The organism is Chungangia koreensis, from assembly GCF_042651785.1.
GTDB classification, from domain to species: Bacteria; Bacillota; Bacilli; order Bacillales_A; family Planococcaceae; genus Chungangia; species Chungangia koreensis.
Genome location: NZ_JBHSEC010000020.1, coordinates 176,277 through 233,143, shown reverse-complemented (window position 1 = coordinate 233,143; position 56,867 = coordinate 176,277). Strand labels below are relative to the sequence as shown.

The following is a 56,867-nucleotide window of genomic DNA, read 5'->3' as shown; positions in this document are numbered from 1 at the left end:
AATACCCCAGTCCCTCAAGACTGGTCGCAGATGATTCTCCACCTCTTCAATCTCTTTTTTGAAGAATCCCATTACAAAGAAGAGGAAGCAGAAATTGAAATGGATTTCCGGCTAAATGAGTCGGAGAGTAGAATTACTGCTGAAGTGGAACTTTGTGTAGGTGGCAAAATGTATTCAGCCGCAAGTGTGAATGAAACGGTTTTTGCAAGTTCCGAAAAAGAGTGGAACAAAACGAAAAAACGCGTATTCTCTCATGCAATGCTCGAGGTACTTGAAAAAGTGACGGGCATTACACAGTCGTGGGGCATTCTAACTGGGGTCAGGCCCACAAAGCTCTATCATAAATATCGGCGGGAAGGGCTTGAACATGAAGCGATTAAGGAAAGATTATTTTCCGAATATCGAATCTCTGACGAAAAAACCGACCTTATGGGTACAATTGCGGACAGGCAGCTAAAGGCAATCCCAGACTTGGATTCAATCGGAAATGAAGTAAGTGTATATATTGGCATCCCTTTCTGTCCGACAAAATGTGCGTATTGTACGTTCCCTGCGTTTGCGATCCATCGTAAAAACGGTAGGGTGGAATCATTCCTTGATGGTCTGCACGAAGAAATTCGAGTTATGGGGAAATGGATGAAAGAACGGAATTTAACGATTACCTCCGTCTATTACGGTGGGGGGACGCCTACTTCAATAGAGGCGCATGAAATGGATGCTCTGTATCAGACAATGTCTGAATCCTTCCCGAACTTAGAGAAAATCAGGGAAGTGACAGTTGAAGCAGGTCGGCCGGATACAATTACACCAGAGAAATTAGAAGTTCTAAAAAAGTGGAAAATAGACCGGATCAGTGTAAATCCACAGTCCTATACGGATGAAACACTAAAAGCAATTGGGCGTCATCATACGGTCCAAGAAACGATTGATAAGTTCTGGCTTTCCCGTGAAATGGGGATGACCAATATCAATATGGACTTGATCATCGGCTTGCCGAATGAAGGAATCGAAGAATTCAAGCATTCCTTAGATGAAACTCAAAAGATGCAGCCTGAGTCTTTAACGGTTCATACTCTATCATTTAAACGAGCTTCCGAAATGTCACGTAATAAGAAAAAGTATCAGGTAGCTGATCGGGGAACTGCAGAAGCGATGATGGAAATGGCTCGACAATGGACAGAGGAAAATGGATATGTACCTTATTATTTATATCGCCAAAAAAACATATTAGGTAATTTGGAGAACGTGGGTTATTCCAAACCGGAGGAAGAGAGTATTTATAATATCCTCATGATGGAGGAATTGCAGACGATCATTGGAATTGGTTGTGGGGCATCAAGTAAGTTCATTGACCGGAATACCGGGAAAATTGAACAGTTCTACAATCCAAAGGATCCAGCTGCATATATCCTGACCTATGAAGAATCCATCAACAAGAAGATTGAGCATTTAGAGCGAATCTTTCCTCAGCCTATAGTGAAATGAAAAAGGCAGCCAATTGGCTGCCTTTTACTATTATTTAGTTTTCTTTTCATTACTATCTTCTAATTTGAATTCATCAGTAACGTCATCCATGATATCTTTCGTGCCGTTTTTGAATTCTCTCAACGTTTGTCCAACAGCCTTACCTAATTGAGGTAGTTTTGAAGGACCAAAAATGATTAAGGCAAGGACCAAAATAATGATTAACCCGGGTACACCGATACTAGACATATAGAAATTCCTCCTAAAAGTAGTTTTGCGAGGTTAGGATGCTTCTTGCTCCGCTTGTTCTCTCGCTTTCATCCGTTTAAGCGACCATGCTGAAAGTGCAATACTTATCTCAAATAGAAGCAGCAATGGAATAATGATCAGGAAATCTGAAACGAAATCCGGTGGCGTTATAGTAACACCAACGACAACTAACACAAAATAAGCGATTTTTCGCATTTTCCGAAGCCTGTCTGGAGTAACAATTCCAAGTCGTGTTAAGAAAAGAATAACAACTGGAAGTTCAAACACAATCCCTATAGGAATGATCAAATTAAACATAAAGGTAAAATACTGACTCATTCCGTATGTTTCGGTCGCGCCGATTGACTCATTGATATTCGACATGAAGTTTAACATCAATGGGAATATAAGAAAATAGCTGAAGCTGATACCGGCCAAAAACAAGAAAAATGCGAAGGGGATGAACATGGATGCTCCCTTTGATTCTTTTTCAGTTAGGCCAGGTCTGACAAATAGCCATAATTGTTGCATGGCAATGGGTAATGTAATCAGGATAGCTAATAATAGTGCACATTTCAAATAGATCAGTAAACCGTCAGTATATCCAAAAACGTTCCATTCAACATGTTGAGCCGTTGGCTGTGATTTTATGAATGCTAAAGTCTTTGGTGCAAGCCAAAATCCCACTCCTAAAGACAGGACAAACGTCAGGACGATCGTAATGAGACGCTTTCGAAGTTCTGTTAAATGCTCGACAAGCGTGTAATCCTGTTCTTTTTCCATTATTGAAGACCACCTATCATCTCCATGATTCATGTCTAAAGACACGAAGCTTAGTATAATGTAATTTTCCATCTAAGTATACACCCTATAATATAAATGGCAATGAACATGCATTGAAATTTGCGTCAATTCATTGACATTTTTCAACAAAAAATAGGGAATAAAAGGTGTTTTATTGAACGATGTCTATATTAAAAGCTTTCTTAAAACATGGGTGAAACTGATCAGTACATTAGAAAAGAAATCGTGCTTTAACCTGAAAGTTAATTATTGTTTCCATTGGGGAATTTCCTAAATTGTAAAGGAATAAAAGGATTTTTCGAAGTGGTGCCGAATATTTTGTATGAATGACTATTCATTTAAAAGGGGTGGCGAAAAGTGTCATATGAAACAATTACATTAAAAAAAGAAGGTAGACTGGCTAAGCTTAAGCTAAATCGTCCAGCTGCTATGAATTCAATGAATGAAATGATGATGAAGGAATTGGCCGATTGCCTGGAGGATTTGAAAACGGATCAAGAGGTACAAGTATTGATCATACAGGGCGAAGGTAGGGCATTTTCAGCAGGCGGAGATATTAAAGCAATGGTTGATCCAGATAGTCCAATGGATATTGAGGCGGTTATGGTGCATGTATCGCGAATAGCCAAAGCCTTGTATACGCTCCCTCAAGTGACAATTGCCGCTGTCCATGGTGCCGCCGCCGGATTAGGATTCAGTATGGCATTAGGCTGTGATCATATCATTGCCGAAGAAAACAGCAAACTTGCTATGAATTTTATAGGAATCGGGTTAGTTCCGGATGGAGCAGGTCATTTCTTCTTGAAGGAGCGGATTGGGGTGCCATTAGCGAAACAGTTAATCTGGTCCGGGAAAGTCTTGAATGGTCATGATGCCTTAGCAAAAGGACTGATTGATGAAGTAACGGCAGAGGGGAAGGCATCGGACTATGCCAATGCTTTTGCTGAAAGAGTGCTTCAATCGCCAGTGTCAGCCATGTTGGCTTCAAAAAAAATACTGCATTCTCTAAAAGAACATGAACTTGAAAAGGTTTTGGAGATGGAAAGTGAAGCGCAAGCGAATATGCGCAAGTCCGCTGATCACCTTGAAGGAATTCAAGCATTTGTTGAAAAGAGGAAGCCGCAGTTTGCCGGAATGTAAGGGGTAGCCCTATGAAGCATATGCTTTATAGGGCTATTTATAAGGAGGACATTAATGGGATATATTGAGGAAATCCGTGCTGAAGTAGGCAATCGTCCACTCATTTTGGTAGGTGCAACTGTAGCTGTATTAAACAAACAGAACGAGCTTCTTCTTCAGAAAAGAACCGATGGTGTATGGGGGTTGCCTGGAGGATTCATGGAATTGGGGGAATCTGCTCCTGAGACAGCAAGGCGGGAAGTGAAAGAAGAAACCGGTGTGATTATAGGAGAAGTGAAATTGGTTGATGTGTTTTCTGGTAAGGAACATTACACTAAACTTCCCAATGGGGATGAATACTATTCGGTAACCATTGCTTACTTTACTCGCGACATCATTGAAGAATCCATTCATCTTTGTAGCTCTGAAACGATAGATGCTGGATTCTTTCCACTTCATAGCTTGCCTAAAGGGACCAGCCACAAGCTCAAGGAAATGATTCAACGCTTATCTGCGTCCATTTAATAGAAAAAATCTGACGGACCAAGTCTGTCAGATTTTTCGATTACGAATGGAAAAGTAATAGTTTACCGAGTGGTGAAGCAAGGCGGTGAGTTTTTTCTCCCCATTCTTTACTTTCTAAAAACTCTCTTCCTTTTTCTTTCGCTTCGTCGTCGGTTGTGGCTGTAAACGATTCTTCAAATACTAATTCTCCTGATTGTTCATAACCTGTCAGTTTATATGTCCCCATGTAAACACACTCCCTTTACCCTTTATACAATTTTAATTATACAAAAAATTCTTCGAAAAAAATATGTAAAGCCGCCTTGACAATGAAAAGGTGGTAAAGTAAGCTTTACGTAAAGTTTATTTTACGTAAAGCTTATTTGACATTTTGGTGGTGAACGAAGATGGAAAACAAGATTAAAGAAAAACGGTCCGAATTCAATTTTACTCAAGATGAGTTGGCTGAACGCTTGAATGTCTCGAGACAAACCATCATCTCTTTGGAAAAAGGAAAGTATAATCCTTCGATCACCTTGGCTTTTAAAATTGCAAAGCTGTTCAATTGCTCGATTGAGGACGTATTTATCTACAAGGGGGAAGAGTGAAATGGAAGATTTCAATTGGTTAGCAGGGTTAAGCGGATTAGTAACCGGTGTTCTGGTTGCTTCACTCGTGATGTATATCAATTATCGGATTGGGAAAAAGCAGCGCCGTTACGATGAACGATATGAACAAATCCATAATTGGGGAAAAGCGATTGCTTGGAGTGTAACCGTCCTGGCACTTGTCATTGGCTGGGGAGTAATTATTGTGGTGGAAGGTGCAAGTTTAGCCTTCTTTATTCTGAGCGGAATTTATGTCATTAGTATGGTGGCTTATGCGATTGGTGCTGCCTATGCTTCTACCAAGTACTAAAATTCTGAAACAATTCACTTGCAGGCTCGTATAAAGAAGAAAGAGAAAGGGGAATTAGGATGACTTTAAGGCTTGAAAATGTAACGAAGAGGTTCGGTGATTTTACTGCAGTTAAGGATTTGAATATGACAGTAGAAGAAGGCGGAATGTATGGGTTCCTTGGAGCAAATGGTGCAGGAAAGACGACTTCATTCCGAATGATATTAGGTTTGCTTACACCAAATCAGGGCACTATTACGTGGAAGGGGAAACCGATCTCGTACGTTACAAGTCCTGAGATTGGGTACTTGCCGGAAGAACGCGGACTCTACCCGAAGATGAAAGTGGAAGACCAGCTAATCTTTTTAGGACAGCTCAGAGGCATGAAAAAATCTGATGCCAAGGCAGAAGTGAAGAAATGGTTAGAACGGTTCGAGGTTCCGCAAAATCTGCACAAGCGTGTAGAAGAACTTTCTAAAGGAAATCAGCAAAAAATACAAGTTATTGCCGCTGTATTACATAGACCGTCATTGCTTATATTGGATGAACCGTTCAGTGGATTGGATCCAGTAAATGTAGAGATGTTGAAAAGCGCCATTTTAGATATGAAAAATGAGGGAGTTACAATCGTTTTCTCAAGTCATCGTATGGATCATGTTGAAGAACTTTGTGAGGAATTAAGCATCATGCATAAAGGTGAGGCAATCGTTCAGGGATCCTTACGTGATGTAAAGCGTTCATTCGGCAAGAAAAATGTACAAATTAAATCGGATTCGGATTTGTCTACTCTTGCCAATATTAGCGGCATCTCTTCCTACACAAAAACAGTGGAAGGCGGCATATTCCAAATTGCGGATGAAAGCATGGCAGATCAGTTGCTGAATGAAGCGTTAAAAATTGGACCGATTCGTTATTTTGCAATTGAAGAACCGTCACTACAAGAAATCTTCATTGAAAAGGTGGGGAAAGAGTATGCGTGATTTCTGGATTATTTTTAAACAATCTTTCATGACGAAGTTAGGTACTAAGTCTTTCATCATTACAACGGGTGTTATGGTTGCGGCCATCTTTTTAATGGCCAATATGTCATCAATCATTGATACATTTAAAAGTATGGACGGCAACGATAGAGATGATATTGTCTATGTGTCGGACGAAACAGGTTCCCTTTTCGAACCGCTGAAGCAGCAGCTTGCCGTTCAAGAAGCGGACTTCAAGATTGAACAGACGGAAGAATCCAACGATGCTTTGAAGACTAAAGTCAAAGAAGCAAAGATTGATAGCTTCTTAGTGTTAGCGATGAATGAAGAAGGCACAATCAATGCTTCTTACACATCGGAAAGTGCAAGTGAAATGGAAAAGCCGCTTGCCTTCCAAGAAGCGTTACAATCTCTTCAGACCACATTGCAAGCGAGTCAACTACAGTTAACGGCAGAACAGGTTTCTCAATTATTTGCCCCGATTGAATTCGAGCAAAATGCCGTTTCGCCAAACTCCAAAACAGAAGAGGAGTTAAGTACGGCGAGGGGACTCGTATACGTTTTAATCTTTGTGATCTATTTTGCGGTTTTTGCCTATTCCATGATGATCGCAACAGAAGTGGCAACAGAAAAGTCATCCAGGGTTATGGAAATATTAATATCCAGCGTATCACCGGTCAAGCATATGTTTGCAAAGATTGCGGGAATCGGAACACTTGGTTTATTACAGATGGCACTTTTCGGGATTGTCGGGTATATCGCGCTTAAAACTTCTGCAGCTGATATGTCTGAAGGTTTCTTCTCGGTCTTCGGATTTTCTAACGTCAATCCGTCAACCATCGGCTATGCTATTGTTTACTTTCTGTTAGGTTATTTCCTTTATGCAACGCTTGCAGCCTTGCTTGGATCCTTAGTAAGCCGTACAGAGGACGTTCAGCAGTTATTGGCTCCTATGTCGTTCCTTATTATCATTGCAGCCTTCATCGCGTTCTCCGGCTTAGGAAATCCGGAAGCGGCATATGTCACTTACACTTCCTATTTCCCATTCTTCACACCGATGGTCATGTTCCTTCGGGTTGGCATGCTTGACTTGCCTATATGGGAGCCGATCTTGTCGATTATTATTTTGTTAGTCACGATCTTCTTACTCGGCTGGTTCGGTGCGAAAGTGTACAAAGGCGGAGTCCTTATGTATGGACCGTCAAGAAATCTGAAAGACATTAAAAAAGCTGTCCAGCTTGGGAAAGAGTAAAGTTGGCAGGATAAGGCTACACTGAAGACAAAGTCAAGCTATAATATTCGTTAGAGTGTATTCGGAATGTAAAACGAAATCTCTTTGTACTTAAACCTTTGTAGCGCTACTATTGCTTGAAGTGCAGGCGCCGACTCCTGCGGGAATAGCGTGAGACTTGAGACCCCGCAGGCGAAAGGGGGAAGGGATTCTAAGTGCGCCGCATCGTGCGGCAACGCATCCATAACCGACATCCTGTCGGCCCGAGGCTCAAGCCATGCCCCGCGGAAAGCGTGCGCCGGAACGGAAAGCAAGAATATACAGTAAAGTTCTGTATTTCGATTGACTACGGATAAGAAAGCCGCCTGGAGCGATTGCTCCAGTTTCAAGCAGTAGCTCCATCCATTGATGGAGCTTATTTTTTTGCCATTTTTCATTCTCTTAATTGTTTCGCATTGTAATAGCAAGTTGTGGTAAAATAAGAACAAATATTCGCGTGATCGGGGGAATCGCTGATGACATCCATCCGTTTTATACATACGGCTGATCTCCACTTGGACAGCCCTTTTAAAGGTATGACCGAATTGCCTAAAGAACGGTTAAAAGAACTTCGGGACAGTACATTCAACGCATTTGACCGTTTAATCAGTTATGCATTGAAGGAACAACCGGATTTTATCGTGATCGCTGGAGATGTGTATGACGGAGAAGATCGCAGTCTCCGAGCCCAACAAAGATTTCATGACGGGATGGAGAAGTTGAATAAGGCAGGAATCCCTGTATTCCTTTGTCATGGCAACCACGACCACTTAGGTGGCAGGTGGGTACGATTTGATTTACCTCCGAATGTACGGACCTTTGGCAATGAAGTAACGGAGCAACATCTGCAAATTCGGGGGCAGGATGTATTTTTAATCGGCTTTAGCTATCCGGAGCGGCATGTGACAACTTCTATGATTGATACATATCCAATTGCCGAACGAAACGACGCCATCCATATTGGTCTTTTACATGGAAGTATTGCCGGGGACAGTACACATGCAGTATATGCTCCGTTTACGAAAGAGCAGTTGGTCGGGAAACAGTATGACTACTGGGCGCTTGGCCATATTCATAAGAGGCAATTTATTCATCGGGATCCGTATATCGTATATCCTGGTAACCTCCAAAGCCGTCACCGAAATGAACGGGGAATTAAAGGATTCTATGATGTAACATTGGAGAAAGGGTCAACCGATCTGTCATTTATCCCGGCCTCATCCATCGTATTCGATGAAATCCATGTGTCATGCCAAGATATCCATCATGCTAATGAGTTGTTACTAACTTGCAGTCAGGAAATTGAAAAGTTCCGCTCTTTAAATGGGGCAGGCGTCTGTGACTTAGTGTTAACTGAGGTCAGTACAGAAGTTAGTGAGATGCTGAATACTTCTACTATTGATGAATGGCTTCGGCTGATCCGTGAAACCGAAGAGGAACAAGAACCATTTGTTTGGGTGTCATCTATTGAAGTGGATGAACGGGTAATAGCGATGCAGGAAGTAAACGCAGTAACCCATTCGGTGATCAACCTGATGAATGATTGGTCAATGGGGGAATGGAAAGAAGTTGTAAGCGATGTCTACCAGCACACGAAAGGCATCCGATACTTGGAACCATTGAATGAACAGGATTTGGAAGACATTAAAAGGAAAGCTTCTTCAATTCTAATGAAAGAAATGGCTGGAATGGAGTGAGAAGAATGATCATCCGCAAATTGAATATTTTTGGATTTGGCAAACACGAAAATCTGTCCATTGAATTCACGGATGGCATCAATATCTTATATGGTCTTAATGAAGCTGGGAAGACGACCATCCAGCAATTTATTCTTCATATTCTTTTCGGTTTTCCTACGAAGAATCAGCAGCTCCTTAGGTACGAACCAAAATCCGGTATCAAATATGGTGGACAAGTACATATAGATACCAAGTCATACGGAGCAGTGGTTATTGAACGCGTAAAAGGCAAAGCATCGGGCGATGTGACTCTCTACTTTGAAGACGGGACGCGTGGGGGAGAGGAAGAGCTCCAAATGATTTTGCACCAATATGACCGGCAATCGTTTGAATCGATATTCTCTTTCTCGTTACTGCAACTTCAAGGTTTTGAAAAGATGGATGAGATGGAGTTGAGCCGTACTCTTCTGGCATCGGGTACAACGGGTGTGGATACATTAGCTGACCTCGAAAAACGAATGCAGAAGGAAATGGAGAATCTTTTCAAACCCTCAGGCAGAAAACCCGAAATGAACAAAGCGTTTGAGGAACTCCGGGAATTGGAGCGTAATTTAAAGGAAGCACGTCAACAGATGGAGCAATACGCGCCATCCGTCCAACGTTTATCAGAGCTTGAAAGGGAACTTGAAGCGTTGCTGCAAGAGGAAGAGGAACTTCGAAAAGATCAAACCGATTTATCTCTTTTCCGTCAGGCTGCTCCTTTGTTAGAACAACAGAGAGTGGTTCAAATTCAACTAAGTCGATTCCAAGACATCTCTTTTCCGGCAAATGGCATTCGACGAATGGAGTCGCTTGAGAGTAGAATCATCGATATTAAAACAGTGATTCATCAGTTGAAGGAAGAATTGAATAGCAAGCAAGAAGACTTTGATCAATCGGCTATAACAAAGGAACTTGAGAACCTGCAGGATTTACTCACAAGAGAAAGTGAATGGCATCAATGGCGTTCTTCCGAAAAAGAGCTAAACACACTAATAAGAAGACTAAAAGCCGATGAAAATCGACTCCTATCGGAACTCGGACTTTCTGAATCCATACTAATTTCAGATGCAGATCTATCTCTTTCACGAGAAGAAATGTTGCATTCACTTGTAACAGAATATAAACAAGTAGAGGAACGAATCCGTTTCCTGCAACGTCAAGAAGAAGAGAAGGAATCGGAACGAAAAGAGGTTATCTTATCTCTTCAGCGTGTTAATACATTATCCGAAGAAGAAGTGGAAAGTGCAGCTAAATGGCCAAGCATCCAACGAAAACTAAGTGAAGCGAAAGCATATTTAGCGCTATCCAAAGGTACAAGCGAAACCACAGCTAAGCCATACATACTTCTAATGATACTCACTGTGGCAGGAGCACTTTTTGGAGGAATAACTTCGAATTGGCCGGTCGTCTTTATTTCAATCGGAATCCTCATTGTTTCCATAATTCTTTATTCATCATCTAAACAGAAGGGAAAGGATGAGAAAGTAAAGGAAATGGAGTCCCTTGTCCATCGTTATGCCGGCAAAGAAGAGGAACTTGACCGTTTGCATATCAAGTGGGCAAAGTCTACCGATGAGAAAGAGAGAATCTCCTCAGATTTGGAACAAATCCAGCGGAAGTTGACATCTCTCTCGAGTGATCGAATCGAAGCTGAACGGGAACTAACGGTCATAGAGGATGAAATCGGAGCATTTGCTGAGAGGCTTGGACTGGAAAGGACACCTTCGATTTCCTTGCTTCCGGAAATCTTTAAGATGATGAGAGATCTTCAATCGATTCGCTTTGAGTTGATGGAAAGTGAGCAAGAGTTACGTAATAGTAGAGGAAGGATTGAACGCCGTTATGAGGAGTCTTTATCGGTTCTGAATACGGACTTCCTTTTAGAAGAAGAACTATATGGGGCAATCCGAAAACATTATTCCGAGCGGTTAAAGGTGAAAACGAGAATGGATCAGACTGAAGCGGATCATTCTGCTAAACAGGTTTTATTGGAGGAGAAAGAACGCGCTTATTCGGCCCTGTTAGAAGAACAGAACCAGTTAGTAAAAGAAGCAAAAGTTGACTCCGTTGAACAGTTCTATGAAGCTTTCCAAAAACATAAGGAAAAAGAGGACCTCCAACGCGAGGCTATGCAGCTTGACGCCCAAATTAAAGCGATTGGGCTGATTGATGTAGAACTTAAAGCCGGCAGAGAAGAAGTAGTTTCTATGTTTGAAGAGAATGAGGAACGACTTCATGCCATTAAACGGCGGCAAGATCTGCTTCAAGAAGAAAAGGTTCGTTTAAATCATTTAACAACTGTTTTGCTGAATGATGAATCGTATGCTGTTAGACTTCAGGAATTTGAGATGAAGAAGGCGGAAGTAGCTGAAATGGCGAAGAAGTGGTCCGTATATAAGAGTGTCTCTGAGGCGATCAGCCGCATGCTGCGCAATCTGAAAGAGAACAAGTTGCCTGCTGTCTTGAATAGGGCTCAATTTTACTTTGGAAGACTAACAGAAAACAAGTACACGTCCATGGAAGTCAATGACAAAGGATTGTTTGAGGCTGTTTCCACTGACGGTATGAGATACTCGATTGCAGAACTAAGTCAGGCGACAAAGGAACAGGCATATATTTCACTTCGTTTTGCTTTAGCGGAATCACTCCAAAGCAGCGCACCATTTCCAATCATTATGGATGATCCATTTGTCCATTTCGATCGCGGAAGACTTCACCAAATGGTAAAATTGATGTCGGAAATGCAGCATCATCAGTTCCTATATTTCACCTGCCATGATGACATGACAAAGGTTTGGGAAGATGCGACGGTAATCATAGTGAATCGTGAGAAAGGGGCCATTTCCATATGAAGGGAATTACACAAATCTCGGTCGGAGAACCGGTCGATCAGTTTCTACTAATCAAACAATCTACAAAGGCGTTCACAACGACAGGCAGTCCGTTCATGACGCTAATCTTGCAGGACAAAAGCGGGGATATTGAAGCGAAACTCTGGGATACGAACGATGAACATGAAAAGCTGTATCCGCCAGAGGCAATCGTGAAAGTTGGAGGAGAAATCCAAAATTACCGCGGCAAAAACCAGTTACGCATTAAGAGCATCCGTCCGGCAAAAGAGGATGAAAATGTCTCGATTTCTGATTTGCTTCCATCAGCCGAGAAAAGCAAAGAAGAACTATATGAAGAGTTAACACAATACTTCTTTGAAATGAAAAATCCGAAAATCCAGCGCATAACGCGACACCTTTTGAAAGTGCATCAGCCTCAAATTATGACGTTTCCTGCCGCTACTAAAAATCATCATGATTACGTATCCGGCCTATTGGATCACGTCGTCTCGATGCTGAAATTGGGTAAAGCCCTCTGTGAACTCTATCCGACTTTAAACAAGGATCTGTTATACGCTGGAATCATCCTTCACGACATCGGAAAAGTGGTGGAACTTTCAGGACCAGTAGCGACTACGTATACACTCGAAGGAAACTTATTAGGCCATATCACCATCATGGTGAATGAAATTGCTAAAACAGCCGATGAATTGCAAATCGATGGGGAGGAAGTACTTCTTCTGCAACATATGGTCTTAAGCCATCATGGCAAAGAAGAGTGGGGAAGTCCGAAACGGCCGATGCTGCGAGAAGCGGAAATCTTACATTATATTGATAACATTGATGCGAAGATGAATATGCTGAATCGGGCATTGGGCAAAACACAGCCTGGCGAATTCACAGAGCGGCTATTCCCATTGGAGAACCGTTCCTTCTATAAGCCTACATTTGAGTGATGAATAAAATGAGAATAGTAGTTTGAAAAGGGAAGCCAATGTGCTTCCCTTTTTGAATGGCATCGTTGCTTCTAAGATGATTGGGGGATGATAATACTGGAAAAGAGAAGGTTAATGTTGAAAATGAGAAAGTTAATGCTGATTAAAATGACGAACATGCCCCAGATGGACCCGTACTGATGAGCTAAATCGATGAAGCACCAAAAAAAGACGACCCTGTTTACAGGATCGTCTTTTAACATGCATTAAGCTTGCGCATTCATGATGGAATCCAAAGCGTCTTTCAAATCTTTGTCTTCAATCTTTACATCTGCATCTTCAATCATTTTTCTTACTTTTTCTAAGAATGCAGTTTGGTCAGCTTTTTTATAAGCTAATTCTTTACGGATTTCTTCCTTGTCTTTTTCGAAGTCCAATTCTGATTCCACATCCCGGATATCAGTTACTTGAATGATATGGTAACCGTATTGAGATTTTACAGGTTCACTGATTTCATTCTTCTCGAGTGAAAATGCTGTATCGATGAATTCAGGTACCATTTGGGCATCGACGCCAAACCAGTCAACTGACCCGCCGTTTTCAGCAGAACCTGGATCAGTGGAGTACTCTTTTGCCAAATCAGCGAAGTCTCCGCCACTGTTAAGCTTGTCCTTCACTTCTTTTGCAGTTGCTTCGTCTTCAACTAAGATGTGGCGTGCATTTACTTCTTTTTTGGAGTTTTCAATGTACGTCTTCACTTCTTCGTCTGTTACTTCTACATCTTCAAGCAAAGCCTTTTCTTGAAGAGTATTCATCCTGATTGTGTTTTTCAAGCTCTTCTCTGTATGGCCTTGGCTTGCTAAGTATTGTTCAAAGCTTTCGCCGTATTGTTCTTTCATTTTATTGAATTGCTCATCAACTTCTTTATCTGTTACTTCATATTTAGAAGCAAGGACATCTTCAATGATCAACATTTGTAGTGCTTGTTTACCAACAGAAGATTTCATTTCCTGATAAAGTTCGTCTTTTGTAATATCGCCGGCTTTAGATTTAACTACAACGTCATCTGAGCCATTTCCGCTGCACGCGGAGAGGGCAAGGACGGAAGCAGCAAGTGTAAAAGCTAATACTGATTTTTTCATGCATGTCTCTCCTAACTATTATTTGACAGTTGTTACTATACCATAAACGAATTAAAAACAAAATGGTTCCCCGTCCATTTGCCTACAAAGCCTTTTTGTTTGTGCATAGGATAAAAAAGAGAGAGGGGGTGTCAGTAATGAGCGGAGGATACGGTGGTTACGCAAGTGGTTTTGCGTTGATTGTTGTTTTGTTCATTCTACTCATCATTGTTGGCGCAGCTTACTTGTACTAAAATAGAAAGTCCATTCGCCCGAAGGGGCGAATGGACTTTTATACTGTATATAGAACCTCTATAAAAAACGATATGAGTAAAATCGTAATGAGTACGTTGATTGTACGGAAAATTTTAGGTTGCTTCTCTTCGGGGATTTCCCTGGAAAGGCATAGTGCGTACGTCATCCGATTTATTTGAAACAGATAAAGTATTGAAAAAATTACCACAACCGTGATGATCAAAGTTGTTCCTCCCCTCATGGCTCCTCACAAGCATATCAAAAGTCGGAGAAAAAGAGAATCCCTTTTTTACTCAGATGGAGGAATCAAGATTTCATAGCCATGTGCCGTTTCCTCTACTAAACTCGTTTTCGGGGAACGCACTAAATGCTTTACATAGATTAAATCAATTAGGCAAAGCCCGCAATGGAAAGCGAGCAGGATGCTGAAATAATGTGCAAAGGCAGGCAATATATAAGCTCCAGCCAAAAGTGCCGTATTCAGCACGACAAACGGCATTAGAAGCGATAAAACAAAATTGAATTTCGGTACAGGTTCTCTCACGAATAGGGAAAGAACAGGAACGTAGATAAATAGCTTCTTCACAGAAAAATCCACGTGTTCACGATAGCGGATTAAAGGAATGAAATGAAGCGATTTATGGATTGGATAAATCAAAAAGAATACAGCAGTAAATAATGGAAACAGGCGGTCTGAATAAGGAACCGCATCAACCATTCCCATAATGATATGAAAAACTGTAAAAACAGTTAAAAAAGCAATGGACGATAAAAGAAAGATCCGCTCAAAGCCGTATTGTTTTTTGACGTTGATTGTCTTCCAACAGTTCATGATTGTATGCAGCTCCTATTATTCTTGTTTGGATGCGATACATACAATACGACTTTTTGATGTAAAAATCAACCCTATTTATATTACAAATAAGATAGCGTTTTCATTTTCGGGTTCAATCAATTTCCGTATAAGCGACTTCTTCGTCCTCTTTCAATGACTGGTCCAAGTTTCGGAAACCCTTTTCGAAAATTTCCATAAAGTCATCACCATATATATTGCGGATGACGGCCATTAATTCCATGAATTCTGGAAAGCGACCATAAATATCCTTTAGCGGCAACGAACTATCTAAAGCGGCATGTTTCGTATCTAAGTAGTGATCATTCATATCGTCAAGTAACGATTCCCCTATTTCCGTCACTTCCACGTACGTATTGCGTTTGTCATCATCTCTTTTAGAAAACTTTAGAAGCCCGCGTTCTTCCAACTTCTTAGAGAAGTTAAAGGCAGTTGAAACGTGCATTACCCCAAATTTAGCAACGTCAGAGATGGTGGCACCTTTCATATGATAGGCAATCCACAGAATGTGATGTTCGTTGATATTCAAATCATACGGTTTGATCCATGTTTGCCAGTCTCTTTCCACCGCTTTCCAAAGTGCTTTTGATAACTGGGCAATTCGTTGGCTATAAATCATGGCCTCTTTTGTTGTGTACTTCATTTCTCCCAATTTTACCCCTCATTTCCAAACCTGATATACTGACATTATAGCAATAAAGTAATAAAGTTAAAAGTTTGAATTTTAGAAACTTTTTGGACCCAAAAGAAAAGACTGCCTGGAGTCGACAGTCTTCCTCACTTTCGGACTTGGGCCATTGCTTGCTCTAATTGATCAAGCGATTGCTGAATGGCAGAAATCTCATCCTGTAGGCGATTTTGGATCGGAACTGTTTCATCTTTCCATGTTTGTAAGGAAACTTTTACTCCATCCACAACCTCTGGAATCTGTTCTTTCGATTCTTTTGTTAATCCAGAGATGGAATCTTTTAAATTTGCAACTTGGTCTTTTACGTCTACAAATTTTTCCTTCCAGTCAGTTGAAGCATTTTTAACAGTCATCCGCAATTCAGACCCGGATTTCGGTGTGGAAAAAAGGGCGGTTAGGGCGCCAGCTGTTGCTCCCGCGGCTAAACCGATGAAAAAAGTTGAAGCTTTCATAAACAAATTCTCCCCTTCCTATATATAGATAGTATTCCTTTCATTATCTTCATTAAAACATGGATGTCATTTCACGACAATCATCTATGAAAATGTTTTTGAAAATAAAAAACGCAGGACAATCGCTGTCCTGCGTTGGATCTGTTATTTTAATGGGATAAGGCTGTTTCAAATTTAGAACGTTTGACAATCCCGGTAATAATCGGATAAATGATGACAAATGCCACCACATTGATCGCAACAGCAGGTAATACCACTGTTGTGAATAAGAGTAAGAATGGCATATCGACTCCGATTAGGAAAATCGCTACAGATAAGAAAACAGTTCCGGAGATTAATGTCCCAATCGCGGCTAATACTGCTGCAACAGGAAGTTTTTTACTTAAACTCTTCAATACTAACAAAAGTCCATAGAATGCATAGGCCGTTACAAACTTATCCACGATATTCGGAATGAAACCGCTTGGGAACGTTGAAAACAAGCCTGAAATAACTCCGGTGGACACTGCCAGTAAAAACACGCTCTTCTTATCAGGGAATAAAAGGATTCCCACAAACATCATGGTCAACATGAAATCGGGTTTCATTCCTCCGTTATATCCCGGAATGGCAACATAAAGAGCTGCCCCGACACCCACTAAGAGTGCCATCAACACTAAATTCTTCGTATTCATTTCTCATCTCTCCTCGACTATGCTCGATTTTTTTGGTTTCTCCTGACGTGTCCTCGTGACCGACAGCGAAAAACTTATATGTCATTTTACAGGTAAATTACATAGAAAGCAAGAAGTTAATTTTCTAACTTTTCACGAATTTCAGCCGCGATCTCTGAGATTCGTTCAGGAGTGTATTCACGCTCTTTCGTATTCCAAGTTAACTTTAAACCGTCAGTTTGGTCATAGCGTGGGATGAAGTGCATGTGGAAGTGGAACACGCTTTGACCAGCAGGTGCGCCATTATTTTGTAAAAGGTTCATTCCCGCGGGATGGAACGTCTCCTTTAATACATTTGCAATTTTCGGTGCAACAGAGAATAATTGTCCAGCTTCTTCTGAAGAAAGATCATAGACATTCTCTTTATGATTTTTCGGAATGATCAGGGTATGGCCTTTTGTCAGCGGCATAATATCCATAAAGGCATAGACATGCTCATCCTCATAGATTTTAGCGCTTGGAATATCCCCATCGATAATCTTACAAAAAATACAATCGTGCATACCGACACTTCCTTTCATATATTGCCCATAGTTTATCATATTTTCTTAGTAGTGGCTTGTAGGATAGTTGAAGAAAAGTCGTAGACTATTTGCTAAAATAAAAGGAGAATTGAGGTGGCAGAAATGGAAGTATTAACTGTAGAAGGCGTCACTGGCGGGTATACGAGAAAGCCGGTGCTCCATGATTTGCATTTTTCCATCGGCCCGGGAGAATTAGTAGGGCTGATCGGATTGAACGGTGCAGGAAAAAGTACGACGATTAAGCATATTATCGGATTAATGGAACCGATGAAAGGTGAGATCCGCGTGAACGGTGTGTCATTCAGTGAACAACCGGAAACGTACCGATCTTCTTTCACCTACATCCCTGAAACCCCTATACTTTACGATGAACTGACGCTTCGTGAACATTTGGAACTGACCGCAATGGCTTATGGGTTAGAACGTGAAACCTTTGAAGCCCGGTCCGCTGACTTATTAAAGGAATTTAGAATGGAGAAGCGGCTAAATTGGTTCCCATCTCACTTTTCAAAAGGTATGCGCCAGAAAGTGATGATCATGTGTGCCTTTTTAGTAAATCCATCCCTTTACATTATTGATGAACCGTTCGTCGGATTAGATCCGCTTGGTATTCAATCATTATTAGATCAGATGAAAGAGAAGAAAGAGGAAGGGGCTTCTGTGCTGATGTCCACCCACATACTTTCTACTGCCGAGAGATACTGTGATCGAATACTACTATTGAATAATGGCAAGATTCGTGCTCAAGGAAATATGAACGACTTAAGAGCAGCTTTCAACATGCCTGGAGCGTCCTTGGATGACCTATACATCGCTATGACAAAGGAGCAGGACGATGAATAGTCTCCGCGATATTTGGACCAAGCGGTTCCAGCACTATATGATGGAGCAGCAGCGTTATTTGAAATATGTATTTACCGGACATTTGGCCATTGTCATTTTATTTGTCATTGGGGCAGGCGGCTACTCTTACAGTGAGTGGCTAAAGGTGGTGCCAGATACGTTTCCGGCAGCGCTTTTAGTTTCAGTTGTAATTGGATTGCTTCTTACTATGGGAGGTCCAGTTACGTTACTGAAGGAAGCGGATATCGTTTACTTCCTGCCGCTTGAAACGAAGCTGATGGAATACTTGCAGCGATCACTTTCCTGGACGATGTCTTCACAAGTATTTTTGTCAGTCATTGCAGGCATCGTTGCCGTTCCTTTATTAAACACCGTTGAAGGGACAAGAGGAATTTCCTTATTCATCTTTTTCGTTGCCATCTTTGTATTGAAATGGTGGAACGTCCACACCGATTTTTCATTCCGATGGGTGAATGACGGGCATGGCGTATGGGGAGATCGTGTCATCCGTTTTCTCCTGTCGGCCGCTGCTCTTTATTTCTTATTGATCGAAGCATGGCTTCTACTTGTCATGATTGCTTTGCCGATTATCTTCTATGCGTATGTTTGGATGGGTAGAAGGGGGAAGAATCCGTTTCCGTTTGAACATTTCATCAAGGTTGAACAGAACAGGATGCTCCGGTTTTACCGTTTTGCCAACTATTTCACGGATGTCCCGCATTTAAGAGGAAGTATCCGCAGAAGAGGGTGGCTGAATTTCCTATACTCGTTCATTTCTTACGGACAAAAGAATACTCAAACGTATTTGGTGATCAGGACCTTCATTCGTACCGATGAAACGTTTTACTTGTGGGTAAGGTTAACGTTCCTTTCCGCATTAGGGGCTGTCTTCATTCCTATTCCAATTGTGGCAGTCATCTTCTCAGGTGCCTTGGCTTTTGCTGCAACGCTTCAATTGAAAATTGCTTTGGGAGCTGAATCGACATTCCGGATGGACATGTTATACCCAATCAGTGAATCTACAAGACGGAAGGCTGTATTGAAGATAGTTAGAGGTGTCCAATGGCTATCGGCAATCATTCTATTGATTGTTTCATTTGCACAGCCGGCATATGGCAATAGCGTTTGGCTTTTACCAGTCATCGTCATTATTATTTCGGAAGCTACTTTGCGCTTAAGTAAATAAATACAACCCAGCCACGAGGAGTTCCCGTGGCTGTTCGTCATTTTGGCACAATTTTAGCAGAGGAAAAGGATTATAATGAAATAAAAAAGGACTGATATCCAATGTCCACCTTCTATTCGGTTTTAGTCTTCATTCATATCTTTTCAGCGATTATGGGAATGGGGCCGGGTTTTATTTTGAATTCAATACCAAAATCGGCTAAGACTATGACAGAACTTCGGAATGCGTATGCAATCAAGAACCGTGTCCATATTTTTGTAATGGTTGGCGGTACACTACTGCTCGTAACCGGTTTACTAATGGGATTCCTTAATCCGTATTTATTCGGCACGGGCTGGTACTGGCTGAGCCTCGGACTTTACTTGGCCGCATTGGCTATGGGTCCCTTTGTATTGAAGCCGATTTCAACTCCGATTAAACAGATGTTAAAAGAACATTCCGGTGAAGAGATTCCGGCTCAGTATTTTTTACAGCAAAGAAAACTTACTCAATATGAACATGTGATCAATCTTCTATTCATATTAGTTATTGCTCTAATGATTTTAAAACCGTTTTAGTTAATTGAAAAAGGGTGGCACGAGAACAGAAAATCTGTCCTTGTGTCATTCTTTTTACGTGTTTTCCCTTGTGGGAACAATATTTGTCCTTTTTTCAGAAGGCAAGACGCTGCACAATAGGAGGGAAATCAAGAACATTAGTAATGTCCCGAAAATTACGACGGTTTTAATAGAAAGAAGCTCTGCAAAAACTCCGAACAATACAGTTGCAACGATGGCCAAAATGGCTTCGAACAAGCCGAAAACGCTGCTGACCCTGCCCATGATTTCTACTGGAATATGGTTTTGATAGAAAGTGTAAAAGCCGGTGTTGGCAAATGACAAGGCGAATGATAAGGTGAAAAACCCGATGGCAGCTAAAGTGAAACTGTGAGACAAAGAGTAAATGATATAGCCGGCCGAAAGGAATAGCGTACCGAATGATAGCAGGAAAGGCACCTTAAGAAAGGTGGAGAATAATGTATTAATTACTGACCCTATTACAAAACCTGCTCCGGCTATACTTACTAAAAAACCATATTCATCGTTAGAAAGGGAGAGGACTACTTTAGCAAAGGACGCTTCAAGGGAATCGACGGAACCCGTTAACAACATGATGGTTGAGAACAATGAATAGACGCTTACTACAAACAGACTGCCTTTACTGAATTTCAAGACAATCGCCCAGTCTGCTTGAATGGTTGAAAGAGAAAGTTTCTTGTTTTTAACAGAGTGTTCGGAACGTAGTTCATTCAGAGATGGCAACAACAGCGTAATCAGTCCTGAAAATAGTAAAGCCATTGCATTTATGTAGAGTGCAAAAAGTGGTGAACCGACGACGAATAAGAGTCCGGCTACTGCAGGTCCTAAAACAAATGCACCTGAATGAATCAAACTTCTGAGGGAATTGAATCGCTGACGCTGTTCTTCCGGTACCAATTTTGTCATGTAGGTCATAGATGTAGGGCCGAAGATTGAACTTCCCATATTTATAATCAATACAACAGAATAGATTAGCCAAAGTGAGGTGAAGAACGGCAAACATGCGATGAAAGCTGCTCTGAAAAGATCTAACAGGACCATTAAATTGCGTTGGTTCAATCGATCGATTAAGCTTCCCGCCCAAAAATTCGTCAAAAGGGAGGCAAACGGTTTAAGGACATAAAGGACTGTCACTGCAAGAGGGGATTCAGTCATGTCCAGGATGATCAGGTTCAAGGCAATTAAATATATCCAAGCACCGATATTCGCGATTCCTATTCCGGTAAGCAAGAGGGCTGGGTATTTCCAAATCATTAACCTACTATTCATCATCAATTCCTCCTTAAAATAAAAAAAGTCCCCAGGATTAGTATCCTGGAGACGATTATTCATCGTGGTGCCACACCATTTTGTTAATAGACTGGATCTATTAACCTTATCCGGTACAGCGGAAAATGCGTATACCTTTGCTCTATAACAGGAGCTCCCGTTACATCATCACTAGTGATCCGATGTACTGCTCAGAGGCTTGGTTCGAACAATCTTCTCTTACCCCTTTTCAGCTGCCGGGGCTCTCTGTTCAAGAAAAGGAGTCATTCTACTCTTCTCATCATCGCATTTAAATTTAGATTATATTGAATTATAAGAAACGCCTTATCAATTAGCAACCATTATTTTCATTCTACATGTTGATAGTTAATGGCTGCAGATCCTAACGTTTTTGCTGCGATCAGCATTGCACGCTCATCGATAGTAAACTTTGGATGGTGATGTGGATAAGCTTCTCCTTCCGGTTTTGCACCCGTAAAGAAGTAAGTACCGGGAACGTTTTGTAGGTAATATGAAAAATCCTCACCAGCCATTACAAGAGGGGCTTCCCGAACTTCCGTAACTCCCGGGATGGTCGCAGCAAGTTCTTTGACAAGGAGTGTTTCCTTTTCATGGTTAACCAGTGGGGGGTAACCGTATTGATAGTCAAATTGGTAGGTAGCATCTGCAGCGATACAGGTTCCTTCAATAATTCTTTCCATTTCATTTTTGATTTTCCCCTGAACTTCTTCCTTAAAAGTACGGACTGTACCAGTCATTTTAGCATCATCCGCAATAACATTGAATGCGTTGTCGGCTATAAAGGATGCGACTGTGACAACAGCAGTATCGGCCGCACTGACTCTACGGGAGACAATCTGTTGAAGGTTGGTAACGAGTTGTGAACCGATCACGACTGCATCTTTCGTCTGTTCAGGCATGGCCCCATGTCCGCCTTTTCCCTGGATTGTGATTTCAAACCGATCGGGAGCGGCCATCATTGGGCCGACCCGGTATTCAATCGTGCTGAAAGGGGTTGTCGACCATAAATGTGTGCCGAAGATGACGTCTACTCCTTCTAACACGCCTGCATCAATCATTGGCTTGGCGCCACCTGGTGCGTATTCCTCAGCAGGCTGATGAATCATGACATATTCCCCTGAGAGCTGATCTTTTATTTCATTTAGGACCTTAGCTAATACAAGCAAAGTAGCGGTATGAGCATCATGTCCGCATGCATGCATGACGCCTGGTACAGTCGATTTATAAGGAACTTCATTTTCTTCTTGGATCGGTAGTGCGTCAAAGTCTGCTCGCAGTGCCACCGTCTTGCCGGGTTTAGCACCTTTCACACGAGCCACAACGCCGTTCATTCCGCCAATATTTCCTTCATACGGTATGCCAAGCGCTTCGTAGAACCCTTTTATGTATTTTCCCGTTTCCGTCTCCTGGAAGGATAATTCCGGATGCATATGTAGATATCTTCTGATCGAAACCATTTCATCATAGTTCGCTTTTAATTTCTCGAATAATTGTTCCACTACGACGCCTCCTGTTCAACTTGTTGATTAGAACTGATACTATTATTATATTTCACAAAAATTAAGAATAGTAGCTAAAACTAAAGAGTGAGGTAAAGCCGGCGATTAATAAACAGAAAAAAGCAAAACACAATCGCGTTTTGCTTTAATGGACGTACTATTAAAGTTTCTCCAATGGGAAATGTAAATCAGTAAATCTATTTGAGGTTTTATTCATAATCGGTAGTAAATAAGTGAAAATCGGTAGTAAACGATCCAGAATCGGTAGTAAACGTAAGATAATCGGTAGTAACCGAATCCTCATCAAAAATGATCAATTCTGCTCTTCTTCCTCGTCATCCTTCTCAGTTTTATAGGTCGAAACGTAAGAAGCGCTTGAATAAATGTTCAGTTTTTCGACTACTTCCGGCTCCTGCTTATGGGCATGTGCAAAGGCAGAAGAGTTTTTCCAACGGTTATAGGCCCCACTGTCAGTCCACTGCGTCAAGACAATATATGTATTGAAGCCGATGGGCCGCAGCAAACGGAAGGCAATAAAACCGTATTCGTTGTCAACAGAATTTGCTCTGGATGCAAAACGGTGCTCAAAAATAGGTGCTCCTTCATCGGTCACAGGTACGTGATTTAATGCAAAATAACCTTTTGGTGCCAGCTGTCCGGAAGAAGCGATGACCTCATAACGTCGAGGTGACGCAAAAAGTGATTTCTTTTCGGTCTCGTGAAACAAGATGGTAGTCCCTTGACCATGAGCCATTATAATTGATTCATTTTTGTTTTTTTCTACGATTGATTTCATGAATGTCATCGTGCCAGTAGTAATATAAAAATTCATCCCTAATACCTCCTCGATCCTCTTTATTAATAATATCCCTAATTTTCTCTCATAAAACAACTCGTGTCTAAATGATGGCGTAACTTAAGGGCAAATTTATGACATTTGACCCTCAAATCTATACAATATTGTTCAGAACGTCTATATTGGGAACGAGTATAGATATTGGACTATTATAATGTAGAAAGTAGGCTTTCTGATTATGACTAATTTTAACGACACGCTCCTGCGGGCTGCCCGTGGAGAAAAGACTTCGCACACACCTGTGTGGTATATGCGTCAGGCGGGACGGTCACAACCGGAATACAGGGAAATAAAAGAAAAATATTCACTTGAAGAGATTACGCACCAACCGGAATTATGTGCTTACGTATCGCGTTTGCCAGTGGAAAATTACAATGTGGATGCCGCAATTTTGTATAAGGACATTGTAACTCCACTACCAGGAATGGGTATCGACGTAAAGATTAAAAATGGCGTGGGACCTGTCATTTCAAATCCGATCCGCTCAGTTGCGGACATCGAGAATTTGGGTGAATTCCATCCGGAAGAGCATGTTCCGTTCGTATTGGAAACAATTAAACTTTTAACAACTGAACAATTGAATGTTCCACTGATCGGTTTCGCGGGTGCCCCATTTACGCTTGCTTCTTACATGATTGAAGGCGGTCCTTCAAAGAACTATGCAAAGACGAAATCGTTCATGGTTTCCGAGCCGGAAGCATGGTACAAGCTGATGGACAAATTGGCTGATATGATCATCGTCGATATTAGAGCGCAAATTGCGGCAGGAGCAAAAGCAATCCAAATTTTCGATTCTTGGGTAGGAGCATTGAATGTAGCTGATTACCGTCAATACATCAAACCAGTCATGACTCGAATTTTTACTGTTCTAAGAGGTGAAGGTGTACCTCTTATCCAGTTCGGCGTGGGAGCAAGCCATCTTGCAAAGGACTGGCATGACCTTCCGGTTGACGTAGTTGGTCTTGACTGGAGATTACCGATTGCAGAAGCAGGGAAAATGGGTATTACAAAACCAGTTCAAGGGAATTTGGATCCAACATTATTGCTTGCAGATTGGTCAGTACTTGAAGCGCGTGCGAAAGAAATTATCGATCAAGGACTTGCACATAGCGGAGGTCATATATTCAATTTAGGACATGGTGTATTCCCGGATGTAAATCCTGATACTTTGAAACGTTTAACAGCATTTATTCATGAATATAGCGCAAAGCAAAAAGCCTAATTAACTGACAGAGGTGAATCTGATGAAAAAAACCATGGGACTTCTTGTGATGGCATATGGCACGCCGTACAAAGAAGAAGATATTGAACGCTATTACACACATATCCGCCACGGCCGCAAACCGAGCGAAGAGCATTTAGAAGACTTGAAGAGCCGTTACCAAGCAATTGGCGGGATTTCTCCTCTTGCTAAAATTACGCAAAACCAGGCAGAAGCACTTCGTGACCGTTTGAATGAAGTTCAGGATGAAGTGGAATTCAAGTTGTATATCGGCTTAAAGCACATCGAGCCTTTCATTGAGGATGCAGTGGAACAAATGCATAAAGATGGCATCGAAGAAGCTGTCTCGATCGTACTTGCGCCTCACTTCTCAACTTTCTCAATCAAATCTTACAACGGACGTGTATTGGAGACAGCGGAAAAGGCTGGAGGACCGAGATTTGTATCAGTGGAAAGTTGGTACAAAGAACCGAAATTCGTTCAATACTGGGCTGAGAAGATCAAAGAAACATTCGATGCGATGTCTGAAGAAGAACGAAGCAAAGCTTGTTTGATCGTATCTGCTCACTCGCTTCCTGAAAAGATTAAAGTAGCAGGCGATCCATACGAAGACCAATTAGTTGAATCTGCAAAAATGATTGCGGAAGCAGCTGGAGTCGAAAACTATGAAGTCGGTTGGCAAAGTGCCGGTCAAACGCCCGAGCCTTGGTTAGGGCCAGACGTACAGGATTTGACACGTGATCTTTACAACGAAAAAGGGTACCGCTCTTTTGTATACACACCAGTTGGTTTCGTTGCAGAACACTTGGAAGTATTGTATGACAATGACTATGAGTGTAAAACAGTATGTGAAGAAGTAGGCGCGAACTACTACCGTCCGGCTATGCCGAATGATAATCCGTTGTTCATCGATGCGATGGCTGACGTCGTTTTGAACAAAATCCGTGGATAACTAACTTAAGAAAGTGATGATGAACGTGGAAGACACTAAAAAAGTTGTCGTCGTCGGTGGCGGGATTACAGGGCTTTCGTCTGCATTCTACTTGCAAAAGGAAGCAAAAGAAAAGGGATATCCGTTGGATGTTCTCCTTGTGGAATCCACACACCGTCTCGGCGGGAAAATTCAGACGGTCCGGAAAGACGGATTCATCATCGAACGTGGTCCGGATTCATTCCTTGAGAGGAAAAAGAGTATAGGAGAACTGGCTCAGGACGTAGGAATTGCAGACCAGCTTGTAAACAATTCAACTGGACAATCCTTTGTTCTTTTGGAAGATCGACTTCATCCAATTCCGAAAGGTTCGGTTATGGGGATTCCAACAGAATTAAATAACTTTTTCTCCTCAGGCTTATTTTCGTTAAGTGGCAAGGTTCGAGCACTTGAAGACTTGGTGCTGCCTCGCTCGAATGTAAAAGGCGATCAGTCATTGGGTCAGTTCTTCAGGCGCAGACTTGGCAATGAAGTCGTCGAAAACTTGATGGAACCGCTACTTTCCGGAATATATGCTGGGGACTTGGACAAATTGAGCTTACAATCCACATATCCTCAGTTCTATGAGACGGAGCAAAAGTACCGGAGCCTAATCTTGGGTACACGTAAGAATGCTGCAAAACGTCCAACTTCACCAGCACCTACCGGCAAAGTAAAGGGACAGTTCCAGACACTCCGAAATGGTTTAGAATCACTGGTGGAAGCCATTGAATCGAAATTAGCGCCGGGCTCTGTGCTGAAAGGTGTCAAAGTTGAGCGGATTGAAAAAGAAGAAGATCAAGTCAACTTAATTTTCAATAATGGGCAGAGTGTGATTGCTGATGCTGTCATTTTTGCGACTCCACACCATGTTGTGAGTGAATTGTTTGAACCATACGGATTGCTGACTCAGTTGAAGGAGATGCCTTCAGCTACCGTAGCAACCGTGGCAATGGCATTCCCTGCAGACCAGGTGAAGCAAGAAGACGACGGTACCGGCTTTGTCGTCTCACGTAATAGCGATTTCGCCATTACAGCTTGCACTTGGACCCATAGAAAGTGGCCAACTACAACGCCGGAAGGGAAGGTCCTTCTTCGGAGCTATGTAGGGCGCGAAGGTGACGAGGCCATTGTGGATTTGTCAGATAAAGAGATTGAGAAAATAGTGTTAGACGATCTCCGGAAAATCATCGAGATTGACGGAGAACCTGAATTTACGATGGTATCGAGATGGAAGAAATCCATGCACCAATATACAGTGGGCCACAAGCAACGGATCGAGAAGAGTTTCCATGAGATCGAGGAAGCATTCCCGATGGTGAAGCTTGCAGGTGCATCGTATGAAGGAATCGGCTTGCCTGATTGTGTGAATTCGGGTAAGAAAGCGGTTCGTGAAGTGTTGGATGATTTGTTTCAATAGATGAATAGCATGACAAGAAAAGTAAAACAGCCTCGATGCGTAGATCGGGGCTGTTTTACTTTTTATCAGGTTCGTTCAAAAAATCTCTTGGTGAAATGAACGGCAAAATTATTTACCGATAGAAATTTTCTATCGGTTTTATTATTGAACTGATAGGATTTGATTAACTCAAACGAATTAATAGGTGTAAGCACTAAGTGAAGGAGGGTTGATATTGTTTGTAAAAGAGGAAAATGTCGTCCAGCAGATTAAGTTAAAGAATGAAGAAGCTTTATCCTTTGTTTTGCAACAGTATGGTGGTTTGCTCAATGCAATGATTCGAAAGTATTTACGCGGGAGTCAGCAGGATATTGAGGAATGTTTTGCAGATGTCGTTCTATCGATCTGGTCTAATATTCATTCGTATGATCCTGAAAAAAATGAATTTAAGCAATGGATTGCAGCGATTGCCAAGTACAAGGCGATTGATTATGTAAGAAAGTCAGTAAAAGACGGGCAGTTAGTTAGTCAATTAGAAGAGAAAAATGGACGAACACGTCAATTCAACTCACATAATGAAAGATTGACGATGGAGGACATACTCCAAGAACTACCTGAAGTAGAACGGGCGATTTTTGAAAAATATTACGTAGAGGGTGTTCCCTCAAAAGAGATTGCCAACGAATTTAATGCCAGAGAGTCGTGGGTACATAACAAACTTTCACGCGGACGTAAAAAATTGAAAAGTATTTTACATAAAAGTGAGGTGTTCTAATATGTCCGTTTATAAAGAGTTAAATAACGTGAAGATGGATGTAAATGAATTTGAAAATGTGCCACTTAGCCAAATGGAACAACGAAGAATTTTAAAGAAGATCAGAAAAAAATCGTCATTTAAGACTCGAAGGAAAAAATGGATTCAAGTCAGTATTGCAGCCGTAGCTGTTGGAGTTCTCAGTTTTTCTTTTTTAATTGATAGAGGGACTATTGCCAGTATGCCATTTGTTGGTGGAATCATTGAGGATTATAATTATCCTGGTGAAAACCTTGATTTTTCTTCTTATAAAACACCAATAGGCGAAACGGCTGAAAATGCTCTTGGTAAATTAACGTTGAACGAGGTTTTGTTAGATGATCGGCAAGTGGTATTAAGTGCCACATTCGAACCAGCTGAGGGAGTCGACTTTGATTATCAAACAACTATTCAGCCAACGGTGAAAATCAATGGGGAAGACTACGCAGTGACAACCGGTAGCCAATCCATCGAATTAAATTCGTCGATGTTTACGATTTACAACGATATTGACTTAAGTCAATCGGTTGAAACAGAATTCGTTAATTTGGAGATCAGTTACGACATGTGGGAACGAGAGAAAGTTGAACAGCCGTGGACATTCCATGTGGAAGTATCACAAGCGCAAATGTTAAAAGAAAGAAAAATAGTCGACCTCAAACAAACAGTGGAATTAACTACTGGAGATCAGGTAACGATTCAAAAAGTAGTGTCAACTCCTATATCTACGACAATCTACTATGATTTGTCACAAAGCAAAAGAGAAGATATCCGTTTTGCCATCCAATCTGAAGAAGAATTGGATATCCATTCAACCTCTTATAATTCAAACGAAGTAGGAGAAGTTTCTTATGCCCGTTTTAATGGAGTTACCTTGCAGGAAAACACTGACTATTTCTTAGTAGCTTTTGATTGGGAAGACCAACCGTTAATCCAAACACCCATCCCAATTAAATAAATTGAACAAGCAGTAGGAAAACCTCCGGAATTGCCGTAAACGGATTTCGGCATTGTAAGATTGTATATATTACCAACTATATAAATGAAATGAAAAAGGCACTTCGATTAATTATTCGAAGTGCCTTTGCCCGTTCTACACAGATAGGAGGAGGGAGGTATTACTTTTCACTGCATTGATCGCAGTGATTGCCATAACACTCATGTTGTTCTTCAATTGCCTTTCCACAGTGGGCGCACTGTTTGGGAGGCAAGTTTTTGAAAAACTCAACGATACTTTCCATCATCGGGAATCTCTCCTTTGTTATAATACTGTTTCTGTTTAATTTATTGTATTATAACAGATACCCTTTTGTTCCCACAAGTAACCTATTTGAGTTAAAATAATGTTGGGAAAATTGAGAGGAGTGGTTGTTGTGATTTTTATTGATAATAAAGGAATAAATGATCCACAAATCAATCTGGCCATTGAAGAATTCATTTTGAACAATATGGATGTCGAAAATGAGCCGCATTTTATGTTTTATGTAAATGAACCGTCGATTATTATCGGACGGAACCAAAATACTGCAGAAGAAATTAACACTGAATACGTTGATGCCAATGGTATAAAAGTGGTCCGCAGATTATCAGGCGGCGGAGCGGTTTATCATGACCTGAATAACTTGAATTACAGTTTCATCACGAAAGACGACGGAGAAAGCTTCCGTAACTTTAAGAAGTTCACGGACCCGATCGTAGAGGCGTTAGGGAAAATGGGTGTTCAAGCTCAATTATCCGGCCGCAACGATATCGAAGTAGAGGGTAAGAAAGTTTCCGGGAATGCTCAATTCTCAACTAAGGGACGCATGTACTCTCATGGTACCCTTATGTTCAAGACGGACGTAGAGGCAGTGGTTTCTTCGTTGCGTGTGAAGAAAGACAAAATTGAATCTAAAGGAATCAAATCAGTTCGCAGCCGAGTAGGAAATATTTCTGATTACATTGAAGGTGATGTGTCGTTTGAAGAATTCAAACAAGCTATTTTACGCTCAATCTTCGGCGAAGAAGATATTAAGCAATACGAACTAACGGATGCGGACTGGGAGAAAATCCATGAAATCTCGAAAGAGCGTTACGGTAACTGGGATTGGAACTACGGTAAATCTCCGAAATTCAATATGCAACAAACTCACCGCTTCCCAGTCGGTGGAATCGATGTCCGCCTGCAAGTGAACAAAGGTGTCATTGAAGACATCCATATTTACGGGGATTTCTTCGGTGTCGGTGATGTGGCGGAGATTGAGAGTAAGTTAAAAGGTGTTCAGTATGAACGTGCTTCCATTGAAAATGCGATTGATGGAATTGATGTACCAAAAATCCTTGGCGGAATTACGAAAGAAGAATTCATTGGATTGATTTACTAAGGGAGCTTGGCTGCGGCCAAGCTTTTTATATTTTGAAAAATTTTCATCCAAATTCTCGAAGTTTCCAACCAAGTCCACAAAGTTTCCAACCAAACGCTCAAAGTTTCCAACCAAGTCATCAAAGTTTCCAACCAAACCCACAAACCTTCCAACCAAACCAATTGTTTCTTTAAAAGTCTAATCTCCATTGTCTAATGCAATTCCTCTCAGACCAAACTTTGATATAATTTGATTAACAAAGAAGCGAGGGGGAAAACCGGATGGCTTCAAACCGGATTTTAATCATCGAGGATGATACAAAAATCGCAAATATGTTAGCTGATACATTAAGGAAATACCAATACGAGGTTGCTGTGGTGGAAGACTTTGACCGGATCATTGAAGAATCGGCAGCGTTCGAGCCACATCTTATATTACTTGATATCAATCTGCCTTCCTATGACGGTTACTACTGGTGCCGCCAGTTAAGGCAGCACACTACGTGTCCGATTATATTCATCTCAGCCAGATCGGGTGATATGGACCAGGTTTTTGCACTTGAAAACGGCGGAGATGATTTCATCACGAAACCTTTCCATTACGAAATCGTCCTTGCGAAAATAAGGAGTCATTTGAGACGGACGTATGGTGAATATGCGTCAAAAGCAGAAGAACGCACCATAAAGTTAGGAAGACTGACTTTATATTTGGAACGGATGGAGCTACATGTGAAAAATGAAGAGATTCCGCTTCAAAAGAAAGAGTGTGCCATCTTGGAATTGCTCATGGGACAGGCCCCTAAAGTGGTGACGCGCGAACGGTTATTGGAAGAGCTGTGGGATGACCAGATGTTTGTCGATGAAAATACACTTAACGTGAATATGACACGGGTGCGTAAGAAATTGACGGAGTACGGAGTGGAATCCACCATTGAAACAGTGAGAGGAGCGGGCTACCGGTTCGTCCTAAGTCCGGAGGAAACGTAATGGTTCTACAGTTATTTATAAAAGAACATTTCCCTTATCTTTTGTTTCAACTGCTCATGACGTTGTTTTTAATGTTGTTATTTTGGCTGGACGGTTTCCGCAATGCTGATACAGCCGTTTATGCGATTGTCATGACAATCATATTGACAGCTACATTTTTACTTACACGTTTTGTTTTACGGTATTCCTTTTACCAGAAAATCCTGCAGAAGCCTGTCAAAATGGAGGATGCATTACAGAGAAACGGAAAAACACCCGAAATGGTCCAGGCTGACCGATATATGATTGATCTGTACAAACTGTATCAGCAGGAGGTCCATTCCCTTTATTCCTCCCAAAATCGTCATTTACAATTTATGAATCAATGGGTCCATCAAATGAAGACCCCCGTCTCCGTACTGGAATTGATGTTGCAAGGGGATGAACTTGACCGCAAAAGCATTCAAGAAGAAGTTGATCGCATGAAGCAACAATTGGACATCGTGCTCGTCAATGCCCGTCTTGATACATTTGAAAGTGATATGCAAATTGAAATGGTGCCCTTAAAGGAAATCGTCACAGAAGTGATATCGGAGAATAAGCGGTTATTCATCACGAATCATGTCTTTCCTTCTGTCTCCATTGACGAGGGGATCAAGGTGCCGACGGATCGCAAATGGATATTATTTGCGATTAACCAGCTGATCACCAACGCGATCAAATATACTTTTGAGGAAAATAAAAAAATCTTTTTGACTGCGGAAATGACAGAGGAAGGGGTCTTGTTCAGTGTCACGGATGAAGGAATCGGTATTCCTGCATCTGACCTCAAACGGGTGACCGATGCGTTCTTCACCGGTGAAAATGGACGAAAGACCGGCGAATCTACCGGAATGGGACTGTATTTAACAAATGAAATATGTGAGAGGTTAGGACATGACATGTCCATCAGTTCAGAGGTGGGAGAGGGAACGACCGTTTCCATTCTCTTCAACAACCCTGAGCATATAGAGCGGAGTGGATTAAATGGCAATCGTTAAAGTGGATGAAGTCACGAAGGTTTATGAAGGGAAAATGACAAAACGTGCCCTCAATCGGCTTAGTTTCGAAGTGGATCAAGGTGAATTTCTTGCGGTCATGGGACCTTCCGGGAGTGGTAAAACCACCCTGCTGAACTTAATCTCGACGATTGATGTACCGACCTCCGGTGAAATTACTATTAATGAAAAGAACCCTGTAAAAATGTCAGAGAGTGAAGTCTCCATTTTTAGACGCAGGGAGCTTGGGTTTGTATTCCAGGACTTCAACTTATTACGTATGCTGACAGTCGAGGAAAATATGGTACTTCCCCTTACGCTCGATACGTATTCGATTGAAGAAATGAATGAGCGCGTAGCTGCTCTTGCCAATGAACTCAATCTGACAGATTTCCTCCATAAGCGGCCGAATGAACTGTCAGGGGGCCAGGAACAACGTACTGCTATCGGTAGGGCGCTCATTCACCAGCCGCCCATCATTTTAGCGGACGAGCCGACTGGAAACTTGGATACAACAGCTGCCAAGGATGTACTGATGTTGTTGGAAAGAATCAACAAAGAGCAAAATACGACCATTATCATGGTGACCCATGATCCGATTGCGGCAAGCTATTGTGACCGCGTCTTGTTTATCAAGGACGGGGAGTATTTTAATGAAATATACAAAGATGACCGGAGACAGACATTTTTCCAACGGATTCTTAACGTTTTGTCCCTGTTGGGCGGAAATGTCAACGATCTTCGATTTAGTTAGTTAAGGAGTAATGAGCATGACCTTTCGGCAATTTGCCTATCGTAATGTCATAAGGAACCGCCGATTATATGCCGCCTATTTTCTGGCGAGTGTCGTTTCGGTCATGGTGTTTTTCATCTATTCAATGCTGCTGTTCCATCCGATGCTGGATCAACAGCTTCTGAGGAATGTCGCGGTTGGTGGTATGGTCCTCGCTGAAATCATCCTGTACTTGTTTATGTTGTTTTTCTTGTTCTATTCCATGAGCGCCTTTTTGGAGGCTCGATCGAAGGAATTCGGGATTCTGTTGCATTTAGGAATGTCAAAACGGCAGTTGAATAAGCTGATTTTCGTTGAGTCGATGCTGATTGGCATAGCCTCCATATTCATGGGTATTGGCTTTGGATATGCATTTTCGAAGTTCTTTTTGATGATAATTCGCGAAATACTCCAGATTGACAGCTTGCCCCTGTATTTTTCTTGGGAACCTTTTGCACTGACAATCGGTGCATTCCTTAGTCTTTTCACCATCATTTCATTCACAAGTGTGGTGTTCATCCGCACGAGAAAGATTGTGAATTTAATACGGGGAAGCTGGAAGACAGATTCACTTGGATATTCGAAGATCAAAGCCTTCCTTGGCATCGGGTTATTACTTTTTGGTTATGTATTGGCCATTTTCGTTACGCGGGCTAACATTGCTGCATTTGCAGTCATTATTCCGCTTTTGGCACTCATGGGGACGTATTTCTTTTTTACTCATACGGTGCTATTGCTGTTAGAACTTGTGAGAAAGAGGAAAAAGACCTATTACCGGGATGCCCGGTTATTGTCTCTTGTAGAAAGTGCGGTCAAGCTTCGGGAAAGTGCCAGGATGTTCTTTATCGTCACAATCGTCTCAACACTCGCGTTCTTGTCAGTAGGGGCGCTTGCTTCATTCACTTCTTATACGGCTCAATATCGGGAACTGCATCCACTGAGTCTGATTTATACGAGTCAGCTGAATAATCCGTTTGAGAATCGTCATATCCATTTGCTTACGTCCGAACTGGAGAAGGAACAATTATCGTATTCTTTAAACGATTTACTCATAAAAAAACAAACGTCCTCCTTCTCGGAGCAGCCGGTCCATGTGCTGAAGGCTTCCGAAGTGAATAGTTTGGCTGCGTCCATGGGATTCCCGCTCATCCTTTTGGAGCAGGGAGAAGCAGTTTTTCTTCCCTATTCAAAAAGCTCCATTGAAGATTTAGAAGACTATACGGTTCAAACTGTTCTGAAGGAAAGTAAAGTACCGGTGACCGTACAAGGTGTATACCCGTTCATGCTATTTCCGGACAATGCCATAAGCACGAATGCGATCATCATTAATGATCTTGACTATCGGTTGATCGATCGTCCATTTCAAGGCTCTACCTACCTCGAGTCCTTTTATAAATTCTATGCATTCCATGTACCGGATTGGCAGCGGACCAAATCGATTGGACTTGAAATTGAGCAAATCATGACCCGGGCATTCATGAGCGGTACAGAAGATTCGCTGCCATTTACCTTCGACAATCCGGGATTGAACTATTCAATCATACGAAGTACGTTTTCACTTCTATTGTTCATTGGGCTAATGGTTGCCGCTGTATTCTTACTAGCTGCAGGTAGTTTCATCTATTTCAAGCTATATACGAATTTAGAGGCGGATAAAAAACAATTTGCTGTGCTACGGAGAATCGGATTAACGGATCGGGAGTTTGTGAAAATCGCCAATCGTCAACTGATTCCCCAATTCTTCCTGCCATGGGGGATCGCCATGCTTCATAGTTCCTTTGCTTTTCTGACACTGCAGGCATTGTGGAAAGTATTTGCAGACGTCAATATCTTGAACGAAATGGTCTTAGTTCTTGTAGGATTCACCATAATCCAAATTACGTATTTTTATCTAATCCGGTGGCGATATTTAGCGCATGTACGGGCATAATGAGAGACAGGATAAAATAGATGCCTCAACAGGGGCATCTTTTTTCAATTAGAAAAGGAATCATTATTGCGGATGTCGAAATAGATGAGTGGGCATTACTTGAGGAGGTATGACAGATGAAAAAACGACTATTGAAAGCTGAAGATTTATTCAAATTATATTCGGTAACAGATCCACAACTTTCACCAGATGGAAAAGAGGTACTGTTTGTACGGACGTACATCGATGAAAAGGAAAATAAATATATGTCCCACCTATTTCATATGGACTTGGAAACTGGGGAGATTTCGAAGTGGACGCATGGCAAGGAAAGGGTGTCTTCGCCTCGTTGGTCTCAAGATGGGAAAGAGATTGCTTTCTTATCAAATCGTGATGAGAAAAACCAGTTGTATGTAATCCCGAAAAATGGCGGGGAAGCCAGAAGAATTACGAACTATGAAAAGGGCGTCAGTAGCTTCATCTGGTCACCTGACGGCAAGAAAATCTGGGTAAATGCATCATTGAAGGAAGGAAAGTCGTTCAATGATTTACCGGAGAAAAAGAAAGAGGACAAGAAAAAGCCGGAACCTTATATCGTCAGTAAAATGAAATATAAAATGGATGGGGCCGGACTAATTCCACAGGATTACAATCGACATATCGGACTCGTGGATATTGATACAGGAGAAACTGAACAATTCACTGAAGGAAACTATGACTTTTCACTTCAAGCTGTATCGCATGATGGAAAACAGATGGTCATGAGTATTGTCCGTGAAGAAAATGTGGACCACATCTTTAAAGCGCCTTTATTCCTCGTTGATGTAGAAACGAAAGAAGAGAAGACAATTATTAATGAGGAAGGGTATTTTGGGGGAGCTGCGTTTTCCTATGATGACCGTTATATCGCATTTATCGGCTACGAACATCAGTTCAAGAATGCTACGCATACGGAATTGTATGTTTATGATTCGGAAGATGGTTCCCGTATTTCTCTGACAGAAGGCCTTGATGCACCGGTCGGAGATTATGCGGCTGCCGATCATCAGCAAGGAGCACATGCGCCGGCAGTTGTCTGGACGAAGGATCATCATCTGTATTTCACCGTGTCTACAATGGGGGATATTCGGCTGTACTTTGCAACTTTAGAAGGCGAATTGTACCCTGCATCTCCAGAAAAGGAGCATGTTTACGGTTACGCGATTTCCCCTGATGGAAAGTTTGGACTTTTAGCGGTAAGCGATGCGGTGAATCCAGGGGAAGTTTACAAATCTGAATTGACAACTGGTGAACGGGAAAAGCTGACATCTTTCAATGACAAATTCATTTCTAAAGTTGAGCTTGTCGAGCCGGAGGCAATCACGTTCAACGGATCAAAAGATTGGGATGTGCATGGCTGGATTATGAAGCCTGCAAATTTCGAGGATGGGAAGAGTTATCCGTTAGTGGTTAATATTCATGGCGGTCCGCATGCCATGTATGCCAATACATTTTTCCATGAAATGCAGCTTTTTGCGGCAAAAGGATATGGTGTTTTATATATCAATCCGCGTGGGAGCCATGGATATAGCCAGCAATTTGTAGACGCTGTACGTGGCGATTACGGCGGCGGTGATTACGAGGACATTATGAAAGCGGTCGATTACGCAGTTTCAACTTATAAGTGGATTGATCGTGACCGACTTGGAGTTACCGGTGGCAGCTACGGTGGATTTATGACGAACTGGATTGTCGGACATACTAACCGTTTCAAGGCTGCGGTCACACAGCGTTCGATTTCAAATTGGGTTAGCTTCTTTGGAGTATCTGATATCGGTTACTATTTCAATGACTTCCAGCATGGAGTGACGATGGAGGATCCGGAAAAGCTTTGGGACATATCTCCGTTGAAATACGCTAAGAATGTAGAAACACCTCTCCTTATTTTGCATAGTGAGAAGGATTTCCGCTGCCCGATTGAACAGGCCGAACAATTGTACATTACACTGAAAAGCATGGGGAAAGAAACGGAGTTCGTACGCTTCCCGGATGCTGACCATAACTTATCCCGTACGGGAACGCCGAACTTGCGGATTGAGCGGTTGAATCAGATTACGGATTGGTTTGAGAAATATTTATGATAGGAAGTTTTAGAAATATTTAAGATAGGAATGATTGCTTGAGTTATACAGAAGGAGACGTAACTATACGCCCGATTAAAGAAGATGATTTGTTCCGCTTATGGGAACTGAGCTTTAAAGAGGACAATCCCGAATGGAAGAAGTGGGATGCACCTTATTATGAACATAAGTCCAAGACGTACGAAGAGTTTTTGGAAACTAATTATGTAGACCGCGATGACTACTGGGCAATCGAAGTTGACGGGAAGATTAATGGGATCGTCGGGTACTATTGGGAACACAAACCATCCTTATGGTCGGAAATCGGCATCACAGTCTATGATCCGAAGTATTGGAGCGGGGGTATCGGAACGAAGGCGATGAAGCTGTGGGTAAACCATCTTTTCAATACGATGCCGCTCGTACGTGTCGGTTATACGACTTGGTCCGGCAATGATCGGATGATCAAAGTCGGGGAAAAGCTTGGATTTAAGATGGAAGCTCGCATTCGAAAAGTCCGCTATTGGAATGGAGTCTATTATGACTCGATCCGGATGGGGATGCTGAGGGAAGAGTGGGAGCAGTTAGAAAAGCTATCGGAAGTCCCGAGTACAATTTAATTTAACGCATTGAAAAACGCAGGGGTCGAAAGTAGCCCCTGCGTATTATTTTTTTACAAATTCAATGGTTTATGAATATTAAATTGTTTTAGAAACTCCTCTATTTCTTGGAAATGATGTATGTCATGTTCGGCTAAGCCTTTAAAATAATTTGATAGATTGATGACATTCGTTCCAATTGAAATGGTTTGTTCCCAATACGAGTCTTCTAACGTTCGGATGGCCCTTATTTGCAAACTTCGAGTCGCTGCAAATTCATGTATGATCTGTTCACTTGGTTTGTTCCGGCTCTTTAGTGAGGAAGCTGCATTTACTTCTTCAGCCTTTGGTGATTTTGGAAGAAGCTCACCTTTTAGGATGAATGGAATGCGCTGTTCTGTGACAAATCGATCCCAAGGAGTGAAATGGCCGACTAATTCGGCTAAACTCCATTTCTGCTCTCCAATTGGTGTCCTCCAGATATCTTCGGGAACATCCTCTAAAGACTCGATATATGAAATGGTTTCGAGTAAGTGAAGAATGGTTTCTTTTCTTGTCATTTGCCTTTGAAAACCGGCTTCCGTTTTTCAGCGAAGGCGTTCAATGCTTCAATACGGTCCTCTGTAGGAATTGTAATTTCATACGCTTTTTGTTCGATTTTCAAACCGGTTTGGAGATCTACATTCATCCCATGTTTAATAGCGAATTTAGCTTGTTGGAGAGCAATCGGACCATTGGCGAGTATCGATTCTGCAAAAGCGGAGACGGCTGTGCCCAACTCTTCTTTTGGAACGACGCGGGTCAGCACTCCGTAAGACAACGCCTCATGGGCATCCATACGCTTCGCCGTTAAAATCAATTCAAGTGCTTTTGCTTCACCAATCAGCCTCGGTAAACGCTGCGTACCGCCAGCACCGGGAATAATTCCAAGGCTCGTCTCTGTCAACCCGAGTTTGATGTTATCAGCAGCAATCCGGAAATCACAAGCAAGTGCCAGTTCAACCCCGCCTCCAAATGCATGGCCATTCATCATGGCGATCGTCGGTTGAGGTAAGTTTTCGATAGCGCTGAAAACTTCGCCGATTTTAAAGATATTTCGTTTTACTTGTTGTTCAGTCAGGTTTTTCCGTTCTTTTAAATCTGCTCCGACACTGAATGCCTTTTCACCCGCACCTGTTAGGATGACTACACGAATGTCAGGATTAATGCGGACTGCATCGGCCACTTGAGACAACTCCAGCAGCATCTCATAGTTGAAAGCATTCATTGATTCAGGTCGATTTAATGTAATAACGCCTATATTCCCCTTTTGCTCGTACGTGATTGTATTCATTACAAAACCCCCTTTGATTCTATTAAAAACATACCATTTTCCTACCTTATGTGTCACTTGGTGTATCATACTTGAAAATTATAGTAGATTCTGCCAAATTACACAGTTATACTAAAGAAAAAAAGGACTTTTTACTTATGGATGTATTTATCGGTCGTCAGCCTATTTTTAATAGTAAGGAAGAAATCTTCGGTTATGAGCTGTTGTATCGGAATGGAAAATCGAATGCCTTTCCGGAAGTGGATGCAGATCAAGCGACAATTGAGGTGCTGAATCATGCACTGCTGACAATCGGGATGGATGAATTATCCTCCAAAAGGCCCTGTTTCATCAACTTTACGGAGTCTTTGCTTTACCGTGATGTCTTCACAAGCTTGAATCCCGAAGAAGTAATGGTTGAAGTGCTGGAAAATATTCCGGTAACAATTGGACTGATCAGCCGCTTGAAGGAACTAAAAGAAATGGGTTTTAAAATCGCTTTAGATGATTTTGTCATGACAGAAGAATTAAACTATTTCAGTGAACTATTCAATATAGTAACGTATATTAAAGTGGATTTTTTACATACAACACCGGAAGAACGCTGGACAATTGAAAATATCGCGAAACAACACCCGCATATTAAACTGTTGGCGGAAAAGATTGAGAGTAGGGAAGAGTTTGAAACAGCTAAAGCAGCGGGCTATTCTTTGTTCCAAGGCTATTTTTTGCAAAAGCCTGAAATCGTTCAAGGAACGGATATCCCGCCTGCGATGATCCCGTACATCCGTCTTGTCAATCTCCTTAATCAGCCTGACCCGGACATTGAGAAGATTACATCATTCATAGAGCATGATCTTTCTCTCTCCTTCAAATTACTTAAGCTGGTCAATTCGCCGGCCAATGGTCTGCGAAAAGAAGTGAAATCCATAAAACAGGCCCTTGTCATGTTAGGGCTAAAGGAATTGAAGAAATGGCTATATGTCATCGCCTTGCGTGACTCTATAGAAAATAAGGCAAGGACAAACTCCCTAATTGAGATTTCAATGGTACGGGCTAAGCTTTGTGAGTTGATTGCCAAATCAACAGGCAGGAAAAATGCAGAGGAATACTTTTTGGTAGGCATGTTTTCAATGATTGGCGTCATTTTAAACCGTCCAATGGAGTCTATTTTGTCTGCACTTCCACTATCTAAGTCGGTATCAGATACGATTTTGGGAAAAGAGACGGAAATGACCCAGTATTTCCGTTTGGCGACTGCTGTTGAACAGATGGAAGTGGGACTCATTGATGAGTTGACAAATCAGTTGAGGATTTCTAATGGCAGACTGCAGCAAGCTTATAATGATGCACAGCTATGGGCTCTGCAGTTGAAATGATGCATAGTGGAACCTGATCACATTGAAATAATTTGTGATCAGGTTTTTTATTGGCATCGGGGATAATAATTAGGGGAAACTAATATGGAAAATTTTAAAAACGTCTCTCTTTACATACCCTATAAGGGTATGTTAAATTCTAATTAAAGAGGAGGTTGGCGTATGGAAGAAGCATTGAAACCGACAGAATCGTTGGAGTGCCATAGTCACCGCAAAAGCCATCATCCAGAAACGGCAAAAAAGGATATTGTGAACCGCTTAAACCGCATCGAAGGTCAAATCCGTGGTATTAAGGGTATGGTTGACAAGGATGTCTACTGTGATGATATTATTACTCAACTTTCAGCTACCCAATCCGCATTGAACAGTGTGGCAAAGGTGTTATTGCAATGGCATTTGAAAGGCTGTGTCGTTGATCGTTTAGCCGAAGGCGACGATGAAATTCTCGATGAATTATTGGTCACCATCCAAAAACTGATGAGAAAATAGAGGAGGAACATATTCATGGCAAGTACAGTAACTTATCAAGTAGCAGGTATGTCTTGTGGCGGTTGTGCAAATAAGGTGAAGAACAACGTGTCGTCTTTAAATGGTGTAGAAAACGTGAATGTAGACTTATCTTCTGGTACTGTAGAAGTGACATTTGGTACTGAAGCTTCGAATAATTTAGTGACATCTAAAATTGAAGAATTAGGTTACTCTGTCGTCAAATAAATCTTTTTAATTAATATATACCCCTATAAGGTATTGGAGGAGGAGCAGCAAACATGGAAAACATTACATTGAATGTAGCAGGTATGTCTTGCGGACATTGCGTAAATGCTGTTGAAGGAAGCGTTGGCAAACTTTCTGGAGTCCAATCTGTGAAAGTGCATTTGGAGTCTGGCAAAGTGGATGTAGCGTACGATGCTGACCAGGTTTCATTGGACGAAATTAAAGAAACAATCGATGATCAAGGTTATGATGTTGAATAATTGAGGAAGAGTGCACACTGGCACTCTTTCTTCTTCAAAAAAATATACCCCCTTATGGTATAAGAGAGGTGGTTGAGTATGAGCACAACGAAAGAAACAACCCTTCATATCACAGGTATGACATGTGCGGCTTGTGCAACCCGGATTGAAAAAGGGCTTAATAAAATGGAAGGTGTCGAAGAAGCGAATGTGAATTTGGCACTGGAACGCTCAATGATCAAATACGATTCCGAGAAATTAAATCCCCATGACATTGAAAAGAAAATCGAGGACCTTGGATACGGCGTGGCAAAGGAGAAAGCCGAGTTTGCCATTACCGGTATGACATGTTCGGCCTGTGCGACGAGGATTGAAAAGGGTTTGAATAAGATGGAGGGCGTGTCCCAGGCTAATGTCAATTTAGCGCTCGAAAGTGCAACGATTGAATACAATCCATCCCAAATTTCAGCATTCGATCTCGTTAAACGTGTCGAGACTTTAGGGTATGGTGCCATAGCAAAAGAAAATGACAAAGAAGCCTCCGATTATCGTCAGGAAGCGATTCGGAAACAACAACGTAAATTCATCATTGCCGCTATTTTGTCGTTGCCTCTATTGTGGACGATGGTCGGCCATTTTTCCTTTACGTCCTTCCTATACATTCCTGAGTTCTTAATGAATCCTTGGGTACAGCTGGTATTGGCTACCCCGGTCCAATTTTACGTCGGTTGGCAATTTTATAATGGCGCCTTTAAAGCACTTAAGAACGGAAGCGCAAATATGGATGTATTAGTCGTGTTAGGTACATCCGCTGCGTATTTCTACAGTGTGTACCAAGCGATTCTCTCTACTAACTCAGCTCATCATCCACAGCTTTACTTTGAGACAAGTGCTGTGCTGATTACGTTAATTTTGTTAGGGAAGCTGTTTGAAGCGAAAGCAAAAGGCCATTCCTCTGAAGCGATTAAAAAGCTGATGGGCTTACAGGCGAAAACTGCTACAGTTGTTCGGAATGGAGAAGAATTGGAAGTGCCCCTTGATGAAGTAATCATCGGGGATGTCATTTACGTGAAACCGGGTGAAAAGGTACCGGTCGACGGAGAAGTGCTCGAAGGTAGCTCAGCCATTGATGAGTCGATGCTGACGGGAGAAAGTATCCCAGTCGATAAGGTGCCTGGAGATTCAGTATTTGGCTCAACGATTAATAAGAACGGTTTTATTAAGATGAAGGCTGTTAAGGTCGGGAGAGAGACAGCCCTTGCTCAGATCATCAAGGTCGTTGAGGATGCACAAGGTTCGAAAGCGCCAATTCAACGTTTGGCTGATAAGATTTCGGGGATTTTCGTACCGATTGTGGTTGGAATTGCGGTTCTGACATTCATCATTTGGTTCGCATTCGTCAGTCCGGGTGAATTCACGCCCGCATTAGAAGCGATGATTGCCGTATTGGTCATCGCTTGCCCATGTGCATTAGGACTTGCAACACCGACATCCATCATGGCTGGATCAGGCCGTGCTGCAGAAGCGGGGATCCTGTTCAAAGGCGGCGAACATCTTGAAAATGCGCACCATATCGATACAGTTGTCGTCGATAAAACAGGAACAGTTACTAATGGCAAACCTGTATTAACAGACGCTTTTGCGGCAAACGGGTATGACGAGGTTGAACTGCTTGCACTCGTAGGATCTGCTGAAAAACAATCTGAACACCCGCTTGCAGAAGCGATCGTAGATGGCATTAAGGAGCGGAATATTTCCCTTCATTCGCCAACAACGTTCGAAGCCATTGCAGGATATGGGGTTCGAGCTGTCGTGAATGGTAAAAGAGTGGTCGTCGGGACACGTAAATTAATGGCAAGTGACTCCATTGACATCTCTCATGTCATTTCGGACATGGAGCAGCTGGAAGCTGACGGAAAGACGGCAATGCTCGTCGGGATCGATGGCAATTATGCAGGAATGATCGCGGTAGCCGATACTGTAAAAGAGACTTCGAAACGAGCCATTCGACGCCTGCTGGATATGGGCATCGATGTCATCATGATGACAGGCGACAATGAGCGGACTGCTCAGGCAATCGGTGAACAGGTCGGTATTCAGCATGTCATAGCGGAAGTATTGCCTGAAGGGAAATCAGCTGAAGTTAAAAAACTTCAGGAAGCAGGCAAGAAAGTGGCGATGGTCGGTGACGGTGTCAATGACGCGCCAGCATTGGCCACAGCCGATGTCGGGATGGCGATCGGTACAGGTACAGATGTGGCGATGGAAGCAGCAGATATTACGCTGATCCGCGGTGACTTGAACAGTATTGCCGATGCCATCGTGATGAGCCGGAAGACGATGAAAAACATTAAACAAAACTTATTCTGGGCATTTGCCTATAATACGTTGGGTATTCCGATTGCAGCTGTCGGACTGTTAGCCCCTTGGGTTGCCGGAGCCGCAATGGCATTCAGTTCGGTGTCAGTTGTCCTTAACGCGTTACGCTTGCAACGGGTCAAACTTTAAGTGGGACTGTCTATTTTCCTTTGGGGAGAATAGGCAGTTTTTTTGTGGTGAAGGAATGAACGGTCGATTAGGATGCAGTTGGTAGTAACAAGGATGTGGTAGATAGACGACAAGGGCGGAGACGTACAAATTTACTCGTTGCAGGAACGTCTATGTAAATTCCTGATTGTTTTAGGGAATCAATATAACGACAACCAGATTTAACAAAGGAGGAACACAGAGTGATGAATAAGCTTTGGGTGTTCTTAATCTCCACCATAGCAGCTATTACCTTAACTGCATGTGGAGACGATCAAAACGGAGCGGAAGACAATGTGAACAAAGAAGTAGAGCAAAGCACTCATCAAACTGAGGACAGTTCAGGAAACGGTCCAGGAAGCTTGGAACACTCGGAAATGAACCACTCCAGCTCTGGTGAACTGCCGGCAGGGCTGAAAAAAGCGGAAAATCCGACTTATCCAGTTGGTACAAAAGCCATCATTACAGCAAATCATATGGAAGGGATGGAAGGGGCAGAAGCAACGATTGTCGGTGCGTTTGACACTACCGCCTATGTTGTTTCCTATACGCCCATAACAGGAGGGAAACGTGTAACGAATCATAAGTGGGTCATTCATGAGGAAATTGATCAAGCACCTGATTTTCCGATCGAACCGAATTCAGAGGTTTCTTTGAATGCTGACCATATGCCAGGCATGAAAGGTGCAGTCGCAGTCATTGAAGATTTGGAGGAAACGACCGTATATATGGTGGATTATATATCTACTACAGGTGAGAAAGTTAAGAATCATAAATGGCTGACGGAAGAAGAATTGAAACTAGCTGATTGATTTCAAGAGCTTCCTGTTTATTGAAAAGATAGTAGGGAATTTATTCTATGTGAATAAAACAGAGGAGGAATTAGGATGAATCAAACTTATGAAGAGTGCATTAAAGCGTGTCTGGAGTGTATGGAAGCTTGTAACAACTGCTACGATGCCTGTCTAAAAGAAGATCATATCGACATGATGAGAGAGTGTATCCGAATGGATCGGGAATGTGCAGACATCTGCGCCTTTGCTGCGAAGGCGATGCAATCCAATAGTCCATTTGCTAAAGAGATATGTCAGCTATGTGCGGACGTTTGCCAAGCGTGTGGCGATGAGTGCGCAAAACATGAACATGATCATTGTAAACGTTGTGCAGAAGCTTGCCATAAATGCGCAGAAGTGTGTAGAGAGATGGCGGCATAATAGAGTGATTTCCCTCGATCCACGGCTACCCGCCGTGGATTTATTTTATTCCCATGAAAGACAGAAGCCATAATAATGCTCCGTATACAGCTAACCCAGCCATTGTATAACCGATTGCCTGCTTCCGAGGAAGGGTATTCGGTTTTCTTCTAAAGACTTCCCCCTGCAATATATACAGTAATATTCCGATAGATAATCCGATTAGAACAGAGTTCAAAGAAGCTGGAATCATCATTTCCTTTCCGGCTTGAATGGAAATAATCGCTATGCCGGAAAGGAGTAAAAAGTAGAGGAAAAGCTTTTCTAAACTACCATTTCTTCCAGCCACCCATAAGGTTAGGGCAGCCGCTTCAGGAATGTGGTGAAGAATCGTTGCTATCGTCAAAGCACCGGAAGCAACAGGATCTTCAATCGCACCAATTGCCAAACAGAGCGGTATTGTATGAAAAGCGATCGCAATGGCGATGAATGAAAACGAATAGTTGGAACTAAAATGATGGGTAACTGGATGGAGAAGAGCCATTATAAGAATACTAACGACCAAACCGAACAGAATCGGCCGCCAATCATAATGGTGTATGGCATGGGGAAGTAATGTGAACCCGATCAACCCAGCCAAGAAGCCACCGCTAAATAGTGGAAGTCCAAATGGTGGTAGTGGAGAGTAGGCAAGGATGAAAATTGCTAACCATGCTCCTAAAACAAGACCTAAAAAATAGAGTATGCCTATTCCGACTGCTGTCACTGTCGCACTCCTTTTTGTCCGATAGTTAAAATATGACAACCGGACGGCTAAGCAGAACGCAAAAATAAAAAATACCATCTCGGAGGGCGAATTTACCACTTGCTTTTTTAAGTGTTCGGCGTACAATAGGATATACGAACAAATGTTCTTTTTTTAGGAGGGAAGGGCATGCCGTTAATACCTGCAGAAGCCATGCCGTATTTTGAGAACATGATTTATTTGCCAATGGTGTTGATCGTTTTAGAAAAGGATCGGTTGATCTTCGAAAAAGGGCCATTCAAGTTGAAAAAGCCATATGTAGAAATGGTTGACAAGACAATTCGGACCGTGCAAGCGGAGCTTAAAGAAACAAGGCTCCACCTGCGCCGTCACCATATGAAGGTCGTCAAACAGAAAAGCGATGATACATTTACGGAATATGTATTTTTCTATGGCGGCTATGAAGAACATCGCCGCTATCTGAATGTGCGTCTTCGGAATCGGTCCGAGGAATTACTGGGGATTTATCTCTCAATGACTGCCAAAGAAGCATAGTCAAATCAGATCGAAATACTCATGCGGATTATTTAGATGTCTCCTGACTTTGTCAAATCGCTTGCCCAAGGTATTGGCAAAAGAGTACTGACGGGCAATCGTATTAAAGGAGACATTCACCTTGACTGCGTGGTTGTTTTCCAAATAGACCATACAGCCTTGCGGCACAGCTGAATAGTTTTCGATTGAATGAGAAGCAATCCAGACATTCTGGTCGGAATTCGGTGATAATGTAGGAATGAAAATGTATGGAATTCCATAGTCGTGTGCCACGATAATCGGTGTTTTATGATAATTTCCGATTGCCTGCTTGGCATAATGTGTAGCCTGTTTGAAACTTCCACCGTATAGATTGATGGAGTTTTTTACAATTTGAATCGGTTTTTCCTTCACAAAAAATTCCTGTCTTCTCTCTATGACACGCGTAATAATTTCATCGTCATAGGCGTAAGGCTCCAGTACAAACGTATCAAACGAAATATAATACGGTGATGACAAAAGCTTTACATCCAACAAGTAAACACCCCCTATAATAGTACACACATCCTATTATAGTTAATATTGGAAGAAAAACAAGACTATTCTCACAATTCTCCGCATGTGGCAAAAATACCATTGATAGAATTTTCAAATTAATTATTGCGAAGCTTCGGAAATTTCCTTATAATAAAAAAAAGGCATCCGGGGTGAGAAGAATGGATAAATATTATTCATATGCTGAATTTATGAAAGCAGTCGGGAAGAACCAGACAAAGAGCGAGGCAGAAAAGCTGCTAAATGACATTTATCTCGACCTGTTTTTAAATCATGTCCATCGGGAACAAAGAAAGAACAGTCTACTGTCACTAATTGATGAGTCGTTGGATCAGAAAGACAAACAATCGTTTATGCTATATACTTCGGAGCTTATGAATTTGGAAGAGGAACAGAAAGTCAATTTCATATGATAAATAACCGGTTTGCCTGGGAGAACCCCACCCCCATAGGCGAGCCGGTTTTATTTTGGGATGATGGGGTGGAAATGAAGGTTTGATTTCAAAATGGGGTGTAATTGATCAGAATCCGACTGAAAATTGCATTTTGCCCCGATTTGGCAGAGCAAAATACAATGATCTGAAACCGTATAGACAGCGTTGAACCCCCGTGATACGATGCCCGAAAAAGGGGAGTTGGGGACGTGGCTTTGAAAGAAAAATCTATATCGCTGAATCTGATGGGGCTTTTAGCATTAGAGAAGCGGCTGGTTTTAGAAGATGAAAACCATGCGTTCATTCGGAGAAAAAGATTGAGCGCTCAAGCAGGAATCGGCGGTGAAGAAATCTTACAGCGGGCATTCAAGCTGAACAAATTCAATCACGAATACGAAATCATCCATGACCTGCATTTGGATGCCAACTCCAAATTCCAAATCGACACCGTCTACTTTACACCTTCGTACGTCATGGTGTTGGAAATGAAAAACATTGCGGGCAAAGTGAGATTTGAAATGAATCCACGCCAGATGAAACGTACGTTGTTGAGCGGACAAGTCGACGCTTTTGACTGCCCCGGAATCCAAGTAGAGAAGAATATCATGCTGTTGAAAGAGTGGCTCTTCGATCGAGGATTTGACCTCCCTGTATACGGAGCGGTGCTCTTTGCTCGATCCAGCACCATTTTTGAAAACGAACCCCCATTTAAAGTCATGTTCCCTTCCGAACTCCCCGTCTACTTAAGGAAAATCCACCAACCCGGAAAAGAAATGGACAGAGGAACGTTTCAACTATTAGCACGTGAACTGATTGAAAGCCACATTGTCTTTAACCCTTTTCCGATTTGCAGAAACTATAAGATTGAATTAGAGCAAATCTTAACAGGCGTCGAATGCAAACAGTGCCTGGAATTAGGGATGAAGAAAGTGAAAAAGGGGTGGATTTGCTCACAGTGTGGATTCATCGATCGGCATGCTCACCGGGACACGTTAGTCGAATGGTTCATGCTATTTGGAGGAGAGCTAACGAACCGGGAGTGTCGTAGGTTTTTGGGGATTGATAACGCTCAATTGGCTACACGCTTATTAGAAGGTGCGAACCTAATACCTTATGGAAATAATAAAGGAAGAAAATACGGAATGGACTTACTAACCTTTTTTGGTGAGAATCGTTGATATATCCCGATAATCGTTGATAAGTGGTCAACAATCGTTGATATATCCAAATAATCGTTGATATAAGGGTAAGAATCGTTGATAAACACCTAATAATCGTTGATATCCCAAATCCAGTAGGAGTTTCGCGCTTCCGATTGCGGTACTTGTTGAATCGTTGATATATCCCGATAATCGTTGATAAGTGGTCAACAATCGTTGATATATCCAAATAATCGTTGATATAAGGGTAAGAATCGTTGATAAACACTCAACAATCGTTGATATCCTCATTAAAAGGGAAGTTCCAGTAACTTCTCTTTTGTCTTTTTCATTTTAAAACACACGTTCGCTTTTTTCGTGTATTAATAAAGTGGGTATGTTAAAATAGAAGCATTAAAAGGAGGAGTGTGTGCATGGAACAGCAATTTGACTTGCAGGCCCCCTATCAGCCTGGTGGTGACCAGCCGGAAGCGATTCGGCAGCTGGTAGCGGGTTTGAATGAAGGAAAAAGGCATCAAACCTTGTTAGGAGCGACAGGAACAGGGAAAACATATACCATATCGAATGTTATTAAGGAAATCAACAAGCCGACGCTTGTCATTGCACATAACAAAACACTCGCCGGTCAGCTGTACTCGGAGTTTAAAGAGTTCTTCCCGAATAACGCGGTAGAATATTTTGTCAGTTACTATGATTACTATCAGCCAGAAGCGTATGTACCTCAGACGGATACATATGTGGAGAAGGATGCAAGTATTAACGATGAAATCGATAAGCTCCGGCACTCGGCCACGTCTTCTTTATTTGAACGGAAAGATGTCATTGTCATCGCTTCGGTTTCCTGTATTTATGGTCTCGGTTCGCCGAAGGAATATCGGGAACTCGTTGTGTCCCTTCGCACAGGGATGGAGATTGAACGGAATCAGCTCCTTCGGAAACTGGTCGATGTTCAATATGAAAGGAACGACATCAATTTCGTACGCGGTACGTTCCGGGTCAGAGGGGACGTAGTTGAAATATTCCCTGCATCCAGAGACGAGCGATGCATTCGAGTGGAATTTTTCGGTGATGAAATTGACCGTATACGAGAAGTGGATGCACTAACAGGCGAGATTTTAGGCGAACGTGATCATGTCGCGATCTTCCCGGCTTCCCACTTCGTTACGCGAGAAGAAAAGATGGTAAAAGCCATCGAAAATATCGAGACTGAGCTGGAAGAAAGATTGAAGGAACTTCGCGCGGATGAAAAGTTATTGGAAGCACAGCGACTTGAACAAAGGACCCGTTATGACCTGGAAATGATGCGGGAGATGGGATTCTGTTCAGGAATCGAGAACTATTCCAGACATTTAACACTACGGCCGGCTGGTGCGACACCTTATACGCTCCTTGATTACTTCCCGGAAGACTTCCTATTAGTGGTAGATGAAAGTCACGTAACGCTTCCACAAATCCGTGGAATGTTCAACGGTGACCAAGCGCGGAAAAATGTCCTTGTGGAACACGGTTTCCGTTTACCTTCCGCATTGGATAACCGGCCGTTGACATTCGAAGAATTCGATAAGCATATTTCACAGGCGGTTTATGTATCAGCCACTCCAGGTCCATACGAGTTGGAGCATACACCTGAAATGGTCGAACAAATCATCCGTCCGACAGGCTTGCTGGATCCAGTGATTGAAGTACGGCCGATTGAAGGACAGATTGATGATCTGATTGATGAAATACAGGAACGAATTTCCCGTAACGAACGGGTATTAATTACAACATTAACGAAGAAGATGTCAGAGGACCTGACTGATTACCTCAAGGAAATCGGCATTAAGGTCAATTACCTGCACTCGGAAATCAAAACGCTCGAACGGATCGAGATTATCCGTGAGTTGCGCCTTGGAACGTATGATGTCCTTGTAGGAATCAACCTCCTACGGGAAGGTCTCGATATTCCGGAAGTATCCCTTGTGGCCATATTGGATGCTGACAAAGAAGGGTTCCTTCGTTCGGAACGATCGCTCATCCAGACAATCGGACGTGCTGCCCGGAATGCAAACGGATCCGTCATCATGTACGCGGACCGCATGACTGACTCCATGACGAAGGCGATCGAGGAAACGAAACGTCGCCGGAGTATTCAAATGGAATATAACGAAAAGCATGGCATCACACCTCGGACCATCCAAAAGGAAATCCGCGATGTCATTCGTGCGACACAAGAGTCCGAAGAGGAAGTATCAACTATTCAGAAGTTCACAAAAGGAAAGAAACTGACGAAGGACGAGAAAGAATCGCTGCTAATGGCTTTAGAGAAGGAAATGAAAGATGCGGCAAAAGCGCTTGACTTCGAGCGGGCTGCGGAGCTTCGCGATACGATTCTCGAACTGAAGGCGGAAGGATGAAATTATGAAGAATACTGAAATCCGTGTCATTGGGGCACGCGCCAATAATTTAAAAAATGTGGATTTAACCATTCCCCGTGATCAGCTGGTCGTCATGACCGGCTTATCCGGTTCGGGAAAATCTTCCTTGGCATTTGATACGATCTATGCCGAAGGGCAAAGAAGATATGTAGAATCATTGTCCTCGTATGCCCGGATGTTTTTAGGGCAGATGGACAAACCGGATGTCGATTCGATCGAAGGATTGTCACCCGCAATCTCGATCGATCAGAAGACAACGAGTAAAAATCCGCGCTCTACTGTAGGTACGGTAACAGAGATTTACGATTATTTGCGTCTTTTATTTGCACGTGTCGGAAAACCGATCTGTCCAAATCATGGGATTGAAATCACCTCGCAAACGATTGAGCAAATGGTTGACCGGATCCTCGTCTATCCCGAACGTACGCGGATGCAAATTCTTGCACCTGTAGTGTCCGGGAAGAAGGGAACGCACAAAAAGTTTTTGGAGGATATTCGGAAACAAGGGTTTGTCCGTATCCGGGTTGACGGAGAAATGATGGATTTGGACGACAATATCGAGTTGGATAAAAACAAGAAACATGATATTGAAATCGTCGTCGACCGTGTTGTCATCAAAGATGAAATCGCAGCAAGACTAAGTGATTCATTGGAAACGGCTCTTCGCCTTGCAGATGGACGAGTTCTTGTCGATGTAATGGGTGAAGAGGAGCTGTTGTTCAGCGAGCATCATGCTTGTCCGATTTGCGGATTTTCAATCGGGGAATTGGAACCGCGGATGTTCTCCTTTAACAATCCTTTCGGTGCATGCCCGGAATGTGATGGACTTGGCACGAAATTGGAGGTCGACCCTGACCTGGTGATACCGGATTCGAGCCTATCATTAAAGGAGCACGCAATTGCGCCTTGGGAACCGATTAGTACACAATATTACCCTCAATTATTAGAAGCGGTTTGTAAGCATTTCGGTATTTCTATGGATGTTCCGGTCGAAGAGTTGCCGAAGGAGCAGCTTGATATTATTCTTTATGGTTCTAAAACTGATCGCGTTAAATTCCGTTATGAAAATGAATTCGGTCAAGTAAGGGAGAATAAGATTTATTTCGAGGGGGTCCTTCACAATATCGAACGTCGTTTCCGTGAGACGTCCTCAGATTTTATTCGTGAGCAAATGGAGAAGTACATGACACAGAAGGATTGCCCGACATGTCATGGATTCCGTTTGAAACCGGAAACGTTGGCTGTGAAAATTGAAAATCTCCATATCGGAAATGTAACTGATTTTACAATTTTTGAAGCCATCGATTTCGTCGATCATATTCATCTTTCGGAAAAGGACCGTCAAATCGCTCAGCCGATTATCCGCCAAATAGATGAACGACTTGGTTTTTTGATCAACGTTGGTTTGGATTACCTGACACTTAGCCGGTCTTCCGGGACGCTTTCAGGCGGGGAGGCTCAGCGAATCCGTTTAGCGACACAAATCGGTTCACGATTAACGGGTGTCCTTTATATTTTGGACGAGCCATCCATTGGCTTGCACCAGCGGGATAATGACCGCCTGATTCAAACGTTGAAAGATATGCGCGACCTCGGCAACACATTAATCGTGGTTGAGCATGACGAAGATACAATGATGGCAGCCGATTATTTAATCGATGTCGGTCCGGGCGCAGGTATGCATGGCGGTGAAATAATCGCGAGCGGAACGCCCGAAGAAGTAATGAACAATCCGGAATCCATTACAGGCCAGTACTTGAGCGGGAAAAAATTCATTCACCTGCCGGTTGAACGCAGAAAATCAAACGGTCACAAGATCACTATTAAAGGCGCTAAAGAAAATAACCTTAAAAACGTGACGGTCGACTTCCCATTAGGTGTATTCATCGCTGTAACCGGAGTTTCCGGATCGGGTAAAAGTACACTGATCAATGAAATTCTTCACAAGTCTCTTGCACAAAAGCTCAACCGGGCAAAGCAAAAGCCAGGAAAACATAAAGAGGTAACTGGTACGGAAGGTCTTGAAAAGGTGATCGATATTGACCAGTCACCAATCGGCCGTACACCACGTTCGAATCCTGCCACATACACAGGTGTTTTCGATGATATCCGGGATGTCTATGCTTCGACGAACGAAGCGAAAGTACGGGGATACAAGAAAGGACGCTTCAGTTTCAACGTCAAAGGCGGCCGTTGTGAAGCGTGTAGAGGAGACGGCATTATTAAAATCGAAATGCATTTCCTTCCCGACGTGTATGTGCCGTGTGAAGTTTGTCATGGAAAGCGGTATAACCGTGAAACACTCGAGGTGAAATATAAAGGGAAAAGTATTTCTGACGTATTGGATATGACAGTGGAAGATGCGGCCATTTTCTTTGAAAACATACCGAAGATTAGCCGGAAGCTACAGACAATCGTAGATGTCGGACTCGGGTATGTCAGAATGGGTCAGCCTGCGACGACTTTGTCTGGAGGAGAAGCGCAGCGTGTCAAGCTTGCTTCAGAATTGCACCGCAGATCGAACGGCAAGACGTTCTATATTTTAGATGAACCGACAACCGGACTGCATGCGGAAGATATCGCAAGACTCCTTGTCGTATTGCAAAGGCTCGTGGATTCCGGCAACACGGTTTTGGTAATCGAGCATAACTTAGATGTCATTAAAACAGTCGATCATATTATCGACTTGGGACCTGAGGGTGGAGACAAAGGTGGAACGATCATCGCTACTGGTACTCCTGAAGAGATCGTCAAGGTCGAGCAATCGTACACGGGTCAATATTTGAAACCGGTACTAAAAAGAGATCGGGCCCGCATGGAAGCACTCATCGGTGAAGCTGAGAATCAGAACTAAAAAGCAAAACGAAACCTTTTTCGAAAATAATCGTATGTAATGAAGGAATAGAATTATAGCTAACTTAGGAGGCTGATTCGATGCAAAACGAACGCAAACGCATTTTGGATATGTTAGAAAACGGCGTGATCAATGCCGAGGAAGCGTTACTGCTGCTCGAGAACTTAGGGAAAGACCAGCAAGCGAAAAATGCACAATTGCCGACTGAACAACCGAAGAGACAATCTGCACAGGAAGAACCGAAAACCGATTTCGGAGGAACATCCTACAACGGAAATGAATCAAAGACAGGTTCCAAAGATGAAGACTTCTTTGAAGATATCCGCCGTGATTTCAATCAATTCGGTGACCGTTTCATGCAGTTTGTGCAATCAGCTGTAGAAAAGGTGAAAGGATTCGATTTTGATCGGCCTTTTGGTGAACCTGTCGAGTTCCATCATTCCGTAACGAAAGACTTTTCTAATTTCAATGAGATTTCAGTGGACATCGCAAACGGGAAGTTGGAGTTGTATCCATCCGAAGAAAACGGTGTACGCGCAGAATGTCACGTCAAGGCGTACCGCCAGTCTTCTCCTGAAGAGGCGAAGAAAGAGTTCTTGGAAAAGTTCCTATTTGTTGAAGATGGCCAGAAGCTTCGACTGGTCAATGATATGAAAATGTTCCAGACGAATGTAGTTCTATATGTCCCTCATAAAGACTATGAAGCATTCAATGGGAGACTCTTTAACGGAGCATTCAAACTATCGGAACTTAAAATTGACCGTCTAAAAGTGAAAACAGCGAATGGAAAGATTGAAGTTCGCGGATTGAACTTTAAGGATGCCGATTTTGAAACTGCCAATGGTTCCGTGCAGCTTCAAGAAGTAACTGGAGAACAACTTGAAGTCGAAACATTGAATGGCCGTGTCTATGTTGACGGCAATGTTAAAGAAGTTGAAGCCCAATCCATAAATGGTCATGTTGTTGTAACGACGAAAGACACGTCTGCACGTAAAATCGATGCACGTGCAGTGGCTGGTTCAGTTGAGTTATATATTCCATCTGGGGTACCGATTAACGGTGAAATAGCATCTAACTTCGGTAAGATGGACCTTCAACTCACTGATATCACCCGGGTGAATGAGTCCGAGCAATTCTTGCAAAAGTCCATCAAATTCTCAAAAGATGGAGAAGGCACACCACTCGTTGTCTTCGGTGAAGCAAAAACAGGCTCTGTGTTAGTCCGATACAGCTAAGAACATTCGCTGCCACTATAGAAATAAGACCAGACCTATTCGCACACGCGGGTAGGTCGTTTTTTAGTCGGAAGACAACCAAACTTTATTAGTTCGATAATAAACTGCGGGTAGAAACATAATAACTGCTCATTGACTGTCAATTGGCTTCCACCAAAATGAAGGCGGCGCAGACTTATTAGGCCAAAAGCATTTATTTTCAACTGTTAAATGCTAAAATAGGAATCAGGAAAAATTATGGCGGGATGTGAAGATGCCGTGAATGATGTAACAACAAAAGATGTAAGAGAACAATTCAATTTGAAGCTCGTGAGTGGAGAAGAAGGAATCGGGCGGCATATTCTGATGAGTGATATCTCACGGCCAGGATTAGAAATGGCCGGATACTTCACCCATTACCCAGCCAACCGGGTTCAACTATTGGGGAAAACCGAGCTTTCGTTTTTTGCCATGCTGAAAGTGTCTGATCGGATTGACCGGATGCGTAAGCTATGTACGCCAGATACTCCGGCCATCATCGTTTGTCATGATATGGTAGTACCGAATGAGTTGAAAAACGTGTCCAATGACTTTCACGTTCCGGTGCTGACCACGAAAATTCCAACGACGAAGTTCTCGAGTTTACTGACGAACTATTTGGAGAGCAAACTTGCTCCTATGACCGCAGTTCATGGAGTGCTTGTTGATATTTATGGGATCGGCGTCCTGTTGACAGGGAAGAGCGGTGTAGGTAAGAGCGAGACCGCTTTGGAGTTGATCAAAAAAGGACACCGGCTTGTGGCGGATGATAGTGTGGAAATCCGTCAAGAATCCGAGAATACACTTGTCGGGAATGCGCCAAAACTGATTGAACACTTATTGGAAATTCGTGGGTTAGGGATCATTGATATCATGACCCTCTTCGGTGCAAGCGCGGTACGGACACATAAACGGATTTCTCTCGTCATCGACTTGGAATTGTGGGATCCGGAAAAACAGTACGACCGACTTGGCCTGGAAGAGGATAAAATGAAAATTATCGATACCGAATTGACGAAATTGACGATTCCTGTCCGTCCTGGACGGAACTTAGCTGTTATCATCGAGGTTGCTGCTATGAACTTCCGATTAAAGCGGATGGGCGTCAATGCGGCTGAAGAATTCTCCAAGAGATTGGATGCAGTGATTAATCAAACTGAAGAATCTGCGAACTAATTTGCAGTGAGGGGGACTTTATGGAATTCATGTTGGGAGTAATTGACCCGATTGCGTTTTCAATCGGGCCATTTCCTGTACGATGGTATGGGATATTAATCGTATCTGGAATCATATTAGGATTTTTTGTAGCCCAACGGGAAATGGTCAAGAGAGGTTTTAATGAAGACTTCCTGACCGATATGCTGATTTGGGCAGTACCGCTTTCCATTGTCGGTGCACGGGTTTATTATGTCATTTTTGAGTGGGATTATTATAAGAATAACCCCGAGAGAATCATCCGGATTGATGAAGGTGGATTAGCTATTCACGGGGCACTTATTATGGCAGTGCTTGTTGCGTATATCTTTACAAGAAAACGGGGAGTTTCCTTCTGGAAAGTTGCGGATATCGTAGCGCCGAGCATACTGATTGGTCAGATTGTCGGACGATGGGGGAACTTCATGAACCAGGAAGCACATGGGGGGCCAGTATCTCGTGAATTCTTGGAAGGCCTTATGTTACCTGACTGGATTATCGAACAGATGAACATCCAAGGTACGTATTATCATCCGACATTCCTCTACGAGTCACTTTGGAATGTTGTCGGATTAATCCTATTACTGTTGCTCCGTAAAGTTAATCTTCGCAGGGGGGA

General features: G+C 42.4%; 60 protein-coding genes and 1 other annotated feature (2 of these 61 cut by a window edge). Of the genes, 41 read left to right on the top strand and 19 right to left on the bottom strand.

From position 1 onward, the window contains the following. Positions 1 to 1,485: the 3' portion of a coproporphyrinogen III oxidase gene (locus tag ACFOZY_RS14130; protein WP_378156631.1), read on the top strand. The gene continues 18 nt to the left of window position 1, outside the view; 1,485 of the gene's 1,503 nt are visible here — the last part of the coding sequence; its start codon lies beyond the left edge, outside the window; the stop codon is at positions 1,483 to 1,485. A 30-nt stretch (positions 1,486 to 1,515) separates the two neighbouring features. On the opposite strand, the gene tatA is transcribed toward ACFOZY_RS14130, so the two are convergent. Together tatA and tatC are read right to left on the bottom strand one after the other, a co-directional pair. Then, positions 1,516 to 1,713 (bottom strand): twin-arginine translocase TatA/TatE family subunit, encoded by a 198-nt coding sequence (tatA, locus tag ACFOZY_RS14125; protein WP_378156629.1) that lies wholly within the window; start codon positions 1,711 to 1,713, stop codon positions 1,516 to 1,518. A gap of 33 nt (positions 1,714 to 1,746) precedes the next feature. Next, positions 1,747 to 2,496, bottom strand: a complete 750-nt coding sequence (gene tatC / locus ACFOZY_RS14120) for a twin-arginine translocase subunit TatC (RefSeq protein ID WP_378156627.1) — start codon at positions 2,494 to 2,496, stop codon at positions 1,747 to 1,749. A gap of 378 nt (positions 2,497 to 2,874) precedes the next feature. On the opposite strand from tatC, the gene ACFOZY_RS14115 reads away from it, so the two are divergent. Both ACFOZY_RS14115 and ACFOZY_RS14110 read left to right on the top strand, forming a co-directional pair. Further along, positions 2,875 to 3,657, top strand: coding sequence for an enoyl-CoA hydratase (locus ACFOZY_RS14115; RefSeq protein WP_378156625.1), 783 nt, complete (start codon positions 2,875 to 2,877; stop codon positions 3,655 to 3,657). A 54-nt stretch (positions 3,658 to 3,711) separates the two neighbouring features. After that, positions 3,712 to 4,161: an NUDIX hydrolase gene (locus tag ACFOZY_RS14110; RefSeq protein ID WP_378156623.1), complete on the top strand. Its 450-nt coding sequence runs from the start codon at positions 3,712 to 3,714 to the stop codon at positions 4,159 to 4,161. A 40-nt stretch (positions 4,162 to 4,201) separates the two neighbouring features. Here ACFOZY_RS14110 and ACFOZY_RS14105 read toward each other — a convergent pair whose 3' ends face one another. Further along, positions 4,202 to 4,387, bottom strand: coding sequence for a YhzD family protein (locus ACFOZY_RS14105; protein WP_378156621.1), 186 nt, complete (start codon positions 4,385 to 4,387; stop codon positions 4,202 to 4,204). A 160-nt stretch (positions 4,388 to 4,547) separates the two neighbouring features. Here ACFOZY_RS14105 and ACFOZY_RS14100 point away from each other — a divergent pair, with 160 nt between their 5' ends. The 7 genes from ACFOZY_RS14100 to yhaM all read left to right on the top strand — a co-directional run bounded on the left by ACFOZY_RS14100 (position 4,548) and on the right by yhaM (position 12,795). Then, positions 4,548 to 4,748, top strand: a complete 201-nt coding sequence (locus ACFOZY_RS14100; RefSeq protein ID WP_378156618.1) for a helix-turn-helix transcriptional regulator — start codon at positions 4,548 to 4,550, stop codon at positions 4,746 to 4,748. A gap of 1 nt (position 4,749) precedes the next feature. Beyond that, positions 4,750 to 5,058: a DUF2178 domain-containing protein gene (locus ACFOZY_RS14095; protein WP_378156616.1), complete on the top strand. Its 309-nt coding sequence runs from the start codon at positions 4,750 to 4,752 to the stop codon at positions 5,056 to 5,058. Between the two features lie 59 nt (positions 5,059 to 5,117). After that, the gene (locus tag ACFOZY_RS14090; RefSeq protein WP_378156614.1) at positions 5,118 to 6,017 is read left to right on the top strand and encodes an ABC transporter ATP-binding protein; all 900 of its coding nucleotides are present in this window, start codon (positions 5,118 to 5,120) and stop codon (positions 6,015 to 6,017) included. Beyond that, on the top strand, positions 6,010 to 7,269 hold the full coding sequence (locus ACFOZY_RS14085) for an ABC transporter permease (protein WP_378156612.1): 1,260 nt from the start codon (positions 6,010 to 6,012) through the stop codon (positions 7,267 to 7,269). The genes ACFOZY_RS14090 and ACFOZY_RS14085 overlap by 8 nt, the downstream gene beginning before the upstream one ends. Before the next feature lie 494 nt (positions 7,270 to 7,763). After that, positions 7,764 to 8,984: a metallophosphoesterase family protein gene (locus tag ACFOZY_RS14080; RefSeq protein ID WP_378156610.1), complete on the top strand. Its 1,221-nt coding sequence runs from the start codon at positions 7,764 to 7,766 to the stop codon at positions 8,982 to 8,984. Positions 8,985 to 8,989: 5 nt separating this feature from the next. Further along, positions 8,990 to 11,860 carry an ATP-binding protein gene (locus ACFOZY_RS14075; protein WP_378156608.1) on the top strand — a complete coding sequence of 957 codons (2,871 nt, stop codon included), beginning with the start codon at positions 8,990 to 8,992 and terminating at the stop codon, positions 11,858 to 11,860. Continuing rightward, complete coding sequence (yhaM, locus tag ACFOZY_RS14070) at positions 11,857 to 12,795, top strand: 3'-5' exoribonuclease YhaM (RefSeq protein ID WP_378156606.1); 939 nt, start codon at positions 11,857 to 11,859, stop codon at positions 12,793 to 12,795. The genes ACFOZY_RS14075 and yhaM overlap by 4 nt, the downstream gene beginning before the upstream one ends. A gap of 245 nt (positions 12,796 to 13,040) precedes the next feature. Here the strand turns inward: yhaM and ACFOZY_RS14065 are convergent, their stop codons facing one another. Next, positions 13,041 to 13,916, bottom strand: coding sequence for a peptidylprolyl isomerase (locus tag ACFOZY_RS14065; protein ID WP_378156604.1), 876 nt, complete (start codon positions 13,914 to 13,916; stop codon positions 13,041 to 13,043). A 137-nt stretch (positions 13,917 to 14,053) separates the two neighbouring features. Here ACFOZY_RS14065 and ACFOZY_RS14060 point away from each other — a divergent pair, with 137 nt between their 5' ends. Further along, positions 14,054 to 14,149: a YjcZ family sporulation protein gene (locus tag ACFOZY_RS14060; RefSeq protein ID WP_378156601.1), complete on the top strand. Its 96-nt coding sequence runs from the start codon at positions 14,054 to 14,056 to the stop codon at positions 14,147 to 14,149. 290 nt (positions 14,150 to 14,439) lie between these two features. On the opposite strand, the gene ACFOZY_RS14055 is transcribed toward ACFOZY_RS14060, so the two are convergent. The 5 genes from ACFOZY_RS14055 to ACFOZY_RS14035 form a co-directional block, all read right to left on the bottom strand. Continuing rightward, positions 14,440 to 14,982, bottom strand: a complete 543-nt coding sequence (locus ACFOZY_RS14055; RefSeq protein ID WP_378156599.1) for a DUF3267 domain-containing protein — start codon at positions 14,980 to 14,982, stop codon at positions 14,440 to 14,442. 115 nt (positions 14,983 to 15,097) lie between these two features. Then, positions 15,098 to 15,646 carry an HTH-type transcriptional regulator Hpr gene (locus ACFOZY_RS14050; protein WP_378156819.1) on the bottom strand — a complete coding sequence of 183 codons (549 nt, stop codon included), beginning with the start codon at positions 15,644 to 15,646 and terminating at the stop codon, positions 15,098 to 15,100. Positions 15,647 to 15,780: 134 nt separating this feature from the next. Further along, on the bottom strand, positions 15,781 to 16,143 hold the full coding sequence (locus ACFOZY_RS14045; RefSeq protein WP_378156597.1) for a YtxH domain-containing protein: 363 nt from the start codon (positions 16,141 to 16,143) through the stop codon (positions 15,781 to 15,783). A gap of 149 nt (positions 16,144 to 16,292) precedes the next feature. Beyond that, a complete protein-coding gene (locus ACFOZY_RS14040) occupies positions 16,293 to 16,817 on the bottom strand; it encodes a tryptophan transporter (protein ID WP_378156596.1) in 525 nt (174 codons plus the stop codon). Positions 16,818 to 16,933: 116 nt separating this feature from the next. Continuing rightward, the gene (locus tag ACFOZY_RS14035) at positions 16,934 to 17,359 is read right to left on the bottom strand and encodes an HIT family protein (RefSeq protein ID WP_378156594.1); all 426 of its coding nucleotides are present in this window, start codon (positions 17,357 to 17,359) and stop codon (positions 16,934 to 16,936) included. Between the two features lie 123 nt (positions 17,360 to 17,482). Between ACFOZY_RS14035 and ACFOZY_RS14030 the strand changes: the two genes are divergently transcribed. The 3 genes from ACFOZY_RS14030 (at position 17,483) to ACFOZY_RS14020 (ending at position 19,966) form a co-directional block, all read left to right on the top strand. Further along, positions 17,483 to 18,223, top strand: coding sequence for an ABC transporter ATP-binding protein (locus tag ACFOZY_RS14030; RefSeq protein ID WP_378156817.1), 741 nt, complete (start codon positions 17,483 to 17,485; stop codon positions 18,221 to 18,223). Continuing rightward, on the top strand, positions 18,216 to 19,409 hold the full coding sequence (locus tag ACFOZY_RS14025; protein ID WP_378156592.1) for an ABC transporter permease: 1,194 nt from the start codon (positions 18,216 to 18,218) through the stop codon (positions 19,407 to 19,409). Before ACFOZY_RS14030 ends, ACFOZY_RS14025 begins: the two co-directional genes overlap by 8 nt. A 101-nt stretch (positions 19,410 to 19,510) precedes the next feature. Then, the gene (locus ACFOZY_RS14020) at positions 19,511 to 19,966 is read left to right on the top strand and encodes a DUF2269 family protein (RefSeq protein ID WP_378156590.1); all 456 of its coding nucleotides are present in this window, start codon (positions 19,511 to 19,513) and stop codon (positions 19,964 to 19,966) included. A gap of 54 nt (positions 19,967 to 20,020) precedes the next feature. Here ACFOZY_RS14020 and ACFOZY_RS14015 read toward each other — a convergent pair whose 3' ends face one another. The 4 genes from ACFOZY_RS14015 to ACFOZY_RS14000 form a co-directional block, all read right to left on the bottom strand. Continuing rightward, complete coding sequence (locus ACFOZY_RS14015; protein ID WP_378156588.1) at positions 20,021 to 21,259, bottom strand: MFS transporter; 1,239 nt, start codon at positions 21,257 to 21,259, stop codon at positions 20,021 to 20,023. 41 nt (positions 21,260 to 21,300) lie between these two features. After that, positions 21,301 to 21,549 (bottom strand) — a binding site (T-box leader). Positions 21,550 to 21,603: 54 nt separating this feature from the next. Continuing rightward, positions 21,604 to 22,776, bottom strand: coding sequence for a M20 family metallopeptidase (locus ACFOZY_RS14010; RefSeq protein WP_378156586.1), 1,173 nt, complete (start codon positions 22,774 to 22,776; stop codon positions 21,604 to 21,606). Positions 22,777 to 22,936: 160 nt separating this feature from the next. Further along, positions 22,937 to 23,080 carry a hypothetical protein gene (locus ACFOZY_RS14005; protein ID WP_378156584.1) on the bottom strand — a complete coding sequence of 48 codons (144 nt, stop codon included), beginning with the start codon at positions 23,078 to 23,080 and terminating at the stop codon, positions 22,937 to 22,939. A gap of 9 nt (positions 23,081 to 23,089) precedes the next feature. Then, complete coding sequence (locus ACFOZY_RS14000) at positions 23,090 to 23,608, bottom strand: antibiotic biosynthesis monooxygenase family protein (RefSeq protein WP_378156582.1); 519 nt, start codon at positions 23,606 to 23,608, stop codon at positions 23,090 to 23,092. A gap of 202 nt (positions 23,609 to 23,810) precedes the next feature. Here ACFOZY_RS14000 and hemE point away from each other — a divergent pair, with 202 nt between their 5' ends. From hemE to ACFOZY_RS13975, 5 genes are all read left to right on the top strand, one after another. Beyond that, a complete protein-coding gene (hemE, locus tag ACFOZY_RS13995; RefSeq protein WP_378156580.1) occupies positions 23,811 to 24,854 on the top strand; it encodes a uroporphyrinogen decarboxylase in 1,044 nt (347 codons plus the stop codon). Positions 24,855 to 24,876: 22 nt separating this feature from the next. Continuing rightward, positions 24,877 to 25,806 carry a ferrochelatase gene (gene hemH, locus ACFOZY_RS13990; protein ID WP_378156577.1) on the top strand — a complete coding sequence of 310 codons (930 nt, stop codon included), beginning with the start codon at positions 24,877 to 24,879 and terminating at the stop codon, positions 25,804 to 25,806. Between the two features lie 25 nt (positions 25,807 to 25,831). After that, a complete protein-coding gene (gene hemY, locus ACFOZY_RS13985) occupies positions 25,832 to 27,244 on the top strand; it encodes a protoporphyrinogen oxidase (RefSeq protein WP_378156575.1) in 1,413 nt (470 codons plus the stop codon). A gap of 214 nt (positions 27,245 to 27,458) precedes the next feature. Then, the gene (locus tag ACFOZY_RS13980; protein WP_378156573.1) at positions 27,459 to 27,998 is read left to right on the top strand and encodes a sigma-70 family RNA polymerase sigma factor; all 540 of its coding nucleotides are present in this window, start codon (positions 27,459 to 27,461) and stop codon (positions 27,996 to 27,998) included. A 1-nt stretch (position 27,999) separates the two neighbouring features. Then, positions 28,000 to 28,974 carry a DUF4179 domain-containing protein gene (locus ACFOZY_RS13975; protein WP_378156571.1) on the top strand — a complete coding sequence of 325 codons (975 nt, stop codon included), beginning with the start codon at positions 28,000 to 28,002 and terminating at the stop codon, positions 28,972 to 28,974. Between the two features lie 160 nt (positions 28,975 to 29,134). Here the strand turns inward: ACFOZY_RS13975 and yhfH are convergent, their stop codons facing one another. Then, positions 29,135 to 29,257, bottom strand: a complete 123-nt coding sequence (gene yhfH / locus ACFOZY_RS13970) for a protein YhfH (RefSeq protein WP_378156815.1) — start codon at positions 29,255 to 29,257, stop codon at positions 29,135 to 29,137. A 132-nt stretch (positions 29,258 to 29,389) separates the two neighbouring features. Between yhfH and ACFOZY_RS13965 the strand changes: the two genes are divergently transcribed. The 7 genes from ACFOZY_RS13965 to ACFOZY_RS13935 all read left to right on the top strand — a co-directional run bounded on the left by ACFOZY_RS13965 (position 29,390) and on the right by ACFOZY_RS13935 (position 37,760). Beyond that, a complete protein-coding gene (locus tag ACFOZY_RS13965; RefSeq protein ID WP_378156569.1) occupies positions 29,390 to 30,379 on the top strand; it encodes a lipoate--protein ligase in 990 nt (329 codons plus the stop codon). Between the two features lie 260 nt (positions 30,380 to 30,639). Beyond that, complete coding sequence (locus tag ACFOZY_RS13960) at positions 30,640 to 31,344, top strand: response regulator transcription factor (protein WP_378156567.1); 705 nt, start codon at positions 30,640 to 30,642, stop codon at positions 31,342 to 31,344. Then, positions 31,344 to 32,363, top strand: a complete 1,020-nt coding sequence (locus tag ACFOZY_RS13955; RefSeq protein WP_378156565.1) for a sensor histidine kinase — start codon at positions 31,344 to 31,346, stop codon at positions 32,361 to 32,363. Before ACFOZY_RS13960 ends, ACFOZY_RS13955 begins: the two co-directional genes overlap by 1 nt. After that, the gene (locus ACFOZY_RS13950) at positions 32,350 to 33,114 is read left to right on the top strand and encodes an ABC transporter ATP-binding protein (protein ID WP_378156563.1); all 765 of its coding nucleotides are present in this window, start codon (positions 32,350 to 32,352) and stop codon (positions 33,112 to 33,114) included. Before ACFOZY_RS13955 ends, ACFOZY_RS13950 begins: the two co-directional genes overlap by 14 nt. Before the next feature lie 16 nt (positions 33,115 to 33,130). Next, positions 33,131 to 35,062, top strand: a complete 1,932-nt coding sequence (locus ACFOZY_RS13945) for an FtsX-like permease family protein (protein ID WP_378156561.1) — start codon at positions 33,131 to 33,133, stop codon at positions 35,060 to 35,062. A 116-nt stretch (positions 35,063 to 35,178) separates the two neighbouring features. Beyond that, positions 35,179 to 37,161 carry a S9 family peptidase gene (locus ACFOZY_RS13940; protein WP_378156559.1) on the top strand — a complete coding sequence of 661 codons (1,983 nt, stop codon included), beginning with the start codon at positions 35,179 to 35,181 and terminating at the stop codon, positions 37,159 to 37,161. A gap of 38 nt (positions 37,162 to 37,199) precedes the next feature. Further along, complete coding sequence (locus ACFOZY_RS13935) at positions 37,200 to 37,760, top strand: GNAT family N-acetyltransferase (protein WP_378156556.1); 561 nt, start codon at positions 37,200 to 37,202, stop codon at positions 37,758 to 37,760. Positions 37,761 to 37,813: 53 nt separating this feature from the next. Here ACFOZY_RS13935 and ACFOZY_RS13930 read toward each other — a convergent pair whose 3' ends face one another. Both ACFOZY_RS13930 and ACFOZY_RS13925 read right to left on the bottom strand, forming a co-directional pair. Next, positions 37,814 to 38,299 carry a DinB family protein gene (locus ACFOZY_RS13930; protein ID WP_378156554.1) on the bottom strand — a complete coding sequence of 162 codons (486 nt, stop codon included), beginning with the start codon at positions 38,297 to 38,299 and terminating at the stop codon, positions 37,814 to 37,816. Then, positions 38,296 to 39,072, bottom strand: coding sequence for an enoyl-CoA hydratase-related protein (locus ACFOZY_RS13925; protein ID WP_378156552.1), 777 nt, complete (start codon positions 39,070 to 39,072; stop codon positions 38,296 to 38,298). The genes ACFOZY_RS13930 and ACFOZY_RS13925 overlap by 4 nt, the downstream gene beginning before the upstream one ends. Before the next feature lie 71 nt (positions 39,073 to 39,143). On the opposite strand from ACFOZY_RS13925, the gene ACFOZY_RS13920 reads away from it, so the two are divergent. The 7 genes from ACFOZY_RS13920 (at position 39,144) to ACFOZY_RS13890 (ending at position 45,123) form a co-directional block, all read left to right on the top strand. Beyond that, entirely contained in the window at positions 39,144 to 40,430 is a 1,287-nt protein-coding gene (locus tag ACFOZY_RS13920) for an EAL and HDOD domain-containing protein (protein WP_378156550.1), read from the top strand. 162 nt (positions 40,431 to 40,592) lie between these two features. After that, a complete protein-coding gene (locus ACFOZY_RS13915) occupies positions 40,593 to 40,919 on the top strand; it encodes a metal-sensing transcriptional repressor (RefSeq protein WP_378156548.1) in 327 nt (108 codons plus the stop codon). Positions 40,920 to 40,934: 15 nt separating this feature from the next. After that, positions 40,935 to 41,144 (top strand): heavy-metal-associated domain-containing protein, encoded by a 210-nt coding sequence (locus tag ACFOZY_RS13910; protein WP_378156546.1) that lies wholly within the window; start codon positions 40,935 to 40,937, stop codon positions 41,142 to 41,144. Positions 41,145 to 41,197: 53 nt separating this feature from the next. Beyond that, positions 41,198 to 41,404 (top strand): copper chaperone CopZ, encoded by a 207-nt coding sequence (gene copZ, locus ACFOZY_RS13905; protein WP_378156544.1) that lies wholly within the window; start codon positions 41,198 to 41,200, stop codon positions 41,402 to 41,404. A gap of 78 nt (positions 41,405 to 41,482) precedes the next feature. Then, positions 41,483 to 43,891, top strand: coding sequence for a heavy metal translocating P-type ATPase (locus ACFOZY_RS13900; protein ID WP_378156541.1), 2,409 nt, complete (start codon positions 41,483 to 41,485; stop codon positions 43,889 to 43,891). A gap of 224 nt (positions 43,892 to 44,115) precedes the next feature. Next, positions 44,116 to 44,721: a YdhK family protein gene (locus ACFOZY_RS13895; protein WP_378156813.1), complete on the top strand. Its 606-nt coding sequence runs from the start codon at positions 44,116 to 44,118 to the stop codon at positions 44,719 to 44,721. Between the two features lie 75 nt (positions 44,722 to 44,796). After that, on the top strand, positions 44,797 to 45,123 hold the full coding sequence (locus tag ACFOZY_RS13890; protein ID WP_378156538.1) for a four-helix bundle copper-binding protein: 327 nt from the start codon (positions 44,797 to 44,799) through the stop codon (positions 45,121 to 45,123). A gap of 40 nt (positions 45,124 to 45,163) precedes the next feature. Here ACFOZY_RS13890 and ACFOZY_RS13885 read toward each other — a convergent pair whose 3' ends face one another. Then, a complete protein-coding gene (locus ACFOZY_RS13885; RefSeq protein ID WP_378156536.1) occupies positions 45,164 to 45,868 on the bottom strand; it encodes a ZIP family metal transporter in 705 nt (234 codons plus the stop codon). Positions 45,869 to 46,036: 168 nt separating this feature from the next. Between ACFOZY_RS13885 and ACFOZY_RS13880 the strand changes: the two genes are divergently transcribed. Further along, positions 46,037 to 46,402 carry a YhjD family protein gene (locus tag ACFOZY_RS13880; RefSeq protein ID WP_378156534.1) on the top strand — a complete coding sequence of 122 codons (366 nt, stop codon included), beginning with the start codon at positions 46,037 to 46,039 and terminating at the stop codon, positions 46,400 to 46,402. On the opposite strand, the gene ACFOZY_RS13875 is transcribed toward ACFOZY_RS13880, so the two are convergent. Next, positions 46,403 to 46,918: a competence protein ComK gene (locus ACFOZY_RS13875; RefSeq protein WP_378156532.1), complete on the bottom strand. Its 516-nt coding sequence runs from the start codon at positions 46,916 to 46,918 to the stop codon at positions 46,403 to 46,405. 179 nt (positions 46,919 to 47,097) lie between these two features. On the opposite strand from ACFOZY_RS13875, the gene ACFOZY_RS13870 reads away from it, so the two are divergent. Then, complete coding sequence (locus ACFOZY_RS13870) at positions 47,098 to 47,349, top strand: IDEAL domain-containing protein (RefSeq protein WP_378156531.1); 252 nt, start codon at positions 47,098 to 47,100, stop codon at positions 47,347 to 47,349. Positions 47,350 to 47,579: 230 nt separating this feature from the next. Beyond that, the gene (locus tag ACFOZY_RS13865) at positions 47,580 to 48,548 is read left to right on the top strand and encodes a nuclease-related domain-containing protein (RefSeq protein ID WP_378156529.1); all 969 of its coding nucleotides are present in this window, start codon (positions 47,580 to 47,582) and stop codon (positions 48,546 to 48,548) included. 27 nt (positions 48,549 to 48,575) lie between these two features. Here ACFOZY_RS13865 and ACFOZY_RS13860 read toward each other — a convergent pair whose 3' ends face one another. Further along, entirely contained in the window at positions 48,576 to 48,821 is a 246-nt protein-coding gene (locus ACFOZY_RS13860) for a hypothetical protein (protein ID WP_378156527.1), read from the bottom strand. 122 nt (positions 48,822 to 48,943) lie between these two features. Between ACFOZY_RS13860 and uvrB the strand changes: the two genes are divergently transcribed. From uvrB to lgt, 5 genes are all read left to right on the top strand, one after another. After that, the gene (uvrB, locus tag ACFOZY_RS13855; RefSeq protein WP_378156525.1) at positions 48,944 to 50,926 is read left to right on the top strand and encodes an excinuclease ABC subunit UvrB; all 1,983 of its coding nucleotides are present in this window, start codon (positions 48,944 to 48,946) and stop codon (positions 50,924 to 50,926) included. A gap of 4 nt (positions 50,927 to 50,930) precedes the next feature. Continuing rightward, entirely contained in the window at positions 50,931 to 53,801 is a 2,871-nt protein-coding gene (gene uvrA, locus ACFOZY_RS13850) for an excinuclease ABC subunit UvrA (RefSeq protein WP_378156522.1), read from the top strand. Between the two features lie 80 nt (positions 53,802 to 53,881). Continuing rightward, positions 53,882 to 55,036 carry a DUF4097 family beta strand repeat-containing protein gene (locus ACFOZY_RS13845; RefSeq protein WP_378156520.1) on the top strand — a complete coding sequence of 385 codons (1,155 nt, stop codon included), beginning with the start codon at positions 53,882 to 53,884 and terminating at the stop codon, positions 55,034 to 55,036. A gap of 237 nt (positions 55,037 to 55,273) precedes the next feature. Further along, positions 55,274 to 56,230 carry an HPr(Ser) kinase/phosphatase gene (gene hprK / locus ACFOZY_RS13840; RefSeq protein WP_378156516.1) on the top strand — a complete coding sequence of 319 codons (957 nt, stop codon included), beginning with the start codon at positions 55,274 to 55,276 and terminating at the stop codon, positions 56,228 to 56,230. Between the two features lie 20 nt (positions 56,231 to 56,250). Continuing rightward, a protein-coding gene (lgt, locus tag ACFOZY_RS13835) for a prolipoprotein diacylglyceryl transferase (RefSeq protein ID WP_378156514.1) crosses the window boundary here: on the top strand, positions 56,251 to 56,867 show its 5' portion. The gene runs 199 nt beyond the window's last position; the window shows 617 of its 816 coding nt (coding positions 1–617); it begins with the start codon at positions 56,251 to 56,253; the stop codon falls past the right edge of the window.

What these genes read in the sequence shown, in the direction of transcription:
- tatA (WP_378156629.1), bottom strand. Translation starts at nt 1,713, where the DNA reads ATGTCTAGTATCGGTGTACCCGGGTTAATCATTATTTTGGTCCTTGCC.
- tatC (WP_378156627.1), bottom strand. Translation starts at nt 2,496, where the DNA reads ATGGAAAAAGAACAGGATTACACGCTTGTCGAGCATTTAACAGAACTT.
- ACFOZY_RS14110 (WP_378156623.1), top strand. Translation starts at nt 3,712, where the DNA reads ATGGGATATATTGAGGAAATCCGTGCTGAAGTAGGCAATCGTCCACTC.
- ACFOZY_RS14105 (WP_378156621.1), bottom strand. Translation starts at nt 4,387, where the DNA reads ATGGGGACATATAAACTGACAGGTTATGAACAATCAGGAGAATTAGTA.
- ACFOZY_RS14100 (WP_378156618.1), top strand. Translation starts at nt 4,548, where the DNA reads ATGGAAAACAAGATTAAAGAAAAACGGTCCGAATTCAATTTTACTCAA.
- ACFOZY_RS14095 (WP_378156616.1), top strand. Translation starts at nt 4,750, where the DNA reads ATGGAAGATTTCAATTGGTTAGCAGGGTTAAGCGGATTAGTAACCGGT.
- ACFOZY_RS14090 (WP_378156614.1), top strand. Translation starts at nt 5,118, where the DNA reads ATGACTTTAAGGCTTGAAAATGTAACGAAGAGGTTCGGTGATTTTACT.
- ACFOZY_RS14085 (WP_378156612.1), top strand. Translation starts at nt 6,010, where the DNA reads ATGCGTGATTTCTGGATTATTTTTAAACAATCTTTCATGACGAAGTTA.
- ACFOZY_RS14080 (WP_378156610.1), top strand. Translation starts at nt 7,764, where the DNA reads ATGACATCCATCCGTTTTATACATACGGCTGATCTCCACTTGGACAGC.
- ACFOZY_RS14075 (WP_378156608.1), top strand. Translation starts at nt 8,990, where the DNA reads ATGATCATCCGCAAATTGAATATTTTTGGATTTGGCAAACACGAAAAT.
- yhaM (WP_378156606.1), top strand. Translation starts at nt 11,857, where the DNA reads ATGAAGGGAATTACACAAATCTCGGTCGGAGAACCGGTCGATCAGTTT.
- ACFOZY_RS14065 (WP_378156604.1), bottom strand. Translation starts at nt 13,916, where the DNA reads ATGAAAAAATCAGTATTAGCTTTTACACTTGCTGCTTCCGTCCTTGCC.
- ACFOZY_RS14060 (WP_378156601.1), top strand. Translation starts at nt 14,054, where the DNA reads ATGAGCGGAGGATACGGTGGTTACGCAAGTGGTTTTGCGTTGATTGTT.
- ACFOZY_RS14055 (WP_378156599.1), bottom strand. Translation starts at nt 14,982, where the DNA reads ATGAACTGTTGGAAGACAATCAACGTCAAAAAACAATACGGCTTTGAG.
- ACFOZY_RS14050 (WP_378156819.1), bottom strand. Translation starts at nt 15,646, where the DNA reads ATGAAGTACACAACAAAAGAGGCCATGATTTATAGCCAACGAATTGCC.
- ACFOZY_RS14045 (WP_378156597.1), bottom strand. Translation starts at nt 16,143, where the DNA reads ATGAAAGCTTCAACTTTTTTCATCGGTTTAGCCGCGGGAGCAACAGCT.
- ACFOZY_RS14040 (WP_378156596.1), bottom strand. Translation starts at nt 16,817, where the DNA reads ATGAATACGAAGAATTTAGTGTTGATGGCACTCTTAGTGGGTGTCGGG.
- ACFOZY_RS14035 (WP_378156594.1), bottom strand. Translation starts at nt 17,359, where the DNA reads ATGCACGATTGTATTTTTTGTAAGATTATCGATGGGGATATTCCAAGC.
- ACFOZY_RS14030 (WP_378156817.1), top strand. Translation starts at nt 17,483, where the DNA reads ATGGAAGTATTAACTGTAGAAGGCGTCACTGGCGGGTATACGAGAAAG.
- ACFOZY_RS14025 (WP_378156592.1), top strand. Translation starts at nt 18,216, where the DNA reads ATGAATAGTCTCCGCGATATTTGGACCAAGCGGTTCCAGCACTATATG.
- ACFOZY_RS14020 (WP_378156590.1), top strand. Translation starts at nt 19,511, where the DNA reads ATGTCCACCTTCTATTCGGTTTTAGTCTTCATTCATATCTTTTCAGCG.
- ACFOZY_RS14015 (WP_378156588.1), bottom strand. Translation starts at nt 21,259, where the DNA reads ATGATGAATAGTAGGTTAATGATTTGGAAATACCCAGCCCTCTTGCTT.
- ACFOZY_RS14005 (WP_378156584.1), bottom strand. Translation starts at nt 23,080, where the DNA reads ATGAGGATTCGGTTACTACCGATTATCTTACGTTTACTACCGATTCTG.
- ACFOZY_RS14000 (WP_378156582.1), bottom strand. Translation starts at nt 23,608, where the DNA reads ATGAATTTTTATATTACTACTGGCACGATGACATTCATGAAATCAATC.
- hemE (WP_378156580.1), top strand. Translation starts at nt 23,811, where the DNA reads ATGACTAATTTTAACGACACGCTCCTGCGGGCTGCCCGTGGAGAAAAG.
- hemH (WP_378156577.1), top strand. Translation starts at nt 24,877, where the DNA reads ATGAAAAAAACCATGGGACTTCTTGTGATGGCATATGGCACGCCGTAC.
- ACFOZY_RS13975 (WP_378156571.1), top strand. Translation starts at nt 28,000, where the DNA reads ATGTCCGTTTATAAAGAGTTAAATAACGTGAAGATGGATGTAAATGAA.
- yhfH (WP_378156815.1), bottom strand. Translation starts at nt 29,257, where the DNA reads ATGGAAAGTATCGTTGAGTTTTTCAAAAACTTGCCTCCCAAACAGTGC.
- ACFOZY_RS13960 (WP_378156567.1), top strand. Translation starts at nt 30,640, where the DNA reads ATGGCTTCAAACCGGATTTTAATCATCGAGGATGATACAAAAATCGCA.
- ACFOZY_RS13955 (WP_378156565.1), top strand. Translation starts at nt 31,344, where the DNA reads ATGGTTCTACAGTTATTTATAAAAGAACATTTCCCTTATCTTTTGTTT.
- ACFOZY_RS13950 (WP_378156563.1), top strand. Translation starts at nt 32,350, where the DNA reads ATGGCAATCGTTAAAGTGGATGAAGTCACGAAGGTTTATGAAGGGAAA.
- ACFOZY_RS13945 (WP_378156561.1), top strand. Translation starts at nt 33,131, where the DNA reads ATGACCTTTCGGCAATTTGCCTATCGTAATGTCATAAGGAACCGCCGA.
- ACFOZY_RS13940 (WP_378156559.1), top strand. Translation starts at nt 35,179, where the DNA reads ATGAAAAAACGACTATTGAAAGCTGAAGATTTATTCAAATTATATTCG.
- ACFOZY_RS13930 (WP_378156554.1), bottom strand. Translation starts at nt 38,299, where the DNA reads ATGACAAGAAAAGAAACCATTCTTCACTTACTCGAAACCATTTCATAT.
- ACFOZY_RS13925 (WP_378156552.1), bottom strand. Translation starts at nt 39,072, where the DNA reads ATGAATACAATCACGTACGAGCAAAAGGGGAATATAGGCGTTATTACA.
- ACFOZY_RS13915 (WP_378156548.1), top strand. Translation starts at nt 40,593, where the DNA reads ATGGAAGAAGCATTGAAACCGACAGAATCGTTGGAGTGCCATAGTCAC.
- ACFOZY_RS13910 (WP_378156546.1), top strand. Translation starts at nt 40,935, where the DNA reads ATGGCAAGTACAGTAACTTATCAAGTAGCAGGTATGTCTTGTGGCGGT.
- copZ (WP_378156544.1), top strand. Translation starts at nt 41,198, where the DNA reads ATGGAAAACATTACATTGAATGTAGCAGGTATGTCTTGCGGACATTGC.
- ACFOZY_RS13900 (WP_378156541.1), top strand. Translation starts at nt 41,483, where the DNA reads ATGAGCACAACGAAAGAAACAACCCTTCATATCACAGGTATGACATGT.
- ACFOZY_RS13895 (WP_378156813.1), top strand. Translation starts at nt 44,116, where the DNA reads ATGAATAAGCTTTGGGTGTTCTTAATCTCCACCATAGCAGCTATTACC.
- ACFOZY_RS13890 (WP_378156538.1), top strand. Translation starts at nt 44,797, where the DNA reads ATGAATCAAACTTATGAAGAGTGCATTAAAGCGTGTCTGGAGTGTATG.
- ACFOZY_RS13880 (WP_378156534.1), top strand. Translation starts at nt 46,037, where the DNA reads ATGCCGTTAATACCTGCAGAAGCCATGCCGTATTTTGAGAACATGATT.
- ACFOZY_RS13870 (WP_378156531.1), top strand. Translation starts at nt 47,098, where the DNA reads ATGGATAAATATTATTCATATGCTGAATTTATGAAAGCAGTCGGGAAG.
- ACFOZY_RS13860 (WP_378156527.1), bottom strand. Translation starts at nt 48,821, where the DNA reads ATGAGGATATCAACGATTGTTGAGTGTTTATCAACGATTCTTACCCTT.
- uvrB (WP_378156525.1), top strand. Translation starts at nt 48,944, where the DNA reads ATGGAACAGCAATTTGACTTGCAGGCCCCCTATCAGCCTGGTGGTGAC.
- uvrA (WP_378156522.1), top strand. Translation starts at nt 50,931, where the DNA reads ATGAAGAATACTGAAATCCGTGTCATTGGGGCACGCGCCAATAATTTA.
- ACFOZY_RS13845 (WP_378156520.1), top strand. Translation starts at nt 53,882, where the DNA reads ATGCAAAACGAACGCAAACGCATTTTGGATATGTTAGAAAACGGCGTG.
- hprK (WP_378156516.1), top strand. Translation starts at nt 55,274, where the DNA reads ATGGCGGGATGTGAAGATGCCGTGAATGATGTAACAACAAAAGATGTA.